The organism is Streptomyces sp. NPDC046859 (assembly GCF_040645135.1).
In the GTDB taxonomy this organism is placed as follows: Bacteria; Actinomycetota; Actinomycetes; order Streptomycetales; family Streptomycetaceae; genus Streptomyces.
In genome coordinates this window covers 167,956-220,858 of the sequence record NZ_JBEYXR010000006.1, presented here as the reverse complement: position 1 = coordinate 220,858, position 52,903 = coordinate 167,956, and the positions used below count along the sequence as shown (strand labels likewise).

General features: G+C 69.3%; 72 protein-coding genes (2 of these 72 running past the window's edge). 56 read left to right on the top strand and 16 right to left on the bottom strand.

The window, feature by feature from the left end:
• The 36 genes from ABZ899_RS11370 to ABZ899_RS11195 form a co-directional block, all read left to right on the top strand.
• Nucleotides 1-923, top strand: partial view of a glycosyl hydrolase family 28-related protein gene (locus ABZ899_RS11370; protein ID WP_361344138.1) — the 3' portion only. The gene continues 2,047 nt to the left of window position 1, outside the view; the window shows 923 of its 2,970 coding nt (coding positions 2,048-2,970); its start codon lies off the left edge, out of view; its stop codon occupies nt 921-923.
• Nucleotides 924-941: 18 nt separating this feature from the next.
• Complete coding sequence (locus ABZ899_RS11365; RefSeq protein ID WP_361344135.1) at nt 942-1,649, top strand: hypothetical protein; 708 nt, start codon at nt 942-944, stop codon at nt 1,647-1,649.
• Nucleotides 1,649-2,530, top strand: coding sequence for an NAD-dependent epimerase/dehydratase family protein (locus tag ABZ899_RS11360; RefSeq protein WP_361344132.1), 882 nt, complete (start codon nt 1,649-1,651; stop codon nt 2,528-2,530). Before ABZ899_RS11365 ends, ABZ899_RS11360 begins: the two co-directional genes overlap by 1 nt.
• 13 nt (nt 2,531-2,543) lie before the next feature.
• Nucleotides 2,544-2,747, top strand: coding sequence for a hypothetical protein (locus tag ABZ899_RS11355; RefSeq protein WP_361344129.1), 204 nt, complete (start codon nt 2,544-2,546; stop codon nt 2,745-2,747).
• 20 nt (nt 2,748-2,767) lie between these two features.
• Nucleotides 2,768-3,049 carry a hypothetical protein gene (locus ABZ899_RS11350; RefSeq protein WP_361344126.1) on the top strand — a complete coding sequence of 94 codons (282 nt, stop codon included), beginning with the start codon at nt 2,768-2,770 and terminating at the stop codon, nt 3,047-3,049.
• Complete coding sequence (locus ABZ899_RS11345) at nt 3,046-3,288, top strand: hypothetical protein (RefSeq protein WP_361344123.1); 243 nt, start codon at nt 3,046-3,048, stop codon at nt 3,286-3,288. Before ABZ899_RS11350 ends, ABZ899_RS11345 begins: the two co-directional genes overlap by 4 nt.
• Nucleotides 3,288-3,512 carry a hypothetical protein gene (locus ABZ899_RS11340; RefSeq protein ID WP_361344120.1) on the top strand — a complete coding sequence of 75 codons (225 nt, stop codon included), beginning with the start codon at nt 3,288-3,290 and terminating at the stop codon, nt 3,510-3,512. The genes ABZ899_RS11345 and ABZ899_RS11340 overlap by 1 nt, the downstream gene beginning before the upstream one ends.
• 61 nt (nt 3,513-3,573) lie before the next feature.
• Nucleotides 3,574-4,434: an HNH endonuclease signature motif containing protein gene (locus ABZ899_RS11335; RefSeq protein WP_361344117.1), complete on the top strand. Its 861-nt coding sequence runs from the start codon at nt 3,574-3,576 to the stop codon at nt 4,432-4,434.
• Nucleotides 4,434-4,631, top strand: coding sequence for a hypothetical protein (locus tag ABZ899_RS11330; RefSeq protein WP_358739767.1), 198 nt, complete (start codon nt 4,434-4,436; stop codon nt 4,629-4,631). The genes ABZ899_RS11335 and ABZ899_RS11330 overlap by 1 nt, the downstream gene beginning before the upstream one ends.
• The gene (locus ABZ899_RS11325; protein WP_361344114.1) at nt 4,631-4,942 is read left to right on the top strand and encodes an HNH endonuclease signature motif containing protein; all 312 of its coding nucleotides are present in this window, start codon (nt 4,631-4,633) and stop codon (nt 4,940-4,942) included. Before ABZ899_RS11330 ends, ABZ899_RS11325 begins: the two co-directional genes overlap by 1 nt.
• A 370-nt stretch (nt 4,943-5,312) precedes the next feature.
• Entirely contained in the window at nt 5,313-5,915 is a 603-nt protein-coding gene (locus ABZ899_RS11320; protein WP_361344111.1) for a DNA primase, read from the top strand.
• 28 nt (nt 5,916-5,943) lie between these two features.
• On the top strand, nt 5,944-6,387 hold the full coding sequence (locus tag ABZ899_RS11315; protein WP_361344109.1) for a hypothetical protein: 444 nt from the start codon (nt 5,944-5,946) through the stop codon (nt 6,385-6,387).
• A gap of 9 nt (nt 6,388-6,396) precedes the next feature.
• Nucleotides 6,397-8,046: a Terminase gene (locus tag ABZ899_RS11310; protein WP_361344106.1), complete on the top strand. Its 1,650-nt coding sequence runs from the start codon at nt 6,397-6,399 to the stop codon at nt 8,044-8,046.
• Nucleotides 8,047-8,074: 28 nt separating this feature from the next.
• Nucleotides 8,075-9,460 carry a phage portal protein gene (locus ABZ899_RS11305; RefSeq protein WP_361344103.1) on the top strand — a complete coding sequence of 462 codons (1,386 nt, stop codon included), beginning with the start codon at nt 8,075-8,077 and terminating at the stop codon, nt 9,458-9,460.
• Nucleotides 9,460-10,233 carry a hypothetical protein gene (locus tag ABZ899_RS11300; RefSeq protein ID WP_361344101.1) on the top strand — a complete coding sequence of 258 codons (774 nt, stop codon included), beginning with the start codon at nt 9,460-9,462 and terminating at the stop codon, nt 10,231-10,233. The genes ABZ899_RS11305 and ABZ899_RS11300 overlap by 1 nt, the downstream gene beginning before the upstream one ends.
• 130 nt (nt 10,234-10,363) lie before the next feature.
• Entirely contained in the window at nt 10,364-10,984 is a 621-nt protein-coding gene (locus tag ABZ899_RS11295; protein ID WP_361344098.1) for a hypothetical protein, read from the top strand.
• Nucleotides 10,985-11,053: 69 nt separating this feature from the next.
• Entirely contained in the window at nt 11,054-12,001 is a 948-nt protein-coding gene (locus ABZ899_RS11290; RefSeq protein WP_361344096.1) for a phage major capsid protein, read from the top strand.
• A gap of 72 nt (nt 12,002-12,073) precedes the next feature.
• Nucleotides 12,074-13,072 (top strand): glycosyltransferase family 4 protein, encoded by a 999-nt coding sequence (locus ABZ899_RS11285; protein ID WP_361344627.1) that lies wholly within the window; start codon nt 12,074-12,076, stop codon nt 13,070-13,072.
• Nucleotide 13,073: 1 nt separating this feature from the next.
• Nucleotides 13,074-13,685 (top strand): hypothetical protein, encoded by a 612-nt coding sequence (locus ABZ899_RS11280; RefSeq protein WP_361344093.1) that lies wholly within the window; start codon nt 13,074-13,076, stop codon nt 13,683-13,685.
• Nucleotides 13,682-14,695 (top strand): glycosyltransferase family 4 protein, encoded by a 1,014-nt coding sequence (locus ABZ899_RS11275; protein WP_361344090.1) that lies wholly within the window; start codon nt 13,682-13,684, stop codon nt 14,693-14,695. Before ABZ899_RS11280 ends, ABZ899_RS11275 begins: the two co-directional genes overlap by 4 nt.
• A complete protein-coding gene (locus tag ABZ899_RS11270; protein WP_361344087.1) occupies nt 14,673-15,026 on the top strand; it encodes a hypothetical protein in 354 nt (117 codons plus the stop codon). The genes ABZ899_RS11275 and ABZ899_RS11270 overlap by 23 nt, the downstream gene beginning before the upstream one ends.
• A 66-nt stretch (nt 15,027-15,092) precedes the next feature.
• Nucleotides 15,093-15,365 carry an HK97 gp10 family phage protein gene (locus ABZ899_RS11265; protein ID WP_361344084.1) on the top strand — a complete coding sequence of 91 codons (273 nt, stop codon included), beginning with the start codon at nt 15,093-15,095 and terminating at the stop codon, nt 15,363-15,365.
• Nucleotides 15,365-15,745 carry a hypothetical protein gene (locus tag ABZ899_RS11260; protein WP_361344082.1) on the top strand — a complete coding sequence of 127 codons (381 nt, stop codon included), beginning with the start codon at nt 15,365-15,367 and terminating at the stop codon, nt 15,743-15,745. Before ABZ899_RS11265 ends, ABZ899_RS11260 begins: the two co-directional genes overlap by 1 nt.
• A 60-nt stretch (nt 15,746-15,805) precedes the next feature.
• Nucleotides 15,806-16,408 (top strand): phage tail protein, encoded by a 603-nt coding sequence (locus ABZ899_RS11255; RefSeq protein ID WP_361344080.1) that lies wholly within the window; start codon nt 15,806-15,808, stop codon nt 16,406-16,408.
• A 111-nt stretch (nt 16,409-16,519) separates the two neighbouring features.
• Nucleotides 16,520-16,936, top strand: coding sequence for a hypothetical protein (locus ABZ899_RS11250; RefSeq protein WP_361344077.1), 417 nt, complete (start codon nt 16,520-16,522; stop codon nt 16,934-16,936).
• A gap of 59 nt (nt 16,937-16,995) precedes the next feature.
• Nucleotides 16,996-17,346, top strand: coding sequence for a hypothetical protein (locus tag ABZ899_RS11245; protein WP_361344075.1), 351 nt, complete (start codon nt 16,996-16,998; stop codon nt 17,344-17,346).
• Nucleotides 17,347-17,367: 21 nt separating this feature from the next.
• A complete protein-coding gene (locus ABZ899_RS11240; RefSeq protein ID WP_361344072.1) occupies nt 17,368-21,888 on the top strand; it encodes a hypothetical protein in 4,521 nt (1,506 codons plus the stop codon).
• A gap of 10 nt (nt 21,889-21,898) precedes the next feature.
• Nucleotides 21,899-24,133 (top strand): hypothetical protein, encoded by a 2,235-nt coding sequence (locus ABZ899_RS11235; RefSeq protein WP_361344070.1) that lies wholly within the window; start codon nt 21,899-21,901, stop codon nt 24,131-24,133.
• Between the two features lie 93 nt (nt 24,134-24,226).
• Nucleotides 24,227-25,228, top strand: a complete 1,002-nt coding sequence (locus tag ABZ899_RS11230; protein ID WP_361344068.1) for a DUF5047 domain-containing protein — start codon at nt 24,227-24,229, stop codon at nt 25,226-25,228.
• Nucleotides 25,225-25,857, top strand: a complete 633-nt coding sequence (locus ABZ899_RS11225; protein ID WP_361344066.1) for a hypothetical protein — start codon at nt 25,225-25,227, stop codon at nt 25,855-25,857. The genes ABZ899_RS11230 and ABZ899_RS11225 overlap by 4 nt, the downstream gene beginning before the upstream one ends.
• A 13-nt stretch (nt 25,858-25,870) precedes the next feature.
• Nucleotides 25,871-26,491: a hypothetical protein gene (locus ABZ899_RS11220; RefSeq protein ID WP_361344064.1), complete on the top strand. Its 621-nt coding sequence runs from the start codon at nt 25,871-25,873 to the stop codon at nt 26,489-26,491.
• Between the two features lie 63 nt (nt 26,492-26,554).
• A complete protein-coding gene (locus ABZ899_RS11215; protein ID WP_361344061.1) occupies nt 26,555-27,544 on the top strand; it encodes a hypothetical protein in 990 nt (329 codons plus the stop codon).
• A 1-nt stretch (nt 27,545) separates the two neighbouring features.
• Entirely contained in the window at nt 27,546-27,905 is a 360-nt protein-coding gene (locus tag ABZ899_RS11210; RefSeq protein ID WP_361344058.1) for a hypothetical protein, read from the top strand.
• 37 nt (nt 27,906-27,942) lie between these two features.
• Nucleotides 27,943-28,263 (top strand): hypothetical protein, encoded by a 321-nt coding sequence (locus ABZ899_RS11205; protein ID WP_361344055.1) that lies wholly within the window; start codon nt 27,943-27,945, stop codon nt 28,261-28,263.
• A 183-nt stretch (nt 28,264-28,446) separates the two neighbouring features.
• Nucleotides 28,447-28,776: a hypothetical protein gene (locus ABZ899_RS11200; protein ID WP_361344052.1), complete on the top strand. Its 330-nt coding sequence runs from the start codon at nt 28,447-28,449 to the stop codon at nt 28,774-28,776.
• A 3-nt stretch (nt 28,777-28,779) separates the two neighbouring features.
• Nucleotides 28,780-28,953, top strand: a complete 174-nt coding sequence (locus ABZ899_RS11195) for a hypothetical protein (RefSeq protein WP_361344050.1) — start codon at nt 28,780-28,782, stop codon at nt 28,951-28,953.
• Between the two features lie 56 nt (nt 28,954-29,009).
• On the opposite strand, the gene ABZ899_RS11190 is transcribed toward ABZ899_RS11195, so the two are convergent.
• Both ABZ899_RS11190 and ABZ899_RS11185 read right to left on the bottom strand, forming a co-directional pair.
• Complete coding sequence (locus tag ABZ899_RS11190; protein ID WP_361344047.1) at nt 29,010-29,630, bottom strand: hypothetical protein; 621 nt, start codon at nt 29,628-29,630, stop codon at nt 29,010-29,012.
• 194 nt (nt 29,631-29,824) lie between these two features.
• Complete coding sequence (locus ABZ899_RS11185; protein WP_361344044.1) at nt 29,825-30,115, bottom strand: hypothetical protein; 291 nt, start codon at nt 30,113-30,115, stop codon at nt 29,825-29,827.
• Nucleotides 30,116-30,251: 136 nt separating this feature from the next.
• Here ABZ899_RS11185 and ABZ899_RS11180 point away from each other — a divergent pair, with 136 nt between their 5' ends.
• From ABZ899_RS11180 to ABZ899_RS11170, 3 genes are read left to right on the top strand one after another with little or no spacing between them, the layout of a single operon-like run.
• Nucleotides 30,252-30,839, top strand: a complete 588-nt coding sequence (locus tag ABZ899_RS11180) for a recombinase family protein (protein ID WP_361344042.1) — start codon at nt 30,252-30,254, stop codon at nt 30,837-30,839.
• Entirely contained in the window at nt 30,836-31,024 is a 189-nt protein-coding gene (locus ABZ899_RS11175) for a hypothetical protein (RefSeq protein WP_361344039.1), read from the top strand. The genes ABZ899_RS11180 and ABZ899_RS11175 overlap by 4 nt, the downstream gene beginning before the upstream one ends.
• Before the next feature lie 55 nt (nt 31,025-31,079).
• A complete protein-coding gene (locus ABZ899_RS11170) occupies nt 31,080-32,015 on the top strand; it encodes a hypothetical protein (RefSeq protein ID WP_361344036.1) in 936 nt (311 codons plus the stop codon).
• 55 nt (nt 32,016-32,070) lie between these two features.
• Here the strand turns inward: ABZ899_RS11170 and ABZ899_RS11165 are convergent, their stop codons facing one another.
• Nucleotides 32,071-32,277, bottom strand: a complete 207-nt coding sequence (locus ABZ899_RS11165) for a hypothetical protein (protein WP_361344033.1) — start codon at nt 32,275-32,277, stop codon at nt 32,071-32,073.
• A gap of 396 nt (nt 32,278-32,673) precedes the next feature.
• On the opposite strand from ABZ899_RS11165, the gene ABZ899_RS11160 reads away from it, so the two are divergent.
• Nucleotides 32,674-34,344, top strand: coding sequence for a TROVE domain-containing protein (locus ABZ899_RS11160; RefSeq protein ID WP_361344030.1), 1,671 nt, complete (start codon nt 32,674-32,676; stop codon nt 34,342-34,344).
• Between the two features lie 126 nt (nt 34,345-34,470).
• Entirely contained in the window at nt 34,471-35,370 is a 900-nt protein-coding gene (locus ABZ899_RS11155) for a Ku protein (RefSeq protein WP_361344027.1), read from the top strand.
• Here ABZ899_RS11155 and ABZ899_RS11150 read toward each other — a convergent pair.
• Nucleotides 35,367-35,702 (bottom strand): DUF6233 domain-containing protein, encoded by a 336-nt coding sequence (locus tag ABZ899_RS11150; RefSeq protein WP_361344024.1) that lies wholly within the window; start codon nt 35,700-35,702, stop codon nt 35,367-35,369. The genes ABZ899_RS11155 and ABZ899_RS11150 overlap by 4 nt on opposite strands.
• A gap of 61 nt (nt 35,703-35,763) precedes the next feature.
• On the opposite strand from ABZ899_RS11150, the gene ABZ899_RS11145 reads away from it, so the two are divergent.
• Genes ABZ899_RS11145 through ABZ899_RS11130 form a run of 4 tightly spaced genes read left to right on the top strand, consistent with a single transcriptional unit; the run spans nt 35,764 to nt 36,715 of the window.
• Complete coding sequence (locus ABZ899_RS11145) at nt 35,764-36,045, top strand: hypothetical protein (RefSeq protein WP_361344021.1); 282 nt, start codon at nt 35,764-35,766, stop codon at nt 36,043-36,045.
• Nucleotides 36,042-36,239, top strand: coding sequence for a hypothetical protein (locus ABZ899_RS11140; RefSeq protein WP_361344019.1), 198 nt, complete (start codon nt 36,042-36,044; stop codon nt 36,237-36,239). The genes ABZ899_RS11145 and ABZ899_RS11140 overlap by 4 nt, the downstream gene beginning before the upstream one ends.
• A gap of 20 nt (nt 36,240-36,259) precedes the next feature.
• Entirely contained in the window at nt 36,260-36,490 is a 231-nt protein-coding gene (locus tag ABZ899_RS11135) for a hypothetical protein (RefSeq protein WP_361344016.1), read from the top strand.
• Between the two features lie 48 nt (nt 36,491-36,538).
• On the top strand, nt 36,539-36,715 hold the full coding sequence (locus ABZ899_RS11130; protein ID WP_361344013.1) for a hypothetical protein: 177 nt from the start codon (nt 36,539-36,541) through the stop codon (nt 36,713-36,715).
• On the opposite strand, the gene ABZ899_RS11125 is transcribed toward ABZ899_RS11130, so the two are convergent.
• The gene (locus ABZ899_RS11125) at nt 36,712-36,939 is read right to left on the bottom strand and encodes a hypothetical protein (protein WP_361344010.1); all 228 of its coding nucleotides are present in this window, start codon (nt 36,937-36,939) and stop codon (nt 36,712-36,714) included. The two genes, ABZ899_RS11130 and ABZ899_RS11125, sit on opposite strands and share 4 nt — an antisense overlap.
• Before the next feature lie 113 nt (nt 36,940-37,052).
• On the opposite strand from ABZ899_RS11125, the gene ABZ899_RS11120 reads away from it, so the two are divergent.
• The 3 genes from ABZ899_RS11120 to ABZ899_RS11110 are packed head-to-tail and all read left to right on the top strand — an operon-like array spanning nt 37,053 to nt 37,830.
• Nucleotides 37,053-37,298 (top strand): hypothetical protein, encoded by a 246-nt coding sequence (locus ABZ899_RS11120; protein ID WP_361344007.1) that lies wholly within the window; start codon nt 37,053-37,055, stop codon nt 37,296-37,298.
• Nucleotides 37,299-37,309: 11 nt separating this feature from the next.
• On the top strand, nt 37,310-37,606 hold the full coding sequence (locus tag ABZ899_RS11115) for a hypothetical protein (protein WP_361344005.1): 297 nt from the start codon (nt 37,310-37,312) through the stop codon (nt 37,604-37,606).
• The gene (locus ABZ899_RS11110) at nt 37,603-37,830 is read left to right on the top strand and encodes a hypothetical protein (RefSeq protein ID WP_361344003.1); all 228 of its coding nucleotides are present in this window, start codon (nt 37,603-37,605) and stop codon (nt 37,828-37,830) included. The genes ABZ899_RS11115 and ABZ899_RS11110 overlap by 4 nt, the downstream gene beginning before the upstream one ends.
• 293 nt (nt 37,831-38,123) lie before the next feature.
• Here the strand turns inward: ABZ899_RS11110 and ABZ899_RS11105 are convergent, their stop codons facing one another.
• Both ABZ899_RS11105 and ABZ899_RS11100 read right to left on the bottom strand, forming a co-directional pair.
• A complete protein-coding gene (locus ABZ899_RS11105; protein ID WP_361344000.1) occupies nt 38,124-38,315 on the bottom strand; it encodes a hypothetical protein in 192 nt (63 codons plus the stop codon).
• 33 nt (nt 38,316-38,348) lie between these two features.
• The gene (locus tag ABZ899_RS11100) at nt 38,349-38,594 is read right to left on the bottom strand and encodes a winged helix-turn-helix domain-containing protein (protein WP_361343998.1); all 246 of its coding nucleotides are present in this window, start codon (nt 38,592-38,594) and stop codon (nt 38,349-38,351) included.
• A gap of 154 nt (nt 38,595-38,748) precedes the next feature.
• On the opposite strand from ABZ899_RS11100, the gene ABZ899_RS11095 reads away from it, so the two are divergent.
• Nucleotides 38,749-38,940, top strand: coding sequence for a hypothetical protein (locus ABZ899_RS11095; protein WP_361343996.1), 192 nt, complete (start codon nt 38,749-38,751; stop codon nt 38,938-38,940).
• 373 nt (nt 38,941-39,313) lie between these two features.
• On the opposite strand, the gene ABZ899_RS11090 is transcribed toward ABZ899_RS11095, so the two are convergent.
• Nucleotides 39,314-39,544, bottom strand: coding sequence for a helix-turn-helix transcriptional regulator (locus tag ABZ899_RS11090; RefSeq protein WP_361343993.1), 231 nt, complete (start codon nt 39,542-39,544; stop codon nt 39,314-39,316).
• A 675-nt stretch (nt 39,545-40,219) separates the two neighbouring features.
• Nucleotides 40,220-40,561 (bottom strand): hypothetical protein, encoded by a 342-nt coding sequence (locus ABZ899_RS11085; protein WP_361343990.1) that lies wholly within the window; start codon nt 40,559-40,561, stop codon nt 40,220-40,222.
• A gap of 135 nt (nt 40,562-40,696) precedes the next feature.
• Here ABZ899_RS11085 and ABZ899_RS11080 point away from each other — a divergent pair, with 135 nt between their 5' ends.
• Nucleotides 40,697-41,422, top strand: a complete 726-nt coding sequence (locus ABZ899_RS11080; RefSeq protein WP_361343987.1) for a class I SAM-dependent methyltransferase — start codon at nt 40,697-40,699, stop codon at nt 41,420-41,422.
• Between the two features lie 55 nt (nt 41,423-41,477).
• Nucleotides 41,478-41,708 carry a DUF2277 domain-containing protein gene (locus ABZ899_RS11075; protein WP_361343984.1) on the top strand — a complete coding sequence of 77 codons (231 nt, stop codon included), beginning with the start codon at nt 41,478-41,480 and terminating at the stop codon, nt 41,706-41,708.
• Between the two features lie 12 nt (nt 41,709-41,720).
• On the opposite strand, the gene ABZ899_RS11070 is transcribed toward ABZ899_RS11075, so the two are convergent.
• The 4 genes from ABZ899_RS11070 to ABZ899_RS11055 form a co-directional block, all read right to left on the bottom strand.
• Entirely contained in the window at nt 41,721-42,347 is a 627-nt protein-coding gene (locus ABZ899_RS11070; protein ID WP_361343981.1) for a hypothetical protein, read from the bottom strand.
• A 369-nt stretch (nt 42,348-42,716) separates the two neighbouring features.
• Complete coding sequence (locus ABZ899_RS11065; RefSeq protein ID WP_361343978.1) at nt 42,717-43,337, bottom strand: VTT domain-containing protein; 621 nt, start codon at nt 43,335-43,337, stop codon at nt 42,717-42,719.
• Between the two features lie 166 nt (nt 43,338-43,503).
• Nucleotides 43,504-45,144: an alkaline phosphatase D family protein gene (locus tag ABZ899_RS11060; RefSeq protein WP_361343975.1), complete on the bottom strand. Its 1,641-nt coding sequence runs from the start codon at nt 45,142-45,144 to the stop codon at nt 43,504-43,506.
• A 101-nt stretch (nt 45,145-45,245) separates the two neighbouring features.
• A complete protein-coding gene (locus tag ABZ899_RS11055; protein WP_361343972.1) occupies nt 45,246-45,890 on the bottom strand; it encodes an HNH endonuclease family protein in 645 nt (214 codons plus the stop codon).
• Between the two features lie 372 nt (nt 45,891-46,262).
• Between ABZ899_RS11055 and ABZ899_RS11050 the strand changes: the two genes are divergently transcribed.
• On the top strand, nt 46,263-46,841 hold the full coding sequence (locus tag ABZ899_RS11050; RefSeq protein WP_361343969.1) for a TMEM165/GDT1 family protein: 579 nt from the start codon (nt 46,263-46,265) through the stop codon (nt 46,839-46,841).
• A gap of 208 nt (nt 46,842-47,049) precedes the next feature.
• Nucleotides 47,050-47,718, top strand: a complete 669-nt coding sequence (locus ABZ899_RS11045) for an HAD family hydrolase (protein WP_361343967.1) — start codon at nt 47,050-47,052, stop codon at nt 47,716-47,718.
• A gap of 24 nt (nt 47,719-47,742) precedes the next feature.
• Here the strand turns inward: ABZ899_RS11045 and ABZ899_RS11040 are convergent, their stop codons facing one another.
• Complete coding sequence (locus tag ABZ899_RS11040; RefSeq protein ID WP_361343964.1) at nt 47,743-48,756, bottom strand: peptidoglycan-binding domain-containing protein; 1,014 nt, start codon at nt 48,754-48,756, stop codon at nt 47,743-47,745.
• 158 nt (nt 48,757-48,914) lie between these two features.
• On the opposite strand from ABZ899_RS11040, the gene ABZ899_RS11035 reads away from it, so the two are divergent.
• On the top strand, nt 48,915-50,984 hold the full coding sequence (locus ABZ899_RS11035; RefSeq protein WP_361343962.1) for an MDR family MFS transporter: 2,070 nt from the start codon (nt 48,915-48,917) through the stop codon (nt 50,982-50,984).
• A gap of 13 nt (nt 50,985-50,997) precedes the next feature.
• On the opposite strand, the gene ABZ899_RS11030 is transcribed toward ABZ899_RS11035, so the two are convergent.
• Nucleotides 50,998-51,489 (bottom strand): GNAT family N-acetyltransferase, encoded by a 492-nt coding sequence (locus tag ABZ899_RS11030; protein WP_361343959.1) that lies wholly within the window; start codon nt 51,487-51,489, stop codon nt 50,998-51,000.
• A gap of 158 nt (nt 51,490-51,647) precedes the next feature.
• Here ABZ899_RS11030 and ABZ899_RS11025 point away from each other — a divergent pair, with 158 nt between their 5' ends.
• Together ABZ899_RS11025 and ABZ899_RS11020 are read left to right on the top strand one after the other, a co-directional pair.
• Nucleotides 51,648-52,217 carry a hypothetical protein gene (locus ABZ899_RS11025; protein ID WP_361343956.1) on the top strand — a complete coding sequence of 190 codons (570 nt, stop codon included), beginning with the start codon at nt 51,648-51,650 and terminating at the stop codon, nt 52,215-52,217.
• 5 nt (nt 52,218-52,222) lie between these two features.
• On the top strand, nt 52,223-52,903 hold the full coding sequence (locus tag ABZ899_RS11020; protein WP_361343953.1) for a hypothetical protein: 681 nt from the start codon (nt 52,223-52,225) through the stop codon (nt 52,901-52,903).
• Nucleotides 52,892-52,903, bottom strand: the end of a protein-coding gene (locus ABZ899_RS11015) for a DUF1992 domain-containing protein (RefSeq protein WP_361343950.1). The gene runs 429 nt beyond the window's last position; 12 of the gene's 441 nt are visible here — the last part of the coding sequence; its start codon lies beyond the right edge, outside the window; it ends in the stop codon at nt 52,892-52,894. The two genes, ABZ899_RS11020 and ABZ899_RS11015, sit on opposite strands and share 12 nt — an antisense overlap.

Here is a 52,903-nt window from a genome sequence, read left to right as displayed (position 1 = left end):
CGCAGAAGTTCATCGGCAACCTGAACCTCGAACAGTTCCAGACGCTGATCAACGTCGCCAACGGCAACTCGAACCTGTTCGACTGCAACTACATCACCTGCGACACCGGCGGCGCCACCAACAAGGGCTTCGTCACCGGCAGCAACAGCTACAACAACACCTTCCGCGCCGCCTACTTCAACATCGCATCCAGTGACTCCGTGAAGGTCATCGAGGACGCGAACACGACCAGCAACGCGCCCAACATCTTCGAGCGCATCCGCATCGAGAACAACACCAGCGGAACCGTCACCTACTCGAAGACCACGTCGACCGTCTTCCGGGACATCACGACCTTCAACACCGGCAACGCCATGCCGGCCGGGCTGCTGCAGTACCCGCTGAGCGTCGTCAACAACCCGACGGTCCGCCCCGAGGACCACGGCCTGATCACCTGGACCGACCCGCCAACCGGACTCTCCGGTGCCGGCTTCGGGCTCACGGCCGGGCAGGTGTACCTGTCCAAGCTGAAGATCGTGGACCGGTCGACGGTCGTCAGCAACATCAAGTACTTCCTGACCGTCGCCCAAGTCGGTGGCACCGCGGGGCAGAACTTCGTCGGCCTCTACAACAGCTCCGGCACCCTGCTCGTCTCCTCCGCCGACCAGACCACCAACTTCTCCACCACCGGTGAAAAGACGGCAGCCATCACCCCGCAAACCCTCGCGGTCGGCACCTACTACGTGGCCTTCCTCGCCAACCACGCCACCACCGCACCCAGCGTCGCAGGCGGCGGCGGAAACTCCGGCCTCACCAACGTCGGACTCACCGCAGGCACCGGCCGCTTCCTCAACACCAGCGCCGGCAACACCGCGCTCCCGGCCTCCATCACGCTGGCCAGCCAAAGCCTCAACACCGCCAGCCGGTGGGCCGGACTCACCTAGAACCAGGAGGCCCGCGCCATGGCCGACGACCTGCTCGTCATCATCCCGACCCGAGGCCGCCCCCAGGCCGTGCCCGAGCTTGTTGCGGCGTGGGATGAGACGGGGGCGACCGCGGACCTGCTGTTCGCCGTCGACACAGACGACCCCGAGCTCGCCGCGTACAAGAAGCACGCCGCCGCTCTGAAGGGCGACGGGCGGTTCCGGTTCACGTTCGGCAAGCGCAGGCGGCTGGTGGGCACCCTCAACGCCCAGGCCGTGAAGGCGGCCAAGTCCTACCGGTTCCTGGCGTTCCTGGGCGACGACCACCGGCCCCGCCCGGCAGACCGGCCGTGGGACGAACGCTTCCGCGAATGCCTGTCCGGCGGGCCCGGCATCGTCTACGGCAACGACCTGCTCCAGGGCGAGAAGATGGCCACCGCCGTCGCCATGACCTCCGACATCGTGCAGACCCTCGGCTTCATGGCACCGCCCGCCATGGAGCACCTGTGCGTCGACCTGGTCTGGGTCGAATGGGGGCGCGGCATGCAGCGGATCACCTACCTGCACGACGTCGTCATCGAGCACCTGCACCCCGCCAACGGCAAAGCCGACAGCGACGCCGGGTACGAAGAGGTCAACAGCGGCGAGCAGGTCGCCAAGGACTCCGCCGCCTACTACGACTACCGCGACAACGGCGGCCTCGACGCCGACCTGGAGAAACTGCGGAAGCTCGTCGAGGAGCACTGATGCGCGTTCTCCTCACCGGGGCGTCCGGGTTCGTCGGCCGCCACCTGCACCGTGCGCTCGCCGACCGTGGCGATGACGTGTTCGCGATCGACCTGCGGCCCACGCCCAGAGTGCAGGCCGGGGACGCGCTCGACTTCTTCCGTCACGACGACACCCCGTTCGATCTCGCCATCCACTGCGCGGCGATCGTCGGCGGCCGGGCCAGCATCGACGGCAGCCCCCTAGGCGTCGCCACCAACCTCGCCCTGGACTCCTGGTACATGCGGTGGCTCATCCGCACCGGCACCCCCCGCGCCGTGTACTTCTCCAGCAGCGCGGCGTACCCGGTCGCGCTTCAGCAGCCCGGTGACGTGCGGCGCCTGTACGAAGAGGACATCAACCTCCAGTACATGGACGAGCCCGACGCCACCTACGGCTGGGCGAAGCTGACGGGGGAGAAGCTCGCCACCTACGCCGAAGCCGAAGGCTGCCGCATCCTCATCCCGCGCCCCTTCTCCGGGTACGGCGAGGACCAGGAGCCGTGCTACCCGTTCCCCGCGTTCATCCAGCGGGCCAAACGCCGCGACGACCCGTTCGAGATCTGGGGCGACGGCAGCAGCACCCGCGACTGGATCCACGTGGACGACCTCGTCGGCGCCACCCTCGCACTCCTCGACGCCGACGTGACCGGACCCGTCAACCTCGGCTGGGGACGCGCCACCACCTTCGACGACCTCGCCAACATCGTCACCGCGACCGCCGGCTACCGGCCCCAGTACAAGCACCGGCACGACGCACCCCAAGGCGTCCACCACCGCGTCAGCGATCCCAGCCGGATGCTCAACCACTACGTGCCCACGATCACGCTCGAAGAAGGCGTGCGGCGGGCGCTCAGCAGCTGACGGGAGGCGCCTCGTGAACGCCGTACAGCAGCTCGCCTACCGCCACATCCCCAGCTTCAGGCGCGAGGCGGGCGACCTCTACAACCTGTACGCGGCCGTGCACTCGCGGGCCTACGCCGCCCGTATGCGCTACCTCCACAAGCGCGGACGCCACGGACGCGGCACCCCGCACAGCATCGACCCGCGCTGCACGTGGTGCGGCACCCCGATCACCTGACCCACGGAAGGCCCGCGCCCATGGCTTCCCCTGTCCCTGACCTGCCCCTGTGGGCATGGAACCTGATCATCGCCGTACAAGGCCACGAGGAGCACCACGCTTCTAGCGACCAGTGCCTGAAGGGTGTCCTCAACGCCATCCCCGTCGACGTCCGCTCGCAGGCCGAAGCAATCGCCGCCTACATTCAGCAGGCGCGCGGCAACGAAATCGCCGACAAGGCCGCCAAGACGTGGAGCGACCTCATGGACGCGTTGCGCCCCGCGAAGAGCGCCGGACCCGGATCTCAAGGGGAAGCGCCGTGACGATCGACACCAGCAAGACCGAAGCACGCAGACGGCGTGGCGCCGACATCGAGATCATCGACCGTGGAAGCGGTGACCCTGTCCTCGTTCCGAGCGCGGTCCGCATCAACGGCGTCGACATCCCCATCCCGTCCGGCACGAAGATCCGGGTGCACGACATCAGCGAAGACGAAGCCGTCACCGTCACCCTCACCATGTTCGCCCGCCGCATCGTCATCGCAGCCGAAGGAGATCTGTGATGCCGGCCTACCTCGTCATCCACCCGCGAGAGCAACGGCGTGACGACCTCCGACTCTCGGGCGACGACATCACCCTCCGCTTCGAAGCCGGCTGGGCCATCTTCGCCGACAGCGAAGGAGACTGCCTCGCCATTCCCTGCGGGCAAGGCGCCAGCATCCAACGCGACGACGAGCCCCTGCCCGAAGGGGAACTAGCGGGCAGCCCACCAGCGTTGAACAAGTAGGACCCCGGCGAGTGCGCTAACACTCCCGGGGCGTGGCCGACCCTGATGCGACAGGACCGACATGACCAACGCTACACGCGTCTGCGACCGCTGCGGCGCCGACATCAGCGCCCTGCACGGCAACGCCCGCCGCTGCAAGGCCTGCCCCACACGCAAGCCGCTGGGTGCAATACCCGACCGTCCCTGCGAGATCTGTGGCACCGTCTACACCCCGAAGCGGCGAGACTCCCTCTGTTGCTCACGCGCCTGCAACGGGCTCCGCTACAACCGGCTCTACGCCGCCCAGCAGAAGTCCGCAGAGCCAGAACGAACCTGTCCCGGTTGCGAGAGCACCTTCAAGGCGTGGCGGATAGACCAGAAGTACTGCACCCCAGAGTGCGGCAACCGCCACCGTGCACACCGCGCTTACCAGTACGCCGACCTCTCCGGCAGGCCATGTCAGCGCTGCGGCATCGTCTTCACACCGAAGCAGTCCACCTCCGTGTTCTGCTCTCGTCTCTGTAGCCGACGCGTCTCCTACGCCCGATACCGGCCGCAGCGTGTCGCAGCCGCCGTGGCCTGGGCCCGCGCCAACCCCGAACTCCGCGCAGCCATCGCGGCGCAGTACAAGGCAGCCCGACGCGCCTGGGAGAAGCTCAACCCCGACAGCGTCGGCGTCGCCAGCAGGGACTGGCGCGCCCTCGTCCGCCACTACCGCCACCGGTGCGCCTACTGCGGCGGCAACGAAGGCGGCATCCACATGGACCACGTCATCCCACTATCCCGCGGAGGCCGGCATGCCATCGGCAATGTCATCCCCGCATGCCAAAGCTGCAACCTGTCCAAGGGAGCCAAGCTCGTCGCCGAATGGAAGCGAGATGAAGCCACATGGTCGCCGGACGTGAAGCAACCCCCGGAGACGCCGCTGCCACTGAGCGCCTGATGCGCTACTGGGCCGAGGGCCCAGGGGCAGCCAAGATCGCATGGGGATCAGAGGGGGACTTCGAGCGCTGCCGAGTCCAGCTGGGGAAGTACGTCAAACCCGGGCGGATGCTCGACGGGCTGTGCTCCAACCTCCACAAGCGCGCCACCGGAGAACGCCCCGGACCCAACGCGCACGGCGGCAAGGACAAGGACTGATGCCCAGCCAAGGCCGACGCACCGCGCCCCTGCCGAAGGGCTGGCACCGCACACGTGCCCGCATCCTCAAGCGGGACGGCCATGTGTGCCAGTGGCCGCTCGCTGCCGGCGGCCTGTGCGGTGAGCCAGCCAACCAGGTGGACCACAAGGTCGGCGCCGCCCAGGGCGTGGACGACCACAGCGAGACGAACCTGTGGGCGCTCTGCCAGTGGCACCACGACCAGAAGACGGGGCGTGAGGCGTCGGCTGTCGCCCACGCCAAGCCGCCGAGGGCGCGGCCTGCCGAGGCCCACCCGGGTCTCCTGTCGTAGGTCACAGAGCATTGGCCATGGCTTGCTCAAGAATGGGCTGCCTGCCTGCCTGCCTGCCTGCCTGGCCGGCGGCGGACGAGCGCACACCATGATCACGCACGGGTGATCATGGTGTGGCAAGTCGAAGATCGCATGCGTCGATCCTGGATGATCACCCCCTGGGGGGCACCTCCAAGATCACTCAGATCCCCGGATCGGGCACGTTAGCTTCCCGGGGTGCGCGTGACTCTGGGGATCTGATGATCATGGGCTGACCTGCGGGTTCGCTGCTGGGGCGCCGCCGGCCTCTACGGTTCATCGCGCGTCACAGACTCGCATCAGCCCAGGTCAGATGGCAGATTGCCGTCACACACGCCTGTAGACTGGGGTCATGGAAACGAAGCGTTGCGACAACTGCCGGGAGCACCTCGGTGCTCGGCATGCCCACAACGCGCGCTTCTGCTCGGGCCGTTGCCGCATGGCTGCCCACCGGGCGAGGCAGAGGAAGTCGGATTCGGTGCCGGCCGCGATGGCGCGTCGTCGCCAGTGGGTCCGGTACAGCGATCGCAAGGTGCCGCTGTCGGCCCGCGGTCCGAGGCGGTCGCCGGCCTCATCGACTGACCCTGCAACCTGGAGTTCGTACAGCGCGGCCAAGCGGTCGACGGCGGGGGTGGGCATCGGCTTCGTCCTCTCTCCAACGGATCGCCTGGTGTGCATCGACCTCGACCACGCCCTGGCGGATGGTGTGCTGGCGAGCTGGGCTCGGGACATCGTTGACCGGCTACCGCAGACGTACATCGAGGTGTCGCCGTCCGGCACGGGCCTGCACATCTGGGGCTACGGAAGTGTGGGCCGGGGCCGGCGCATCCGACGCGGGGAATCTTGTGTCGAGGTCTACGACCGTGGCCGCTACATCACAGTGACGGGCGAGCCGTTCGAGGGCGCTGCGTCTTCTCTGGCCGACATCTCGAAGGTGCTCGACGACTTGCTGTGAGGGGGTGCCCCTGATGGCTGGTCGCGGGATGGCACCGAAGGTGACTCGTTCACGCGCCCGGGACTCGAAGGCCCGGGAGGCGGAGCTGAACCGGGTCGAGGACGACGATGAGGTTCGCGGCCCGGAGCTCCCCGAGGGGGTTCTGCCGGATCAGGAGTCGTGGCATCCGCGCACCGTGCAGTGGTGGGAGACGTGGCGCCGGTCGGCGCAGGCGCAGGTGTTCATCGACACCGACTGGGACTTCCTCCTCGACACGGCTCTTCTCCATCACGTGATGTGGACCAAGGGGCGCTGGGAGTTTGCGTCTGAGGTTCGGTTGCGGGCGGCGAAGTACGGGGCCACTCCAGAGGATCGGATGCGATTGAAGCTGAAGATCGAGACTCCGGCGGACAAGGCGGCTCCCGCAGAGACGCCGCGGTCGACGTCGGATCGGCGGAAGAACCTGCGGATTGTGAGCGAGGACGCCAGCTGAGGGGGTGCCATGCCGTGGCGTGGTCCCCAGTACGAGGGCGAGTTCCCGTCGCTCGGGCATCAGATCGTCGAGCACATCGAGGAGTACCTGTGCCACGGCCCTGGCGACGTTGTCGGCGAGCCGATCGAACTGGACGATGAGTTCTACGCGTTCATCGTCAAGGTGTACAGGCTCGACCCGGAGACGGGTAGGCGCGTGTACCGGCGCGCGTTTCTGTCCCGGGCCAAGGGGCGGGCGAAATCGGAGATCGCCGGGATGCTGGTGTGCGCGGAAGCGCTGTTCCCGGTGCGGTTCGATGGCTGGGACGCCCACGGGGAGCCAGTCGGCCGGCCTGTGAAGTCGCCGTTCATTCGCTGCCTCGCCACGGAAGAGGGCCAGTCGGGCAACACCTACGACAACGTGTCGACGATGCTCGAGTACCTCATCGAGCACCACGGCGACGACTTCCCCGGTATCGACATCGGCAAGTCGGCGCAGTCGTCGAGCCGGATCATCCTTCACCACCAGCGGGGCGAGATCACGCCGTCGACGGCGTCGTCCGCGGCGAAGGACGGCGGTAAGGAGACCTTCGCGGTCTTCGACGAGACCCACCTGTACGTGCTGCCCGAGTTGCGGCGCATGCACAGTACGGTGCGGCGGAACCTGCGCAAGCGCAAGGAAGCCGAGCCGTGGTGCCTAGAGACGTCGACGATGTACGAACCGGGCCAGGACTCGGTCGCGGAGGCGACCCACACCTACTTCAAGGCCATCAAAGAGGGCCGGGTGCGGGATGCGGACGCCGCCGGCTTGCTCTTCGACCACCGGCAGGCAACGGACGGCATTGACCTCGCGGACCGCGATGCCCTGCTGGCGGGCCTGAAGGAGGCATATGGGCCAGCGGCGGCCTGGATGGATCTGGACGGCATCATCGCCGAGATCTGGGATCCGCAGTCCTCGCCCTCCGACTCGCGCCGGTACTGGCTGAACCAGCCGGTCGCCGCGGAGGACGCGCTACTGGACCCGGGGGAGTGGGCCAAGTGCGTCTCTGACGAGCGCTTGAAGGACGGCGACGAGGTCACGCTCGGGTTCGACGGCGGCAAGACCGATGACGCCACCGCGTTGGTCGCGATGCGTATCTCGGACCGCCTGGTGCAGCCCCTTGGGATCTGGGAGCGCCCGGAAGGCCCTCTGGGGAAGAACTGGGAGGTCGACCGTAAGCAGGTCTCGGACTTGGTGGCGCATGCGTTCGGCAGGTTCCAGGTTCGGGCGTTCTTCGCGGACGTCAAGCTGTGGGAGTCGTACATCGACGAGTGGGGCGAGACGTACCGCGATGAGCTTCTGGTGAAGGCCTCGGCGCGGTCGCTGATCGGCTACGACATGCGCGGCCATCAGCAGGAGTTGACGAAGGCTACTGAGGCGCTGGTGCAAGCGGTCATCGACCGGAAGATCCTGCACACCGGTGATCAGGTCCTGAAGAGGCATGTGGGGAACGCGCGGCGCCGCCCCAACAAGTGGGGTGTGTCGTTCGGTAAGGAGTCGCGGGAGTCCCCGAAGAAGGTGGACGCCTTCGCGGCAATGCAGCTGGCGGATATGGCCAGGCGCGCTCTGCTGACGTCTCCGGACTGGTCTAAGAGGCAGAAGAAGCGGCAGCGCACTGGGCGCGTCCACGGGTTCGCGTGAGCGGGGGAGGGGGCGCGCTGTGCCGTTGATGGGCAATGACGACGCGGTGTCGACGGCGCGGCGGCTGCTGAAGCTGCGGGAGGTGGAGCAGCCGCGGCTGCAGCGGATCGCCGACTACATGGCCGGCAAGCATGCGAGCGTCTACGTTCCTGCTGGGGCGCGTGCCGAATACCGGTGGCTGATCGAGCGGGCGAAGGTGAAGATCCTGCCGCTGGTCGTCACGGTGGTCTCGCAGAACATGTACGTCGACGGCTACCGGCCGAAGGGCTCGGACGACAATGCTTCGCCGTGGCAGGTGTGGCAGGCGAACCGGCTGGATGCGCGGCAGCACGGCGTGCACCGGGCTGCGCTCACCTACGGGGCCGCCTACGTGGTGGTGATGCCGGGCACGCCGGTGCCAGTGATCACTCCGTTCTCGCCGCGGCGGCTGACAGCGCTGTACGCAGACCCGGTCAACGATGAGTGGCCGATCTATGCGATCGAAGACCGTGTGGAGAACACGGCGAAGGGCCGCCGTCGGGTAGTGCGGGTCTACGACGACCAGGCTCGGTACACGCTGGTCGGCAACGTCGACGGCTCCGGGCTGAAGCTTGATGAGAACGGCGTGATGCGGCACGACCTCGGCGTCTGTCCCGTAGTTCGCTTCGTGAACACTGACGACCTTGACGGCGACGGTGTGATCGGTGAGGTCGAACCACTGATCGACGCCCAGGACCAGTTGAACATGACCACGTTCAACCTGCTGATGGCGCAGCAGTACGCGGCGTTCAGGCAGCGGTGGGTCACCGGCATGGCGCCCCCGCAGGACGATGAGGGCAACCCGATCGAACCGTTCCGGTCTCGAGTGGACGGTCTGTTCGTGGCGGAGGACGCCGACACCAAGTTCGGCGAGTTCAGCCAAACCGACCTGAAGGGCTACCTGGACAGCCGGGAAGCCACGATCCGCCACATGTCGACTCTGTCGCAGGTGCCTCCCTATCACCTGCTCGGGCAGATGGTGAATCTCTCCGCGGAGGCCCTGGCCGCCGCACGAGACGGCCTGGACCGGAAGATCGACGAGCGAGAGTCGCTGTTCGGTGAGGGCTGGGAGCAGACGCTGCGTCTGGCCGGCCTCGCGGCGGGCGACCGTTCCGCCTGGGAGGACACTGCCGCTCAGGTCGTATGGCGTGACACCTCTGCCCGCTCCCTGGCGCAGACCGTAGACGCGCTCGGAAAGCTCGTCACAATGCTCGGCGTGCCACCGCAGGAACTGTGGGAGAAGATCCCTGGTGTCACACAGACCGACGTGGAGCGCTGGAGGGCGACGGCTGAGCAGGGAGACTCGCTGGGGCGCCTGAACGGCATCATCGAGAAGCAGATGAGTCAGCTTGAGCCTGCCTCGGCCCCGGACCCGCTTCCGGATCTGGTGCTCTGATGGCAGGGCCGGAGGCCCCGCAGAGGTACCGGCGCGTACAGGCGCTCGCTGCAGCGCGGCTGGCTCAGCAGGTGCTGCGGGTGTGGCGCGAGCTGATGAACCCGGCGAAGGTCGATGCCTCGTGGCCGGCGGTCCGTGCCGCGTTGTTGCCGCTGGTGCGTGAAGCGCGTGGGCAGTCGGCGGCGTTGGCCCGGTCCTCTTACCTGGATGCTCGACGGGATGCCGGTGTCGGCGACGATTTCACCCCCGAGGGACCGCTGCCTCTGCTGGTGCAGCGGCTGGAGCGCGCCCTCGATGTGACCGGACCGGTCGAGTTCAAGAAGGCGATCGCCGCGGGCAAGACGCCGCAGCAGGCGATGGATGCTGCCGCAGTACGCCTGGTCGGTAGCACCCAGTACCTTGCGCTGGAAGGCGGCCGTCAGGCCATGCAGCGGTCGATCGAGGCCGACGAACGGGCGACCGGCTGGGCGCGAGTCACGGACGCTGACCCGTGTGCTTGGTGCGCGATGCTCGCCTCGCGGGGGCCGGTGTATAAGTCGGCGAAGACCGCGGGAGACCCGCGACAGGGCGGCGACCGATACCACGATCACTGTGGGTGTCAGGCATGGCCTGCCTTCACCAACGACGAGCCGTTCATCGGTGTCGCCGAACAGCTCTATGACGACTGGCTGCGGACAACGCGAGGCCGCGGCGGCAAGCACGCCGTCAACGCGTTCCGTCGCTGGTGGGAGTCCGAGGGCAGGGCCGCCTACACGGCACCCGAACGCCCCTGATTCCGAGCAAGGCACCGCACGGTGCTGCCTTCTCGCACTGAAGGCGCCAGCCGACACGGCAGGCGCCTTCTTGCGTTCCCCGAAACCGCGTCCGCCGGCAGGGCGGCGCACCCGACATGGGAGTCCATCAATGTCCGAGAACACCACGGAGACGGCCAGCGGCACGCCGGCGGTCCCCACCCCCGCGGAAGCAGTGGCCGCAGGGCAGATCCCCGCGCAGGCGGCAACGTCTCAGCAGCAGCCCTCCCACGGCAAGGCCAGCGAGGGCAAGGCCGAGGTCACCGACTGGGAGGCCGAAGCACTGAAGTGGAAGGCCCTGTCCAGGCAGCACGAGCGCCAGCACCTCACCGCGCTCGGCTTCAAGTCGAAGGACGAGATCGACCAGCTGCGCGAGGCGGCTCAGAAGTACGCCGAGTTCGAGGACACGCAGAAGACCGAACTCCAGCGGGCCACCGAACGGGCCCAGAGCGTCGAGCAGCAGCTCGCCGACCTGCAGGCCACGAACGCCCGCCTGATGGCGGCCGCCACGCACAACATCCCGCCGGACCTGATCGACCTGCTCGGCTCCGGCAGCTCCGACGAAATCAACGCCCGCGCGGAGGCGCTCGCCGAGCGCCTCAAGGCTGCCTCACCCGCCGCCGCCCCGGCACAGCACAGGCCCGTCGAGGCCCTCACGCCGGGCGCAGCAACGGCCTCCGGGACGGCCACGACCAGCCCGGACGAATGGATCCGGCGAATGGCCGGCCGCTAACCACGTTCACCGCAGCACCGGAATCTCCAGCACGGGGCCGGGGTCGCTGCACTTTCGAGAGGAGACCCCGTGCCTTACAACTCGCTCATCAGCCGGGACGCCAGCAACGACCCGCTCGTTCCGGAGCCGGTGTCCGCCGACATCATCCAGGACCTGCCGGGCGCCTCGGCGCTGCTGCAGCGCGCCCGCAGGGTGCCGATGTCGTCCAAGACGCAGCGCCAGCCCGTCCTCGACGTGCTGCCGCTCGCCTACTTCGTCGGTGGCGACACCGGTCTGAAGCAGACCACGTCGCAGGACTGGAAGAACGTCGACCTCGTCGCCGAGGAGATCGCCGCGATCGTCCCGATCCCGGAGGCCTACCTCGACGACGCCCAGATGCCGATCTGGAACGAGGTCCGGCCCCGCCTCGTGGAGGCCATCGGCGCCAAGCTCGACGCCGCAGGTCTCTTCGGGCTGGACAAGCCGTCGACGTGGCCGGCGGCCGTCTACCAGTCCGCGGTCGCGGCGGGCAACACCGTCATCTCCGGCGCCGGCGTCGACTTCGCCGTCGACGTCGCGGAGGCCGCCGGCAAGGTGGCTGCGGACGGCTTCGCGGTGAACGGCTTCATCAGCCGGCCCGGCCTGACGTGGAAGCTGAACACCATGCGGTCCGAGCAGGGTGTGCCGATCTACCAGCCGAACCTGCAGGGCCAGCTGGGCGGCACCCTGTACGGCTACCCGATGTCGGAGCTCACCAACGGCGCCTGGGACATGTCCGAGGCCGAACTGCTGATGGGTGACTGGTCGAAGGCCATCGTGGGCGTGCGTCAGGACATCAGCTTCAAGCTGTTCACCGAGGGCGTCATCTCCGACGACGACGGCAAGGTCGTCCTCAACCTGATGCAGCAGGACTCCGTCGCCATGCGCGTGGTGATGCGGGTGGCGTTCGCCACGGCCAACCCGGCGACCCGCCTGAACACCAACTCGGCGACCCGTTCGCCGTTCGGAGTGGTTCAGGCGACGACCGCCGCGTCCTGACCGAGCGCGGTCGGCAACCTGCACGGGTTGCCGGCCGCCAAAAGATCGGAGACCGTCGTGCGGGTTCTGGCGATGCTGCACGCCTATCCACCAGCCCACAATGCAGGAGCCGAATGGGCGGCTCACAGCATGCTGCGGGAACTCGCACGTCGGGGTCACGAAGTGGACGTGCTGCTGTCAAAGCCGGCGGCGGCGGACTGCGAGTACTCCATCGACGACGTGCGGGTTCACCCGTACCGGGGCAAGGCCGATCCATCGCCGTGGATGCGTGGTGAGCGCCGAGTCAACGTCATCGTGACGCACCTCGAGAACACTGCTCGCGCCTCCGTGCTCGGTGAGCTGAACCGCATTCCAGTAGTGCACCTGCTGCACAACACCTACGAGAAGTCGAAGTCGTGGCTGGTGAAAGGCTCGCCTTCCCTCATCGTCTACAACACTGAGTGGATGCGGGCAGACGCCGAGGCATGGTGGCGCGTGCACCGGGGAGACCGCCCCATGCCGTGGGGGATCACCGTGCACCCGCCCGTCGCCGTCGACGACTACAAGGCAACGCCGGGAGACTCCATAACGCTGATCAACCTCACCGCGGAGAAGGGCGCCAAGGTCTTCTACGCGCTGGCGGAGCGGATGCCCAAAAGGAGATTCCTGGGCGTGATCGGCGGCTACGGGGAGCAGATCGTGCGGGATGACCTGCCGAATGTGGAGATCGTCCCCCACACTCCCGGGGACCGCATGGCAAAGGATGTGTACGCCCGCACCCGGGTGCTGTTGGCGCCTTCCGTGTACGAGTCCTACGGTCGCGTGGCCGTCGAAGCCATGTGCAGCGGAATCCCGGTCGTCGCACACCCCACTCCGGGGCTCATGGAGTCGCTCGGCGAGGCAGGCATCTTCGCGGACCGTGACGACATCGACGCCTGGGAAGCTGCGGTAAAGCGTCTGTTCTCTCCCAAGGTCTATCCGAAGGCGTCAAGGGCTGCCGCAGCCCGCGCTGCCGGGCTTGACCCTGCAGCCGAACTCGAGTCATGGGCGGTCGCGATGGAGGGGGTGGCGAAGCGTGTTTCCCCTCGCTAGCTTGACGGACCTGTCCGATCGGCTCGGGCGTCCCTTGCTCGGTCAGGAAGAGGCCAGGGCTCAGGTTCTCCTAGCCGACGCTTCAGCGAAGGTTCGCCGTTTCACCAGGCAGGACTTCACGCGAACCGACAACGAGACCGTGGTCGTGCGTGCCCAGCAGGGCGAGATCCGCCTACCGAAACGCCCCGTCATCGATGTCGCTCAAGTTGTGGCGGTCGGCTCAGGCGGGGCACCGGATGTGCCTGTCGTCGGTTGGCAGTGGGACGGACTCGACATCGTCCGAGTCGTCGCCGACTCCCCGGTCATCAACCTGTCAGAGGACTGGCGAGATGACGGCGACGCCTACCCGGGCACCTACCGGATTACCTACAGCCACGGTGACCTGGCCGTCCCCGATGACGTGGTAGCTGTCGTGGCCCGCATGGTCCTTCGCACCCTGACCGCGCCCACTGTGGCCGGCGGCGTGACCGGCGAGACGATCGGACCGTACAGCTACCGCACTGACGGCTCAGGCGTCGGAACAGGCGTGCTAATGACGGATGAGGACCGGCGAGAACTCAGAGATGCCGGGTACCGGCCGACGGCTGGCATGTCGATGGTGAGGTACCGGTGACGGGTCCGCTGAACATCCTGGTTCGAGTCCACGCCTACCCGCCGGATCACAACGCCGGCGCCGAATGGGCGCTTCACGAGATGCTCCGAGCTCTCGCCGGTCGGGGACACCGAGTGACGGTGCGGCTGTCCCGCTCGGGAGGGAGTCGCGACACCTACTGTGTTGATGGCGTTCAGGTGGTTCCGCACTCGGCGGGAGCCGACCGCCTCTTCGCCAAGGCGGTCCCGCGTGCGGACGCCGTGATCAGCCACCTGGAGTGCGTTCCCGAGTCGGCCAGCCTGGCCCGCGGCTACGGGGTGCCGCTGATCGTGGTGTGCCACAACACGTTCGACCTGACATGGGCTCCGCTGCGAGCGGGCTCCTGCGCGCTGGCGGTCGTCAACTCGCAGTGGATGCGCGTGAAGGCCGCCGCTGCCCTCGGTGAGGGGCGTCGCCCCGACCGAGTGCTGGTGGTTCGGCCGCCGGTCTGGGCGAAGGAGTACCGGACGACACGCGGCGACTGCATCACCCTCATCAACTGCACACTCGGAAAGGGCGCCCACGTACTTGCGGCACTCGCTCAGCGGATGCCAGAGCGCAAGTTCCTTGCAGTACGGGGTGCCTACGGGGAGCAGCAGCCTCCCAACCTGCACAACGTGCTGGTCCTGGACCACGTTCCCGGGCGGCAGATGCGTGACGAGGTGTACTCCCGGACCCGTCTTCTGCTCATGCCGTCCGACTACGAGTCGTGGGGACGCGTCGGGGTGGAGGCCATGGCCTCCGGCATTCCCGTGCTGGCACACCCCACCGACGGCTTGCGAGAGTCCCTCGGCGACGCCGGTGTCTTCTGCGAACGCGACGACCTCTCGGCATGGCAGGCGGCTATTGAGCGGCTCGACCACGAGGGGTCCTACAGGGATGCCTCGCGGAGGGCCGTCGCGCGCTCCAAGGCGCTCGATCCGACGAGTGACCTCAATGCCTGGTGCGACGCCGTGGAGGGGGTGACGCGTGCACGAGCTGCCGCACGGTGAAACCGTCACCATCGTCCGGCCAGGCGAGCCGACGGAGGACTCCTACGGTAACGACGTACCGGGAGAGCCGACAGAGATCCCGGTACCCGGCTGTGGAGTGGCCCCCCGAGACGGGACGGGCTCAGCGTCGAACGAGCTGACAGACGCTCGGGACACCGTCATCACCGGCCTCACCCTGTATGCGCCCTACGGCACGGACATCCGAGCCACCGACAAGATCCGAGTGGATGGTCGGCTCTACGAAGTCGAGGGCCAGCCGGGAAGCTTCCGCTCGCCCTTCACGGCCTCGACCGGCCCCGTTGTGGTGGCACTCGAACTCGTCACCGGCTGACCAGGGAGGTGGCCTGTGCCTGCCCGGTTCAAGATGAAACGCAAGGGCGTCGGCGAGATGCTTCGCATGCCCGGCATGGAAGCCGAGATGTTGCGCCGAGCCAACGTCATCAAGGCCATCGCGCAGGGAAACTCTCCTGTGTACGAAGGCCCGCAAGGCGGCCAGTACAAGTCGGCATGGGAGACAGATAGCACCAGCCGGGGCGGACGCCGCCGGGACCGTGCCGTCGCCTACGTCCGCAACCCGTCCTACTATGCCCGCTGGGTGGAGTACGGCACCGAACGGGTCCCCGCGCACCACGTCCTGCTGCGAGCGGCGCAGAGCGGTGGTGCGAACTGATGTGGCCTGACGTCGAAGCCGAGCTGGTGGCCTGGCTGAAGGCGCAGCTGAATGTGCGGCACCTGACGGATCTGCCGACCAACCTCACCGAAGTGCTGCCCATCAACCAGGTGCAGCGGATCGGCGGCGACGACGACAGTATCCGCCTCGACCGGGCCCTGGTCACGGTCGACAGCTACGCAGCAGACCGAGCCGCAGCATCACTGCTGGCACGGCGAACACGCGACAAGCTTGTGAACCAGCTGAGGGGTGTACAGACGGCGGCAGCTGTCTTCGGGCGCGTGTCGACACTCTCGGCGCCGGCCTGGCGGCCGTATGAGAACCCGAACCTGCGCCGCATGGGCGCCACCTACGAGATCTATTTCCACCCGGTCTCCTGACCGGCTTTGTCTGGGCCCGCGCCGGACCCGTCAAGTTCCCGCCCGTGCGCGGGCTTTCGCATGTCTGGAGACATCATGGTCAACATCACCCGCGCTGCGGATCTCCTCGAGGTGGGGGCGAACGGCGGCGGCTGGGCTGCTCCGCTGGGTACGTCGTCGCCGGGGGATCCGGCGGTGCAGCCGCTGGCTCCGTGGACGCCGCTGGGCGCCATCTCGGAGGACGGTCTGACGCAGGGCTTCGACGAGGACTCGCAGTCGTTCACGCCGTGGGGGTTCACGTCCCCGATCCGCACCACCATCACGTCCAGCCTGCGCACGTTCGGGCTGACGGTGTGGGAGACGGGTCGTGTGATCGTGCAGTCGCTGCAGTACCGGGTCGACGCGACGGATCTGACGCCGACCGCGGGCCTGACGTCGTTCGCGGAGACCGCGTCGCCGGAGCCGGACCGGCGGGCGTTCTGGTTCGTCGTCCTGGACGGCGACAACTTCCAGCGCGGCTTCTACGTGCCGGAGGGCGAGATTACCGAGCGTTCGGACGTGGCGCACAAGCAGGACGAGATCGCCGGCTTCGAGTGGACGATCACCGCCTACCCGGACGCGTCGGGGAACACCGTCTACCACTTCGACCGGGTGCCGGAGACGGCGGCGTACACCGGGTCCTGAGACGGGTGGGCGGGCCGTAGGCACTCCTCAGGGCGGTGCCGACCGTTGGCGCGGGCCCGGCCCGCCCACCTCTAGTTTTCGCCCGCGCCACAGAGAGAAGGAGCCCGCGCCGTGGCTACTACGCGCAAGACCACCACCAGCAGGAAGCCCCGGACCGCCGCGAGGGCGGCGGCCCGGCCCGCCACCGCACGCCGCACCGACGCCGACGAGGTCGAGGTCTCGGCGTCTGAGGCCCAGGAGATCGAGGCCGACGGCCACTACGTCACCGCGATGCTGTGCGGTGAGGACGTGCGGGTCGTTCCCCCGGCGGCGTGGAGGGCATCGTGGCAGCGCATGCTGCGCCAGGGAATGATCGACGAGTTCGCGGAGAAGGTGTTCCACCCGGACGACTACGACCTGTACGTGGAGCTGGACCCGACGATGCAGGAGTGGGCCGACTTCACGGAGGACGCCGGCCGTCAGGCGGGTGAGGGGCCGGGAAACTCGCGTGGACCCGCCGCGTCGTCGAGGCGCACGCCGAGGCGGTAGAGGCCGACCTCCTGCGCTACTACCACGGCGTCGACCTGCTCGATGTGCATCGCGGGCGGATGTCGTGGCGCAGGCTGCGGGTCCTGATCCAGCATCTGCCGCCCGAGTCGGCGACCTGGACGGCGTTGCGTAATGAGCTCACTCCGCAGCAGCTGGCGGAGCAGGGGGAGAAGGGCCAGCCCGAGAAGGGCCGCTGGTCCCAGCTTGAGCAGCTCATCGCGGCGAACGTGGATGCCACACGGCGTGTGGAGTGGGCGCTGTGGAGCGTGAACATCGAGCAGAAGTCGAAGCGTCCTGAGGCCCCGGAGCCGATGCGCCGCCCGGGTGTGGGCGTGAAGAGGGCGAAGGCTCAGCTCACAGACCAGTCCGCGAACAAGCTCTTCGAGCTGATTCATGGAGGCGCCGCGTAGGGCGCTGGGAGGAGGCTCCCGGTGCCTGCTATCTCCGTCGGTTCCGTCGAGGTCGATGTCGTCCCCAATGCGCAGGGTGTTCGGCAGCGGTTGCAGAACCAGTTGGTGCCGGCCGCCAACGAGGTGGGCGACGAAGTTGGTCGGGTCATCGGCCGCTACCTGACGTCGCATGTCGCGAACGCGTTCGTGCAGGGCATCAATCGGGGCGGCCAGCAGGCGCAGCCGGCTGCCGCGCGTCAGGGGCGTTCGACTGGTTCCACGTTCGGTCGGACCTTCAAGGCGACGCTGGAGGCGGCCCTTGCCTCTCTGCCTGAGGTGCGGCTTCGCGCGGACTCTTCGGATGCTGAGCGGGAGATCTATCAGATCCGGGCGCAGATGCGGGCGCTGGCGGACGCCCGCATCGGTATCGACGTGTCGACAGCGACGGCGAACGCGGCGATCGCCCAGTTGCAGGCCCGCCTGCAGCAACTGTCGGCGTCCGACGCTGACGTGGCGGTCCGTGTTGACGCCGGAGCTGCGGCTGCACAGCTGGCGGCGTTTCAGGCTCAGGTCAACCGCCTGGATGGCCAGTCCGCCCGCGTGGACGTGGACACGAGTTCGGCAGTGTCCAGTCTGGGTGCTTTGGCGACGGCGGCGATCGCGTTCGGACCGGCGATCATCCCGGCTCTGCCCGTGGTTGCGGCCGGCCTGGGGGCGATCGCTGCCGCTGCTACTGCCGCCGGTGTGGGGATCGGGTCGATTGCGCTGGTCGCGGCCCCGGCGTTCAAGGGCATTGCGTCGGCGCTGCAGGCGCAGAAGGCGGCTCAGGATGCGGCGACGACTGCCAGCCTGCGGGGCGGGCAGTCGAACTCGCAGGGCGCGTCGAAGGCTTTGCAGATGACTGGGGCTCAGCAGGCTCTGGCCACGGCTGAGCGTAATGGGGCGCGGCAGATCGCGCAGGCTCAGGCGCAGGTGAAGCAGGCCAAGCAGGCGGCGGCGGATGCGGTCGCGCAGGCCGCGCAGCGTAACGCTGAGGCGGCGCGCAAGGTGAAGGACGCTGAGCGGTCCCTCGCGGACGCCCAGCGCGACGCTCGGCGTGCCCAGGAGGACTTGAGCGATGCCCGGAAGCGGGCCGCTCTTGAGCTGGAGGATCTCAACACCCGACTGGACAACTCGGTGTTGTCGCAGCGGGACGCGGAGATCGCGCTGAAGGAAGCGACTCTCGAGCGCGACAAGGTGCTGCAAAACGCCAACGCGACCGAGCTGGACAAGCAGAAGGCGATCCTCGCCTACGACCAGGCCGTGCAGCGGCTGAAGGACCAGACGACCGAGACGGCCCGGCTGAAGACGGAGACCGCGGCAGCGAACAAGGCGGGCGTCGAGGGTTCGGACACGGTCCGTACCGCGCAGGAGCGGGTCGCCGAGGCTCAGCGTGCGGTCGCGGACCGGGCGCGGGCGGTGAAGGACGCCCAGCAGGACGCCGCCCGCACGCAGGTGGAGACGGCCCGGCAGGTCGCGGAGGCCCAGAGGCGTGTGGGTGAGGCGACCGCGAATGTGGCGGTGGCCCAGCAGAACGCCGCGGACTCGGTGGCATCGGCGCAGCGGCAGATCCAGTCGGCATCCCTGTCGGCGGCCGGCGGCGTCGACCAGGCGGCGATCGCGCAGGCCAAGTACCAGGCGGAACTCGCGAAGCTGACCCCGGCGGCCCGGGACACGATGGACGCCTACCTCGGTCTACGGGACGCGTTCAGTGCCTGGTCGAAGGCCCTGCAGCCTGCGGTGATGCCCATCTTCACCCGGGCGCTGAACGGGATGAAGAACGCGCTGCCGGGGCTGACGCCGTTCGTGAAGCAGGCCGCGGAGGCGATCGGTGATCTGCAGGACCGTGCGTCCCGCGGGTTCAAGTCCCCGTGGTGGAAGTCCTTCAAGGAGGATCTGGCCGGCTCGGTGAAGCCCGCGATCACCGGTCTGGGTGTGGCGTTCGGGAACATCTTCAAGGGCATGGCCGGGGTCATCCAGGCCTTCCTGCCGCACATGGACTCGATCTCGAACCGCATGCAGACGATCACGCAGCGGTTCGCGACCTGGGGCACCAGCCTGAAGGGCAGCCCTGAGTTCGAACGCTTCCTCGCGTACTCGTCCGAGCAGGGGCCAATCCTCGCCGAGGCGTTCGGCAATCTGTTCGGCGCCCTGCTGAATCTGGGTGTGGCGCTGGCTCCGCTGGGCGGCACTGCCGTGTCGTTCATCAACGCCCTGGCGACCGGCGTCAGCGCTATTCCGGCGAATGTGCTGACCGTTCTGGGTGTGGCGTTCGCGTCGATCGCGATCGGCGCGAAGCTGGCGGCGCTGGCGTTGGGCGTGTGGCGGGCCGCGCAGACCGCGGCGACGATCGCGACGGCTCTGCTGACCGGACAGACGTTGGCGTTGAACGCGGCGATGCGCGCCAACCTGATCGGCCTGATCGTCACGGCGATCGCCGCGCTGGTCGTGGCAGTCATCTACGCCTGGCAGAACTGGGACGGGTTCCGTAACGCCGTCCTGACCGCCTGGGATGCGATCAAGACGGCCGCGCTGTTCGTGTGGAACTCGGTGCTGAAGCCTGCGTTCGCGGCGATCGTGGTGGCGGTCCAGGCTGTCGGCACGTGGGCTGTGTGGCTGTGGAAGAACGCGATCAGCCCGGCGTTCTCGTTCATCAGCATGGCGGCCCGGATTCTGCTGACGGTGCTGGTCGTGCTCGTGTTCACGCCGATCATGCTGATCTTCAAGGCTGTGGCCGCGATCGCGATGTGGCTGTGGAACAACGTGCTGAGCCCGGCTTTCTCCGGCATCGGTGCGGCTGCCCAGTGGCTGTGGAACGTCATGGTCAAGCCTGCGGTGGACGCGTTCATGGCGGGTCTGCGGCTGCTTGCGACTGTGGCACGCTGGCTGTACCAGACGGTGATCAAGCCGGTGTTTTCGGCGATCAGTTCGGCGATCCGGTTCGCCTGGTCGCAGGGCATCAAGCCCGCGTTCACCGCCATCAAGAGTGCTATCGACACTGTGTTGGCGCCGGTGTTCCGCTGGCTCCGCGACAAGGTCGTGAAGCCGGTCTGGGACGGCATCAAGAGCGCGATCGGCACCGTGTGGCGGAACGGCATCAAACCGATCTTCGAAACCCTGAAGACCGCCATCGGGAAGGTCGCTGACGGTTTCCGTACCGCGAAGGACGCCATCAAAACGGCCTGGGACAAGGTCAAGGGCATCGCCAAAGCACCGGTGAAGTTCGTGATCGACACCGTCTACAACGGCGGCATCGTCAAGGTGTGGAACAAGGTCGCTGACGCGTTCGGCGCCCCCACCCTGAAGGAGTTCCACCCGAAGGGCTTCGCCACGGGTGGTGTCCTGCCCGGGTACACGCCGGGCCGTGACGTGCACCGGTTCGTGTCTCCGACGGGCGGCATGCTCGACCTGTCCGGTGGCGAGGCCATCATGCGCCCGGAGTTCACGCGCGCGGTTGGTTCCGGGTTCGTGCACTCCCTCAACGCGATCGCCCGCTCCAGGGGCGCGGAGGGCGTGAAGGCGGCACTGGCGCCGACGTTCGCCGGGAACCCAGCCACGTCGACGGATCGGTCGCTGCGCTACGCGTCCGGTGGTGTGTTCCCGCACCAGCGGTTCGCCGATGGCGGCGTCTTCGGATGGATTAAGTCGGCGGGTGCGGCGGTGGCCGGTGCGGGTTCGGCGGCCTGGAACAAGGTGAAGGAGGGCGCCTCCTGGTTGAAGGACACCTTGGAGGCGTCCGCGCGTGCCGGCGTGAAGAACGTCGTGGACCCGCTGCTGAAGTCCTTCCCTGGCATGGACACCGGTATCGGCAAGATGATCCGCCGCATCCCCACAAAGATCGTTGATGCCCTGTTCGGCTACAGCAAGGAGGCCGACAAGCGGGGCGCCGGGGGCATCGGCGGGCCGCGGATCCAGGCCGCGTTGAAGTGGGCGAAGACGCAGCATGGCAAGCCCTACCAGTGGGGCGGCAACGGCAACCCGAGCTGGGACTGCTCCGGTTTCATGTCGGCGATCGAGTCCGTGATCCGCGGGCAGAAGCCGCACCGCCGCTGGTCCACGCACGCCTTCTCCGGAAGGACGGCCCCGCCCGGCTGGGTGTACCACGGCAACAGCGCCTTCAAGGTCGGCATCACCAACGCCGGAGTCGGCCACACGGCCGGCACGATCGGCAAGACGAAGGTGGAGTCGCGGGGCGGCGACGGCGTCGTGGTCGGCTCGCGGGCCCGCGGCTACAACAGCCCCCTGTTCACGTCGTGGTACGGGTTCAAGCCCGGCACCTACGACAGCGGCGGCTACCTGCAGCCAGGCCTCAACTTGGCCTACAACGGGACCGGCCGGCCTGAGCCGGTGTTCACGTCGGCGCAGGCCAGCGCCCTCACCACGTTGGCGAATCGGTCGGCTCAGCAGCAGCTGGGCGACCTGCAGGTGGCGGTGTTCGTCGGCAACGAGCAGATCACCGACATCGCACGGGCCGAGGTCCGCAACGCGCAGGGCGAACTGATCCAGGTACTCAACGCGGGCTGAGGAGGTCACTGTGGCGATCCCCGGGAACCTCCTCAGCTCGACGACCGAGTCCATCGACCCGAACACGTCGGGGTGGACCAGCAAGCTGAACTGCACGATCGGCAAGGGGGTGGGCGGACGGAGCGGTGACGGCTGCCTGTCCGTCCGCTCGGTCGGCGCGGGGGAGATGCAGGCCCGCACCGTCTCCTCCTACCCGGTCAACGCGGGCACCGTGTACTACTGCTTCGCGGATACGGCCGGTGCGTCGGCGACGGCGGAACGCGTCGGGATCCGCTGGCTCAACGCAGCGGGCACGGAGATCAGCATCACGTGGTCGCTGTCGACGATGACGGCGTCCGCAAGCTGGCACCGGGTGAGCGTGGCCGGGCCAGCCCCGGTGGGGGCGACGCAGGCGCAGGTGCTGCTCAGCAGCACCGAGACCGGGACGCCGCCGGTCTCCCACTTCTGGGAGAACATCTACCTCGGCCTGCCCAAGAGCACCCTGGGCAACCTGCTCGACTTCAACACGGAGTCGTCGGAGATCAACGCCTCCGGGTGGGCTGCGGTCGTCAACGCGACGGTGTCCCGGCAGGTGCCGGTGGTGTCGTGGTCGGTGTCCAGCTATCTGTCCGGCGGGCACATGCTGGCGATGACCGCGGTCGCCGCCGGTAACGCATCCGTCCTGGCCGTGGCCCGGCCGACGGTCACCCCGGGTGTGGAGTATCTCGGGTTCGCCTACCTGCAGCCGCCCACCCTGTCGGCGACCGCGTGGATCGAGCTCCGCTTCTATGACGCGGCCGGGAACCAGGTGCAGGCCACTCGCAGCACGCTGGCGCCGCCGGGAACGGGCGTGTACCGGCAGCGGGTGTCCGCTGTCGCCCCGGCGAACGCCGCGACCTGCAGCATCGCGGCCGGGCTGGATGGGGCGTCGGCGGCGCAGGTGCTCCGCCTGGAGACCGTCGGCGTGATCGTGGCGCCGAAGGTGCAGGTCGGCTCGGTTGTGACGTATGCGGACTCCAGCTTCGAGCAGGGCGTCGCCGGTTGGACGGTGCCCTCGGGTGTGGCCACGCTTGCCCGCACCACACCGTGGGGCAACTCGTTCTACGAGGGCTCCTACGCGCTCGCCGCCACCAGCGCCACCGCCACCGCGTCCACCCTGCGTAGCGCTAGGTTCCCGGTGACGGCGGGCAAGAGCTGGCGGGCAGCGGCCATGGTGCACCCGGCCGCCGGCATCTGGTCCTCCGTGCGGGTTCGTGTCCGCTGGTGGGATGCCGCGAACACGGACCTCGGTGCCAGTACCGGCAACGTGTACTCGCTGCCCGGGACGTCCTGGTACTCCCTGGCCAGCGATGCCACCTCCCCGGCGGGTGCTGTGACGGCGTCGGTTGAGCTCGTGGTGACCGCGTCGGCGACCAGCTCGGTGTTGCACGTCGACAGCGTGACCCTGTGGGAGGTGCTGCCGCAGACCGCGGTCACGGCGAACTCGGACGGCGGCTACATCAGCCTCGTCCTGCGGGAACTGGAACTCGATTCGCTGGTCACCGTGTACCGGGTCGGCGCCGACGGTGCCCGCACCCTGGTCCGCGGCACAGCCGGGCTGATCGACCGGCAGACCGTCACCTCGGACACCCTGATCGTCGAGGACCACGAGGCGCCGCTGGGCGCATCCTTCTACTACCAGGTGGAGCTCTACACCGCGGGCGGTCTGCTGTCCTCCACCAGATTCTCGGACGCGGTGCAGCTGACGCTCGCCGACATCAACGAAGCCTGGTTGAAAGACCCCGGCAATCCACAGAGGAACATGCGGGTGGTGGTGGAGAAGGCCCCGGACTGGGACCGGCCCGTCGAGCAGGCCGTCCACGTCGTCCGAGGCCGCCGAAACAAAGTCATCTTCTCCGGGCGGCGGCAAGGCTTGGAAGGCGACCTCGCCATCCGGACCCGATCGGACGACGAGCGGGCAGCGCTCCACCTGCTCCTCGACTCCGGCAACACGCTGCTGTGGCAGGCCGTCCCCGGCATGGGCGTCGCCGACATGTACGTCAACGTCGGCCAAGTCTCGGAAGCCCGGGTGTCTCCGCTGGCGCAGGACCAGTGGCGGGCGTGGACGCTTCCGCTGGTCGAGGCGGACATGCCGGTGACGACCGGCATCAACGGTCCGGCCGGCCGGACCTGGCAGGACGTGGTCACCGAATTCGCGACCTGCGCCGACCTGCTGTCGGTGTACGCGACCAGTGAGGATCTGCTGCTCGACCGCCGATTGGGGTGACGCGTGTACCCCGTATCGGACCGGTTCCTAGCCCGCCTCGCCGAATCACACGCGCCGGCCACCAGAGTCCAGCTGTTCCTCACCGACGGCCGCGTGATCGACCTGGAGCATGAGGGCGGTTCGGTGACGGTGGACCGCAGCAACGCGGTCCGCCGCACCTGCTCCATCACCGTCGCCGACCCGGCTCTGATCCCGCGGACCCCGTCGGATCAGCTCGCCACCTACGGTGCCCGACTGCGGGTGGCCCGCGGCGTGGAGTACGGAGACGGCTCCAGCGAGCTGGTGCCGCTCGGCCTTTTCCGCCTCGACTCCGTCGACGGCAACGTCAACGAAGGCCCCGTCACCCTGCAAGGGAAGGGGCTGGAGGCGGTTGTCGACGACGACAAGTTCACCGCACCGTACCTGGCCACCGGCACTGTCGTCGGCGCGGTCACCGCTCTGATCCAGCGGAGCCTGCCGGCTGCGGACATCGTCAGCCTCATCGAGGACACCCCGATCGGGTCGCGGGCCTTCGATGTGGAGGCGGACCCGTGGGGCGGCTGCCAGGAGATCGCCGCCGCAGCAGGCGCCGAGGTGTACTGCAATGCCGACGGAGTGTTCGTCATCTCGACTCTGCCGGACCTGATGACGACGCCACCGGTGTGGGCGATCGAAGCCACTGAGGGCGGCGTCTACATTTCCGCGAACCGCGGCATGAGCAGCGAGAACGTGTACAACGGGGTGCTGGCGCGCGGCGAGAACACGGCCGACAACGTGCCCCCCGTCTCGCATCTCGCGGTCGACAACGACCCGAACTCGCCGACCTACTGGGGCGGCCCGTTCGGACGACGGCCCAAGTTCATCTCGTCGTCCACGCTGATCAGCACGAGCGCGTGCGCGCAGGCCGCGAACCTGGAATTGGCGAAGGCCAAGGCGCCCAACGCTTCCGGGGATATCAGCTCCCTGCCCAATCCGGCGCTGGAGCCGGGGGATGTGCTGCGGGTGACACACCCGGACGGCAGCCGCGAACTCCACCAAGTCGCCAGCTTCTCCGTCCCCCTCGACCTGGGTGGTGATTTCCCCATCGCCACCATCTCCGCGAAGGAGGACGCGTGAGCAAGTCCTCCCACGCCAGCACCCGCCAACTCGCCGGAGCACTCAAACGGCAGGCAGGCCGGGTCGGCGCACAGGACCCGAACGTGCGCGGCGCCAACTGGTGGCTCGCCACCGTCGAAACCGTCGGCGCCAACGGCACCGTCGTCGCCGACGGGCTCACCTACCGGCGCATGGAGACCTACCAGGCCCCGGCCGTCGGGGACGTCATCGTGGTCACCCAGTCCGGCAACGGCAACCTCCTCGCCTACGGCCGCACTGCCGGCACCACCGCCCCGGCCGGCGCGTGGACGGCTATCCCGCTGGCTTCCGGGTTCACCAGCACGCACACGGTGTTCGGGCCCGCCCAGTACCGCATCGTCACCGCCCACGGCACACCCCGTGTCGAGCTGCGCGGCAGCGTCGACGCGACCAGCGCGGTGACCAGCCAGACGAACTTCTCCACCGCCCTGCCGACAGCCGCGCGCCCGTCCGTGGTCCGCACCTGGGTGGGGCGCCGCAACTACTCGATGGACACCAAAGGCATCGCCGTCATGGAGATCCAACCCAACGGCGTCATGTCCGTCTTCGGCTCCGTCAGCCCCAACCACACCGACTGGTTCGCCCTCGACGGCTGCTACTACGACCTCTGAAAAGGGAGGGCCTGTGCCGACCCCGGACAACTACGGCCAAGGCATCGGCCTGTGGCAGCTCACCGACGCCCCCAGCATCCCGGAAGCGATCAAACTGCTCGCCGATGGTGTCATCCCCCGCGGCGTCCTCCGCTTCGCGTCCGCGTCGACACGCGGCTCCACACTGGTCGGCGACTACGCCCCGGTCGAGGGCATGCTGTCGTGGCTGCAGGACATCAACCGCCTCGACCTGTACGACGGCACCGCCTGGGTGGCGGTGTCGGTGGGCCAGTCCGCGTGGAAGACCGTCACCCCGGCCTCCCCGTGGACGCAGAACGGCAACAGCCAGGGCACCCTCCAGTACCGCATCCTCAACATCTCGGGCGAGGAGAGCTTGCAGTTCCGGGGCGGTCTGGGCCGGTCCTCGTACCCCAGCTCCCCGGCAGGCAGCTACGTCGTCAACAACAGCGCCCTGCCCGCGGCGGCCAGGCCGTCGACGCTGCGCACCGTGCTCATCCCCTGCTCCGACGCCAACTCGGACCGCATCGCGCTGAAGATGGACATCCGCACCGACGGCGTGCTCGAGGTCTTCGGCTTCTCCTCGTCCGTCAAGCCCCCGTGGATCGGCTTCAACGGCGTCACCGTCAGCCTCTAACCTCCAGCCTCCACCGCCCGCGCCCCTGACCGGGGCCTTTTTCATGCCCGAAAGGGGCCCACCTTGGCACGCACAGGACCACAGAAGATCCCCGGCGCCAGCCAGGCCTACTTCTACGGCGCTGGCCGCTACTCCGGCTCCGACATGGAAGTGAACTGCGGGGTCGTCCACACCACCGAGGGCATGACCCTGCCCTCCTACAACGGTGGCGCGATGGCTCCCACCGTCACGGGCGTGCCCGACATCAAGGGCAAGAGGATCCGCTGGTACCAGCACTACGACGTCGACGAGTCCGCCCGGGCGCTCGCCAACAAGCTCGGCGGCGTCGAGACGAACACCGCCAACACCTTCCAGATCGAACTCGTCGGCACCTGCGACGACTCCAAGAAGACGACCTGGTCGGGCAAGAAGGCCGGCATCGACTACCTGCACTGGCCGACCGCCCCCGACTGGGCGCTCGCCGAGGTCGCCTGGCTGGTGCGCTGGCTGCACGACTACCACGCCGTGCCCCTCACCTGCGTAAGCGACTGGCTGGCCTACGGCAAGGACTCCCGCCGCCCTGGCGTCGCCCCGGCCTCCTACGGGGCCAGCCCGGCCCGCATGTCCATGAGCACGTGGCGCTCCTTCAAGGGCTGGTGCGGCCACCAGCACGTCCCGGAGAACGACCACGGCGACCCGGGCTCCATGGACTTCGCCCGTGTCATCCAGCTCGCCAAGGGCGAGCCCACCCCCGAGGAGGACCCCTTGGCCGGCATGACCAAGCAGGACATCTACGACGCCGTCTGGAAGACCGACCAGGTCGCCGCACCGGACACGGCCCCGGACCGCAAGACGAACGTCAACTGGCAGCCGCAGTCCTACCTGAAGGACATCGGCAACCGGGTTCGCTCCCTCACCGTCACGGTGGCCGCCCAGTCCGCCGCGATCCACGCGCTCGCCGAGAAGGTCGGCAGCGGAGTCGACACCAACACCGTCGTCGCGGCCGTCGAGAAGGCCATCGCCGACGCCGTCATCAAGGTCGACATCGACGTCACCCAGAACCAGGAGTCCTGACATGAAGATCCTCGGCAGAGAGCCCGCTCTCATCATCGCCGCCGTCTCGGCCGGCCTGTCCCTGCTCGTCACCTTCCAGTTCGGCCTGTCCGCCGAGCAGGCCGGCGCGATCGTCGCCGTCATCTCCGCCGTGTTCGCCGCGGCCACCGCCGCCGTCACCCGGCCCATCGCGCCGTCGGCGTTCACCGGTCTCGTCGCCGCCGTGGCCGCGCTGCTCGCCGCCTACGGGCTGGAGCTCGGACCGGAGAAGATCGGCGCCCTCAACGCCGTCGTCCTCGCCGTCCTCGGCCTGCTCACCCGCGGCCAGGTCGCCCCGACGAATCCGTCCGCACCCGCGACCGCCGAGCCGCCACGCATCTGACCAGGTGCAACCGTTACAACCACAAGGGGAGGGCGCAGTGAGCGAGGTCTTCGGCGTCAACCCGGGCGACGCTGGAGCCGTAGCGCTCCTCGTCATCGTGGTCCTGCTGATACTGACCGGCCGGCTCGTCCCCCGGAAGACCCACGAGGACGCCCTCGCCGACAGAGACAACTGGCGGGCCGCCTACCTGGAGTCGGAGGCGTCCCGCAAGGTCGAGCACGAACAGACGGGGGAGCTGCTGGAGATGGCGAAACTCGGCGGGCACATCCTCACCGCACTGCCCCACCCGGGGCAGGCGGACGAGGAGGAGGTGACAGCGGATGCTCGGATGGATCCGGCGCCTCGTGCACGGCGGTGACCAAAGCAGCGAGCCCACCGACTCTGAGGCTGCGCTGGAGCAGGCCCGCGAGGCGCGCCAGGAATCCGAGAACCGCTGGGCCGCTGTCCGGGCAGCCGTAGCCCCCATCCGGCAGGCCCGCATAGAGAACCACTGGGCGGAGAAGGTGGAAGCAGCCTTCAGCGCCCGCAGAGGAGAAGCACGATGACAGACATGGGGGTCGACTCCTGGATGAACGCGGTCATGTCGGCGCTTGGGGCCCTCGCCTGCGCCATCTTCGTGACCACCTACCACCTGCGGGCACCCTGGTGGAGGAGCGAGGTAGGACGCAACCAGATGAGCTTCGCCGCGGCCATCGGTCTGCTCTGCCTCTACACGGTGCTCGCCACGGTGCTGCAGGGCAGCGACTGCGCAATGACCGTCCTCCGCAGCATCCGCACCGTGGCAGTCGCCGCCGTTGTTGTGCTGATGGTCCAGCGGACCCGGCTGCTACTGAAAGCACAGCGGGAACGCCGTGATCGAACTGGAGTGTGAACCATGCCCGAAGCTCGGGAGCGCCCCCCGCGGCGTGACGACACCGCCGCCGACATCGGCTCCCTCGTCGCCCTCGGCCAAGAGGAACCGCCACCGATACCGGCACCGGCGATCCAGCCGTTCCAGGAACCGGTCTACGACCCGCCCCTCGAACCCCTGCCGGACGACGCGGCATGACGAACGCCCCCACTCCTTCCGCTACGGCGGGGGAGTGGGGGCGCTTCGTCATGCCCTCAGGGCTGCAGTTCCTTCTTCACTGCGGCCACGTTCGGGCCGCTGTCCTCCGACGGCATCTGCCAGCGGTGCGCCTTCTCCTCACCGTCGATGTAGATGAGCGTCCCGCCCTTCGCCTGCTCCGGCGTCAGGTCGAACACCTGCGACCGCCACTGCCAAGCACCCGGCTGCACCGGGTCGGCGTTCTCGAACTGGCCCACCGTGACGCTCGTCGAGTTACCGCTGTCCCAGCCGATCATCTCCCCGTCCGGCGCCATCCACTTCCAGCCCTGCCCCGTGATCGGCGCCGGCTCGTCCGCGGCGACGGCGGTCATCGCCTTGTCCTTCATCGTCACCACGACGAAGGTGCCGTTCGCGGACGTCTCGCTGCCGCCCTGCTTCGTGAACACGACCGTGTCCGGCGTGATCTCCAGAACCCCGGTGCCACCGTCACCCGTCGTCCGAGCCGGCGACCCCAGCTTCGCGCTCTCCTCCACCGTCCCCGCCGACGGCTCGCTGCTCGGCGCAGGCTCCGACGTCGGGGCCGCCTCCGGCTTCGGCGAACTGTCGTCCCCGCCACCGCAGGCGGTCAGAGCAGCCAGAAGCAGGACACCGGTAGCGGCAGTTATACGAACACGCATGATTCCCCCCAAGGTTGAAGACCGGAACACCGTAGACCGGATGCAGGGGAGAGGTGTGCGGCTGTCATCGAGCCGTGACACGGGCGGGGCGCCATCGCTGCCGTATGACACGGAAGTTGGGCATCCCTGCTCTCGATAACATGCAATATCCGGGCCCCGCTCCCACTGAGGAGCGGGGCCCGCAAGGTGCTGGATCAGTCGCCGTCCAGCTCCCGGACGATGGTCTCTCGGTAGTCCATGTACTTGTCGACCAGTTCGGCTGCAGCGATCTCGTCCAGCTCGCATGCCGCCATCTCGGCGCGGATAGCTTCGCGGCGCGCCGCCTCGGCCCGCTCGGCCAGGAAGAGCAGGAGCTCCTTGGCCGTCGCGTCAGGGTTCCGCTCCAGCCAGAGCTCGGCCCACTGATAGGCCAGTCCTTGTGTCGTCGCGTCGATTCTCGCCTTGAGGGCCACTGCAGCCCTGGGCTGGTCCGTTCCCAACTCCACCCCTCTGATCGAAGTTTGACGGCAAACCACCGTTTGCCGTCATCTCGTCAACGAGCGTATCCCTGCAGGAAGTTCATGTCGATAACTTGTGTCGAAAATCTATGACGGATAACGGGCGCCGTGTATGGTTGCCGACATGGACTTCGGATACGCCCGGGTCTCCACCGCCGACCAAAACCCGGACCACCAGATCGACGCCCTCCTGCGGGCCGGCGTCAACGAGAAGAACATCCACATTGACTACGCCAGCGGCGCCAAGGCATCCCGACCCGAGTTCGACATCCTCATGCAGCGCCTGCGCAAAGGGGACACGCTCAAGGCGACGCGCCTGGACCGGATCTCCCGCTCGCTGCTGCACCTCGTCACACTCGGCGCAGAGATGAAGGAGCGAGGAATCGGGCTCCACATCATCGAGCAGGGCATCGACACTTCCACCCCTGAGGGGCGTGCCATGTTCGGCATGCTCGGCGTCATGGCCGAGCTGCAGCGTGAGCTCATCCTGGCGAACACAATGGACGGCCTGGCCGCCGCCCGCGCCCGTGGGCGAGTCGGCGGCCGGCGGCCGAAGCTCACGGACCAGCAGGCCGCGCTCGCGCAGGAGTTGTACGACAAGCGCGAGAAGACCGTGCAGGAGATCGCCGACCTGTTCGGGGTTCCGCGCACCACGGTCTACGGCCACCTCAACCGATCGACCGCCAACGCCCGTAAGAAGGAGAACCGATGAGCGAGAACCGTCCGGCCCGTGTCGAGCGCCCAATCCGCTACGCCGACCCAGAGCGGAACGCCGCCTACTGGGCGCGTGTCGACCGCATCGTCGCCGCCGCACCGCCGCTCTCCGACGAGCAGCGGGCAGTGATCAGGACCGCCTTCAGCACCGTCATCGGCCGGTCGGGAAAGGAGGCGACGTGACCACTCGGCGGCGCCCGCACCGCCATCTACCGCTACCTGGAGAGGGAGAAGTGACGTGTCGCTGACGGAAATTCGCCCGGTGCATCTGCCTGAGTTGAGACACGACTTGGTGCAGCACATGGCGAGTGAGCGTGGACTCAACCAGCTGGGCCGCTTCGAGGGGAACCGTCTGACAACAGGCGAATCCGTCATCGGGGCCATAACCAGCGAGGATCTCAGGGCTGACGAAATCGCAAGGCTCTCGGGAGCCGCACTCTTCTACGTCTCACCCGAGATGACCGAGCTGACCAAGGCTGCCTCTGGCTCGCTCCCCTACTTCGATCTCAATCGCGAGGACCTGCCAGCCGAGCAAGGGCTCATCGTCTTCGCTGAACCGGTCGGGGCGTACAGCAACGACGGCAAACCGGACGCCAAGGTGCGCGCTTGCTGCTGGGAAGTCATGGAGCACGGCGCCCTCTGGCTGACGTTCTACACAGACTGGCATGAGTGGTTGGAGGACTGCCGAGAAGCAGGCATCTTCCGCCCGGACTCCCTGGATGACTGTCTTCGGAATGACCACTGGCTCTACTTCGAGACGTTCGTGTTCTCCCCGTTGAAGGGGCACCGAGAAGTCGAGGGCGAATGGGAGGAAGACGCCCGCGAGGTCGGCACACTGGACCGCGCGGTGCGGGCGGCATGGCTGCTGATGCAACAACCCCTGGCAGAGACGAGCGACGTGCTGCCGGATCGAGCTGCACGTAGGCGGCTCCAGCGGGCAGGGCAACAACCGTCGACCGTTCGGGTCATCGGGCTGCGCAGGCCCAAAGGAAGTAGCGAGAAGGGCGACGGCAGTCGTGACTACCACCACCAGTGGATCGTGCGCGGGCACTGGCGTCAGCAGTGGTACCCGAGTCGACAAGTGCACCGACCAGTCTGGATCGCACCGCACGTGAAGGGCCCAGAGGGCGCCCCGATGATCGGCGGCGAGAAGGTCTACGCCTGGAAGAAGTGACGAAGCAGCACGGCGCCCCGCCCAGGGTGAGTGGGCGGGGCGCCGCTGCGTCAGCCTACTGACTCTCGATCGAGAAGCCGTCACTGCCTTGGCAGAGGCTGTCGATGCAGTACCAGAGGACGGACACGTCAGGATCGATGCTGCCGCCCATGTCCGGCATCGGCTTGCGGTCGACGCGGCTCATCTTGCCGCAGTGGACGCACGGGTGGGCGCGGAGCCGGCGAGCTTCGGACTGGCTGTAGATGGTCTTCGGAGTGCTCATGCTTGGACGGTACGACCAATCTGCCGACACGTTCCCCCCGCTCTACTCGCTGTCCCGCGCCACGCCGTAGGCACCGCTATTCGCCGTGCGTTGTCAGCCGTGTGGGCTACAGTCGTACCAACACAACTTCATGCACCTCCCGGTGCGCAGGTCTCGGCTACTTCTTTGGAAAAGTGCCGCCGCGGCCGTCCTTGATCTCGGGAGGCACAGCATTGGGGGTGCCCGGTGCGCAGGCAGCGGATACTTCATTGGAATCAGGTGTCGCGGGTTCAAGTCCCGCCCTCTCGAAGGTTCGAGAGGTAGCTCAGTTGGTAGAGCACTGGAATAGTCCCGCAGCCGTCCTTGATCTCGGGCACCCCACTGCTGGTCCTCCCCTCCTATGTGAGGGGCTTTTTCATGGCCAGGTTCAACCAGCGCAGCGTCCGTCCCGCCGTCTCCTCGCCCGTCGCTACGACCGGGGAGACGACCCGCACCCATGAGGGTGCGACCGGTCATCTCCGCGACGCACGCTCCGAGCTCTACCTGCTGGCCGTCTCCAACATGGTCGGCACCGACACCTTCTACGAGAAGGGCGGCGACCGAGACGACCGCTACACCCAGCTCGTGCGGCAGCTCGCCGTCGAAGACCCCGCCTGGACCGCCGGCCTCCTCGGCTGGCTCCGCAGCGACGCCAACATGCGCACGGCGTCCCTCGTCGGCGCCGCCGAGTTCGTGAAGGCCCGCCTCGACGCTGACCGCGGGGAGAGCGGTCTCGGTAACCAGATGGCGATCGGGCAGCAGGACGCGGGCTGGAACCGGCGCGTCATCGCCTCGGTCCTCCGGCGCGCGGATGAGCCCGGCGAACTCCTGGGCTACTGGACGTCCCGCTACGGCCGCCGCATCCCGAAGCCCGTCAAGCGCGGCATCGAGGACGCGGTCGGCCACCTGTACAACGAGCGGGCTCTGCTGAAGTACGACACCGACTCCAAGGGCTACCGGTTCGGTGACGTCATAGAACTCGTCCACCCCGCCCCGGCCGCACTGTGGCAGGGCGACCTGTTCGAGCACGCCATCGACCGCCGCCACAACCGGGACAAGCCGATCCCCGAGTCGCTGCAGCTGCTCCACACCCGCGCCGAGATCGCCAAGTGGGATGTGGAGAAGCGCCGCGACCTGCTGAAGCGGCCGGACGCCGCGGACTTCCTCGCGCATGCGGGGATGACGTGGGAGGCGTTGGCGGGCTGGCTGCAGGGGCCGATGGACAAGGCCGCGTGGGAAGCGATCATCCCGTCGATGGGTGTGATGGCTCTCGCGCGGAACCTGCGGAACTTCGACGAGGCGGGCGTCTCCGACGAGGTCGCGGCGAAGGTGTGCGCGCGGTTCGCCGACCCGGAGCAGGTTCGGAAGTCGCGCATGTTCCCGTTCCGCTGGTGGGCGGCCTACAAGCACGCCCCGTCGCTTCGGTGGGCGCACGCTCTGGAGCAGGCCCTCGGGCACAGCCTCGCCAACGTGCCACGCCTGAAGGGCAGCACGCTGATCCTGGTGGACCGGTCGCCGTCGATGTTCCCGGGCTACGGCTTCTCGACCCCGAACCGTTCGGACATCACGCTCGCCGAGCAGGCCGCCGTGTTCGGCAGCGCACTGGCCATGCGGGCGGAGAAGCCGACTCTGGTCGAGTTCGGCGGCCAGTCCAAGGAGATCAGTGTGCCCAAGGGCGGCAGCGTCCTGAAGCTCATCGAGGGCTACGGGCAGATCGACGGTACCGACATCCCGACCGCGGTGAAGAGCCACTGGTTCGCCCACGACCGGATCGTCATCGTCACCGATGAGCAGACGCGGCCGGGGTGGCTGCCGTCGAACATGTGGGGGCATGGCGGCATGCGCGAGACCGCGATCGACGACTTGGTGCCGAAGACGACGCCGGTCTACATGTGGAACATGGCGGGCTACAAGCCGGGCGCGATGCCGTCGGGGAAGACGGGCCGGCACACGTTCGGCGGTCTCACGGACCAGGCGTTCCGGATGATCCCGTTGCTGGAAGCGGGACGCGATGCCCGCTGGCCGTGGGAAGGTGCCACCGCCGCCTGACGCCCCGTGCCACACTGGCCGCAGCGCCCGCCTCGCATCCCCCGTCGAGGCGGGCGCTTTCGCGCGTGCACGTGGCCCGCCCTGCTCGTAGGCTGGCCATGCTCGGGGCTACTGCGGAGGTCTCTCATGCCCCGAACCATTTGGAACGGCGCGATCTCGTTCGGCCTGGTCACGGTGCCTATCCATGTGGTCGGTGCAACCGAGAACCATTCGATCCAGTTCCACCAGTACCACCTGCCGGACATGGGCCGGGTGCGGGTGCGGAAGGTGTGTGAGCTGGAGGACCGGGAGGTCTCCCAGGCGGAGATCGGCAAGGGCTACGAGTACGCCCGCGACCAGGTCGTCCCCATCACAGACGACGATCTGCGCAACCTGCCGCTGCCCACGGCGAAGGCCATCGAGATCGCCGGGTTCGTGCCGCTGGAGTCGATCGACCCGATCCGGATCGGCGACGGCTACTACCTGGCCCCGGACGGTCAGGTCGCGGCGAAGCCGTACATGCTGCTGGTGAAGGCGTTGGGCCGGTCGTCGAAGGTGGCGGTGGCCCGGTACGCCTGGTCGGGGCGGGAGCGGCTTGGGTTGCTGCGGGTCCGCGGGGACGTGCTGGTGCTGCACGCGATGCGCTGGCCGGACGAAGTCCGTGACCCGTCCGAGGTGGAGCCGCCGCAGGTGGAGGTCACGGAGGAAGAGGTCGACGGCGCACTCGCACTCGTGGACTCCATGACCCGGGAGGATTTGGAGGGGGACGAGTTCCGCGATAGGTACACGGACGCCCTGGCGGAGATCATCGAGGCGAAGCGGGAACACCAGCCGCTACCGGAGGCGCCGGAGCCTGAGCAGCCGGGCCAGCTGGTGGATCTGATGGCGGCGTTGCAGGAGTCGGTGCAGAAGGCACGCACGGCCCGCGGCGAGGGGGAGACGGCCGAGGTGCACGAGATGCCGAAGCCGAAGAAGACCGCGAAGAAGCAGCCTGCGAAGAAGACGGCGGCGAAGAAGACGACGGCCCGGAAGTCGCGGTCGGCCTAGTCGAGGATGCCCAGCTCCGAGTCTGGCCGGCAGTGTGGGCAGGCATCGATGCCCTCGGTTAGGGCGCGGACTGCAACGTCCCGGGGGACGCCTTTGGCTCGTTTCCCTGCCATGTGACAGCCGCCGACGTGGACGTACACGGGTGGGGTTTGCTGGCTGAGGCCGCTTTCGAGCATCCAGTCCGGGGTGGGCGGCTGGGCTTCGGCGGCTTGCTGCCGTTCTTGCTCGCGGCGTTCGGCGGCGGTGATGGCGTGCCGGACGTGGTGGAGTTGCAGGGCGAGCCAGGTCTCCAGGGTGCGGAGGCGGGGCAGGTCCGGCGGCAGGTCGTTCACGTGTTCGATTGTAGGGAGTAGGGTGACCAGCGACCACAAGGGGGGCGACCAGGGAGGCGGCATGCGGTCCGAACACGACCGGCTCGAACTGGCAGCCCTAGCCGCCCTCGGCATCGACCCCACCACACTGGAGCCCGGCCCGGACGCCCCCATCCACACGCCCGGCTGGCGCGAGCGCGTCCACCCGGATTCGCCGACGCGCCGGCCGTGCTCCGCCTGCGGTGTGCCCGCCTCGTACACGCGCCTCGTCCGGCTGGCAGGCTTCGGCCCGCGGTGGGTCGACTACTGCCGCGACCACATGATCGCCGGATGGCGGGCCCGCGAAGGTAGCGTGGCGCCGTGAACCGTGAGCGCTACCACCTGCTCCTAACCACGGCCGGTCGCCCGGTGCAGCATGGCTGGTGGGGGAGTGAGGCGACCGCGCGCCGCAAGTTCTCCAGCTGGGTCGGCGAGTACAGCACCATCCCTGGCGCCCGCATCACCCTGGCCGACGAGGAGACCGGCACCGTGTTGACGGAGTGGCCCGCCGAGGCGTGACGCTCTGCGATCCTGAGGGCATGGCAGACGACACGCTCTCGCTCGGCGACCGCATCCTGCTCGCGATCTCGCTGCTGCTCGTCGCGACTGGCATCGGAACCTTCGCTGCCGGTGTCGCCATGTTCTGGGGTCCCCCGCGACAGGTGATGTGTGCCCCGCTGGTGATGGCGTTGGGTGCCGCCGCGTATGTCGGGGCTAGAGCCTTGTGGTCGACGGTGCGACGTCCCGGCGTTGTCAGTGGCGGCGCTTAAGCTGCAACGTGATGCACCATGGCGGGGCCTGCTGCTAAGGAGGGGACCATGATCCGTCGCCTGTTGCGCGGTCGCGTGAAGAGCGACTACCAGATCAGCTACTACCGCGGCGCCACGGTGCGCCGGGTCGAGCGGGGCCGACGAGTCGACTGGCTCCTCGATGGGATGCCTGTCTCTGAGAGCAGGGCGCGGGAGTACATGGCCAGCCGAGAGCAGACCGCCTAGCTCTCGCCGTGCCTGACGGTCTTCTTCACGGCCATCTCCACGTCGATGCGCGGCGTCCCCTCCGTCTGGGCGTGCTCGGTGACGGCGGCCTGGAAGGCGGCAGCGGCGTCGACCCAGGCGCGCCGGGCCGCGTCCACATCGTCCGTGTCGGGGGCCGTGTAGCGGGCGTGTGCTTGTTCGGCTGCCTGCTCTAGCTGCACGAGATCTTCGAAGGTATGTGCCACCTGAGGATCCTAAGCGGCGCCATCGGGGTGGACGGGCCGGGTTCGCGCATCGCAAGGGGCGTATCTTTTCTAGTCCTTCTTGATTGCCAATCAAGATTGACTACCTTGGAGGCATGACAGAACGCATCGTCGTAGGAGACATGAGCAAGCAAGGAAGCCACTTCTGGTTCATGTCCATTCAGGGCCCCAACGGTGCTGGCGGCTTCTACCTGAACAGCTACCAGGGCACGCGCACGCCGAAGCGGGGCGCCACCCGACTTGAGTTGTTCAACAGCATCCGCCAGGAGGTCAGCGAGAACGACCCGCTGAGTCAGAGCGGCGTGGTGATCGCCTTCGACATCCAACCCAACAAGCTCTGAGGGGCGCGACCATGACCGACCGCCTCCTCCCCACCGGCACGTGCTGGTGCGGTTGTGGAACCGAGACCGCCATCGGCAGCTTCTTCGCGCGTGGGCACGACAAGGTCGCCGAGGCCGCGCTCATGAAGGCCGAGTACGGCGGCACCGTCCCCCGGCTGCTCGCCGCCCACGGCTACGGCCCCGACAAGTCCGTCACCGAAGCCGCCGTCCGCCACGGCTGGGTGCGCTGCAGCATCCCCGGCTGCGCCTACGTCGGCGCCGAAGCCAGCGTCCGCAAGCACGAAAACAAACCCCACAAGGAGAAGTGAGGACACCGACCATGGCCATCACGGCGGAGGACCAGATCATCCACTACCTCAAGGACAAGGTCGGGCTCGCCAGGGCCGACGAACTCGTGGACACGCTGAAGCGAGAAATCGCTGAGTCGCTGCACCAGTTCGCGGACCAAGAGGACGGGCAGCTCTCGGACACGTCGGCTGCTGCCTATGTGAAAGGCATCCATGACGCCGCCAACCGCATCACCGAACAGTAGGGAGAGGAACGATGTCCGCAACAAGCGCACCGAAGATCGAGAAGGGTCAGGTCTGGGAACACCGGACCCACGGGCACTATGTGCAGGTGCTGTTCGTCCTGGACGGCGATCGTGCCAACATCGCCACGGTTGACGTGCACGGGGGAATGGTCGTCGGAATGCGTGGTCGACGAACGGTGACGATGCGGACCCTGCGACGTACCTACCGTCTCCCGGACCGCCTGGGAACAACCTGGTAAAGCAGGGAACGGCGCCCCGCCTGAGGAAAGCAGGCGGGGCGCTCGCATGTCAGCCTACGCCGCCGTGGTAACGTCCCCGCGTTCGACGCGGTCCAGTTCGGCCAGCAGCTGGTGGTACTCGGCCCGCTGCTCCTCCGACAGTCGGAGCGTGGGATGCCCGCCAGGCCCGATCCACAGCGCACGGATCGCCGCGTTCAGCTCCTCAGCGGAGCGCGCGGCGCCATCCGGCGGGGGAGTGGTGGGCATGAGCCGATCTTACGGCCGGTGTCTGACACCGGGCTACGACTTCGGCGGCTGGGGTAGCTCGGTGACGAACGTCCCGATGCCCACCTGCATCTCGGCCAGGCCGGCCTGTCGCAACTCCGTCAGTACGCGGCGAGCCGTCATCTGCGCGACTCCGAACTCGCCCTGGATCGCCAGCACTCCCGGCAACTGTGACCCGGGCGGATACGTCCCGTCCGCGATCCGCTCCTCGAGCACCGCGTAAATCTGCCGCCACCTGGGCACGTCCGGCTCCCACTCCATGATCCCGACGCTAAGCGCGCCTATCCAACCCGGCGAGACAAGATAGATCGATCCGCCTAGCAAGCCTAGCTAGCTACCCTTACCCTGCAATTGCAGGATCTCCCGCGACCGCCGTCAACGGCCCGGGGGCATGGCCGACGAACGGAGCGTCGACGTGGACGAGCCTACGGATCAGGCGCCCGAGCGCCAGACCGCACACCAGGACGACCCCAACCCATGCCGGTGCGGCAGCTTCGACCACGCACCCATCCGCATCGGGGAACGCCTGTCGCCCAGCGGGGCCGGGATAGGGGGCGTCTACGTGTGCCCCGCCGAATCCGCCAACGGCCTCCAGGGGGCCCTGTGAAGCCCGCGGCGCGCGAGCTGTACCTCCAGCTGCAGCGGCACTCGGTGAAGTGCAATGCGTGCCGGGCCGGGCAGCGCTGCGAGCTGGCCCTCCAGCTCGCGCTAGAGGCTCGGCGCGCAGACCGACAGAGTGCCCGCCGATAACCGCCGGCCGACCCCGTCCAGGGCTGGCCGACGGGGAGCCGTCACCTCACAGGCAATAACGGCCGCCGCCTATTGCCACCGGGGAAAGTGCAGGCCAGAGCATTAACGATCCGTCACTGAAATGCAAGGGGTGATTGCGAAGTTGGTGCTGTCACCCCTTCCCAAGGCCACCCAACACGTTGTTGAATTTGCGTCTATAGCCCCGGTCAGGCAGTCGGCCAGCGGCTTCTTCAGCCATGAAGGAGGTCGGTGACGTGCACCCGCAGGGCGTGAGCGACGAGCAGCAGGTGACTCAACTTCATCTCCTGGCCGGCTTCCATCCGCTGGATCGTCGACCGGTCGATGCCCGCCGTGTGGGCGAGGCTCTCCTGGGTCATGTTCTGGTTCAGCCGTCGCACACGGATGCGGTCGCCCGCGGCCCGGCGGGCATCGAGAACCCACTGGGGCTGGTCAGCTGGCACCGGACCAACGTCTTACCGACCATGATCATAAGTCAGCAGCAGATTTGAGGCACTTTACGATCATGGAATTCGTGCGACGGACCGACGTCGCCCCCACGTAGAGCAGGTGGAAGCACCGCCACTGCCACCCCCACTGGCAGCCCTGTGGTCTGGCATATGCCGCAGGGCTCCGTGTAGTGTCCAAGAATCGAACGCATGTTCGCCCTTTCGGGTGAACCGCGGCATCGGCTGCATCCGCCAGGGAAAGCGGAGAGCCGAAACCACAGACGTGCCGGTCCTCGCCACCTACGGACTAGCCCCCCCTCGGTGGCGAGGGACCGGCACTGAGGGCGGCCCCTCGCGCACGGCCGGCGTGCGCACGGGGGGCCGCCTGCTCCCCTGACGTGCAACGTTGCGGTCATCCGGTAGGAGATTTTTAGGAGACGGCATCGCGCCGCACTGGCGCGCATTGGCGTGACATTGGCGTTGCATTCACGGAGGCGCAACGGTGAACCCGAGGTGGCTACTGGCCTCTGAGCTGGTGTGTTCGCCTCGAAACCCCAGTTGCATGAGGCCCGTCCGAGGCGGCTCATACTGCAAACGTCCGCTCTTACAAGCAGGATGTCGGCGGTTCGAAACCGTCCGCGCCCACAGGTGGGAAGGACCCCGGTCGGATGACCGGGGTCCTTCCGCGTGTCAGGGCGTCTCCTCCGGGTTCCCGCGCGCGTGCTTGAGCTTCATCCGGGCGTCGACCCGGGCCGCCCCGTCGAGCTGCGACCAGAAGCGGTGGCCGCTGACGAACACCGCGAGTTCGTGTTCGCGGCGGCGCAGTTTCTCCACCTCGGCCTGTTCGTCCTCCGTCCAGCCCGGGGAGGCCGGGCGCTCGATCTTGCGCCAGCCGTTGTCGTCGCTGAAGCCGTCCAGGGGTACGACCGACCAGGGCAGCCGTCTCAGCAGGGCCGACAGCTCGGCCCGGACCTGATGCAGCTCCTCCTGACCGGCGCGAAGGTCGCTCGGAAAGTCATAGGGCGTAGCCACGGCTCAATGCTACGCCTGTTCGATTTTGGGTGGCGAGTCGCTTCGGGAGGTTCATGCGAACGGGTGTGTGGCAGGCGCTCATCGACGCGGAAATCCGGTGGTCGGGCCGCGGTCCCCGCGCCTACGTTCGGGCGCATGGTGGACGACTGTTTCGGGCATCCGCGGCTCGCCGCGGTCTACGACCCGCTCGACCCCGACCGCAGTGATCTCGACGCCTACGTCGCGATCGCCGAGGAGTCAGGGGCGCGGCGTGTGCTGGACCTCGGCTGTGGCACGGGCGTGTTCGCCCTGCTGCTGGCCGATCGGGGGATCGAGGTCGTCGGCGTCGATCCCGCCCGGGCGTCCGTCGAGGTGGCCCGGGCCAAACCGGGTGCGGACCGGGTGCGCTGGATCCACGGTGACGCGACGGCGCTTCCGCCGCTGCGGGTGGACCTCGCGACGATGACGGCGAACGTGGCGCAGGCCATCGTCGAACCGGCCGCCTGGCGGGCGACGTTGCGGGGAGCCCACGAGGCGCTGCGGCCGGGCGGGCGGCTGGTGTTCGAGACCCGTGATCCGGCCCGGCGCGCGTGGGAGGAGTGGACGCGTGAGCGGTCCCGTCGGGTGACGGAGGTTCCGGAGGCCGGGCCGGTCGAGACGTGGTTCGAGGTGCTGGACGTGCGCCTGCCGCTGGTGTCCTTCCGCACGACCTTCGTGTTCGCCGCGGACGGTCAGGTGCTGACCTCGGACTCGACGCTGCGGTTCCGGGAGCGGGGCGAGGTGGAGGCGGATCTGGTCGCGCGGGGGTTCGTGGTCGAGGAGGTGCGGGACGCGCCCGACCGGCCGGGCCGGGAGTTCGTCTTCCTCGCGCGGCGTCCGTGAGCGGGCCCGGTCCGCGCGGTTCACGGGCCGGGCCGGTTCGGGGGAGACTGGTCGCATGTGCCGCAGCATCAAGACGCTTCGTCCGCCCGTGTTGCCCGAGGAGGCGACGGAGGACGAGATCCGCGCCGCCGCGCTCCAGTACGTGCGCAAGGTGTCGGGTTTCCGGGCCCCCGCCGCGCACAACCGCGAGGTCTTCGACCGTGCCGTCGACGTGATCGCGCAGGCCACGGCCGAGCTGCTCGACGGCCTGGAGGTCAAAGGGCAGGCCGCCCGGCAGGCGGGCTGAGCCGGCTCGGTGTCAGTAGCGCTGGGCCTTGGCGATCTCGGCGGTCAGACGGGGCTCGGGAGGCTTGCGGCTGATGGCGACGGGTTCGGCGCGTTCGCCGGGTTCGAGGTCCTCGGCGCCGACGAACCGGGACTCGACGACCTTGCCGTCCGGATCGCGGAAGTCGACCTGCACGGCGTAGGACGCGGTGTGGTCCGTGCGGTTGGTGATGGCCACGACGACGGCCAGCAGATTGCCGGTGTCGGCGCGGGGCTTGCCGGTGAGGGAGACGTCGGCGGTGGCGTTGCCGCGCCCCTTGACGCCCTTGAGCCGCTCCCGTGCCGCGTCGTTGGCCCGTTTGATCTCCGCCGACACCGATGCCTCGAACGCGGAGGCGCGGGCGGAGGCCGAGGAGGCGGCGGCCGAGGCGCGTTCGCGGGCGGACGCCTCCAGGGAGGACAGGCCGGGCGCCGGTGAGCCGGAGAAGGAGGCCGTGACGGGGGGTGTCGGGGTGGGGCGGGCGGACGCGCCGCCGCCGCCGTCGCCGCCGCACGCGACGAGCCCCGTCGCGCTCAGCGCCACGAGGAGGAGTGCGGCCAGGGTGATGCGTGCGCGGGGCCGGCGGGGTGATGTCGGCGCCTTCGGCGCGCGAGCGCTCATGGGAGTCCCTTTCGGACGCGGACACATCGGCCGGGCCAGGCGGCCCTTCGATGTCACCCATCGTGCATGTGCGGGCACCTCCCGGCCACTCAGGGTCACGGACGGGGCTGCCCCAGTGCGTCCTGGGGGTGAATGCGCGATCAGGCCGGACGCCGGGAGCCCGGCCTGCTCGGCGGGAGACCGCTAGGGCCTTTCGTTTGGATCAGCCCGGCGTCGCGGGGTCTGGCACGCGCATCTGCGGCGTTGTCGTCACTCGCCGACGCTCCGCGTCGACTCCCTCCTCCGCCTTGCAGCCGCACGCACCAGACCCCGCTCGGGCACGTCACCATGTCCCGTCGGCCACAGCCAGGCTGATCCAAACGAAAGGCCCTATGCGGGGCTGCGGCGCACCAGGAACGTGGCCACGGCACCGGCGCCGAACAGCGCCGCCACGGAGACGAGCGCGGCCACCCAGGTGGCGCCCAGCCACTGGGCGCCGAGGTAGCCGAGGGCGACGCTGTAGACGGCCCAGGCGATGCCGGCGACGGCGGACCAGGGCAGGAAGTCGCGGGGGCTGCGGCGGGTGGCGCCGGCGCCGAAGGAGACCAGGGAGCGGCCGGCCGGTGCGAAGCGGGCGAGGACGACGAGGGCGCCGCCGCCACGGGACAGTGCGGCGCCGAGACGTTCCTGCGCGGAGGCGAGCCGGCGGGAGCGGGCGAGGGCGCGGTCCAGCCGGGGTCCGCCGCGCCAGGCGAGCCGGTAGGCGACGAGGTCGCCCAGGACGGAGGCCGTGGCGGCGCACAGGGTGAGGGCGAGGATGTCGGGGACGTCGTCGGGGACCTGCCCGGTCGCGGCGCCGGAGCCGGCGGCCGCCGCCGTGGCCGCGGTGATGACCAGGACGCCGCTGGGCAGGACCGGCAGGAACACGTCCAGGAGGACTGACAGCGCGACGGCCGCGTAGATCCATGGGGCCGCCGTCAGCGATCCCACGTCCCCGAGACTTTCGAGCACCGCAACTCCCCGGTTCGCCCCCGTGGCCAACCGTGCCGCGATGTCGCGGGGGAGCGGCAGGAGCGGCCTGTGTCAGCCAGACAGCGTACGCCGCTGGTGTGACATCCGGTTCATCGGGGGCTCGTGTGTTCCCCGTGGCGTGTTCACCGTCGCCGGATCGGCGGGGTCAGCGGGTGAGGTCCGTTTCCATGACCGTCCGCAGCCGTGCCGGTGCGCCGCGTCTCGCCTGGGCCTGTTCGAGCCGCAGCCGTGCCGTGCGTCCGCTGAGTGTCAGGGTCATCAGCTGGTTGCCGAACCAGGGTCCGCCGGTGCGCCGCCACTCGATCCTGGGACGCCGGGAGCGGCCGTGCCCGGCGATCCAGCCCCCGAGGCCGCGCGCGAGTCCGCTCCAGCCGAAGCGGAAGCCGAACCGGAGGGCCGCGGGGATCGCGTTGTGCACGGGGGAGCAGGTGAGCTGGAGGACCCGGGCGCGGGGGCCTTCGGCGCCGGGCCAGGTGGGTTCGGCGACGTAGGCGTGGTGGACGTCGCCGGACAGGACGCACACGGTCGCCGGGGCGTCCGGGCCGGACCCGGCTTCGGCCAGGAGGTCGGCCAGGGCGTCGAAGGACTCCGGGAAGGCCGCCCAGTGCTCCAGGTCGCCCGCGCGGCGCAGCTTCTCCCCGAATCGGGCCCAGCGCTCGCCGCGGGCGCCCCGGCACAGCGCGGCGTCCCACGCCTCGGCGTCGTGCACGAGGTGTGGCAGGAGCCAGGGCAGCGAGGTGCCGATCAGCAGGTGGTCGCAGGTCTCCGGCGCGTCGAGCGCCTGCTCGCGCAGCCAGCGCGCCTCGCCGGGGTCGAGCATCGAGCGGTCCTGTTCGTCGAGGACGCGGGCGGCCCTGGTGTCCACCATGAGCAGGCGTACGCGGCCGAAGTCGCGCCGGTAGCTCCAGCGCACGGAGGCCGGGTCGGTGTCCGCCGTGCCGGCGAAGTCGCGCAGCAGCTCGGTGCCGTCGGGGACCTCTCGGACGGCGGCGTAGAGGGGGTCGGCGGCGAGTTCGCCGGGGGGCAGGTTCCCGAGGTGCTGGTACACCCAGTACGACATGAGGCCGCCGAGCAGGCGTTCGCGCCACCACGGGGTGGCCCGCATGTCGGCGAGCCACGCGGCGGAGGTGTTCCAGTCGTCGATGACGTCGTGATCGTCGAAGATCATGCAGCTGGGCACGGTGGACAGCAGCCAGCGCACCTCGGGGTCGAGCCAGGACTCGTAGTAGAGGTAGGTGTACTCCTCGTAGTCCGCGACCTGGGCGCCGGGCGGGTCGCTCAGGTCGCGGCGGGCGGCGAGCAGGCGCTGGGTCGCCTTGGAGGTCTCGTCGGCGTACACCTGGTCGCCGACGAGGACCAGGACGTCGGGGCGTTCGCCCTGGGGTCCGGCGGCGATGTGGGCGGCCAGGGTGTCCAGCGCGTCGGGGCCGACGGGGTCCTTCCCGCCGGCTGGGGCGGCGGCCCAGCGGCAGGAGCCGAAGGCGAGGCGGACGGGGTCGCCGGGCGCGGGCGTGCGGATGACGGAGGGCGGGAAGGGGGAGCCGGGCAGCGGCCATACGGGGGTGTCGCCGAGGAACACCTCGTAGGGGTGGTCGGTGCCGGGGACGAGTCCGGTCACGGGGATCAGCGCGTAGTGGTGGTCGGCGATCTGGAAGGTGCGCGCGGTACCGGCGGACCGGCCGGCGACCCGTACCTCCGCGGTGCAGGGGCGGCTCGCCTCGACCCATACGGTCGCGGCCGAGCCGTCGGCGTACCTCAGCAGTGGACCCAGGCGCAGTTCCGCCACGTGATGCCTCCTCCGTCGCTCTGTACGGTACGGAACGACGGAGGGGGACGGACAGGCCCCCGGGATCACGGTTTCACCGGGGCCGTCGAGCGGCGGGTGCGTCAGCAGTTCGCGAGGTACGAGGTGAGGGCGGACTTCTCGGCCGAGTCGACGGAGAGGTCGTAGTAGTACTTCACCTGCACCCAGGCGCGGACGTAGGTGCAGCGGTAGGCGGTGCGGGAGGGCATCCAGGTGGCGGGGTCCTGGTCGCCCTTGGCCTGGTTGACGTTGTCGGTGACGGCGATGAGCTGGGGCCGGGTCAGGTCGTTGGCGAACGCCTGGCGCCGGGAGGTGGTCCAGGAGCCGGCGCCGGAGTCCCAGGCCTCGGCGAGCGGGACGACGTGGTCGATGTCGACGTCGGCGGCGGCGGTCCAGGTGGCGCCGTCGTAGGGGGAGTACCAGCTGCCGCTGGTGGCGGCGCAGGAGGAGTCGGTGACGACGCCCGAGCCGTCGCGCTTGAGGACGGTCTCGCGGGTGTTGCAGGCGCCCGACTGGGTGATCCAGTGCGGGAAGAGGTCGCGGTCGTAGCCGGTGCGGTTCTCGGTGGCGACGGTGAGCTGGGAGAGGTAGCCGCGCGCGGTGGCGGCGCTGACCGGGGTGGGGAGGGCGGCGGAGGCCGACGGGCCGGTGAAGAGTCCGACGGAGGCGATGACGCCGGTCAGCGCCGCGAGTATGCTGACGCGTCGACGCGCGTAGAACGTGGGCATGCGAACTCCTGGGTGGGCTGGGGGTGTTGGCGTCCGGGCACGGGAATGCTCGCGACGCCGTGTTGCGGGGAGGTGTGCGCGCGGTAAGAAGTTAGTGGCGCGTACATGACATAACAAGGTTTACGACGAAACGTTTCGCGTATGATGGGGACAGCAGAAGGGGAGTAGCTCTTCGCCGGACCGTCGACATACTGCTCAGCTCGTCTGAGCCGGCGCCCGGAGGCGGACCTCGGTCACGGGGTCGGCCAGCGAGACCTTCGGCAAGCAGTGCACGTCCGCGCCACCGGTGCGGGCGCCCCGTGCGCTGCCGTGCCGAGGTGTCGCAGCGCAGAGCGCCTTCTCGGTGGGGCAGCCCCGACCGATTGAGGACCCTTGATCAGCCTGACCGTGACGGCCGTCGTGTTCGGCGTCGTCTTCCTCGCCGAACTGCCCGACAAGACCGCGCTCGCCGGACTCGTGCTCGGCACCCGCTACCGCGCCTCGTACGTCTTCGCCGGTGTCGCCGCCGCCTTCACCGTGCATGTCGTGCTCGCCGTGGCGGCCGGCAGTGTGCTGACCCTGCTGCCCCAGCAGATCGTGCACGCCCTGACCGGCCTCCTCTTCCTGGGTGGCGCCGCCGTGCTGCTGCTGAGGAAGGACGACGGCGAGGAGGAGATCCGCAAGCCGGAGAACCAGTCCTTCTGGAAGGTGTCCGGCGCAGGCTTCATGCTCATCCTGGTCGCCGAGTTCGGGGACCTGACGCAGATCATGACCGCCAACCTCGCCGCCCGCTACGACGACCCGCTCTCCGTCGGCCTCGGCGCCGTGCTGGCGCTGTGGAGCGTGGCCGCTCTCGGGATCGTCGGCGGCAAGGCGCTGATGCGTCGCGTGCCGCTGAAGCTGATCACCAGGATCGCGGCGTTGCTGATGCTGGGCCTGGGCGTGTGGAGCCTCTACGAGGCGATCGCCTGAGCCCCGGCGGGCGTGCGTGACCCCCGAGGGGCGAGCTGAACGGCCGGTGAATGTTCCCCGGTTGCGGTGGCGCGATCGGCCCTCGGTTTTGTACCGTAGAAAAACAAAGTGGCTCCGCCCGTTTTCCCTGACCGGCGGGCGGATCCACCTTGTCCCTCCCGGGGGCCGTCCCGGCGCCCCCACGCCGCACCCCCGCTTGGAGTCGCCGATGCCGGCCGCCGCCTTTCCCACCGTGCTCACCGCCCGTGCCCTCCTGCTCGACATGGACGGCACCCTCGTCGACTCCGACGCCGTGGTGGAACGCATCTGGCGCCGCTGGGCCGACCGGCACGGGCTGGACGGCGACGAGGTGATGAAGGTCGTGCACGGACGGCAGGGCCACGCCTCGATGGCCCTGCTGCTGCCCGGCCGCCCCATGGAGCAGAACCACGCGGACAACGCGCGCATGCTCGCCGAGGAGACCGCCGACATGGACGGCGTGGTGCCGGTGCCCGGGGCGGCCGCGTTCCTGGCCTCCCTGCGCGGGCTGCCGCACGCCCTGGTCACGTCGGCCGACGTCGCGCTGTCCACCGCGCGGATGGCCGCCGCCGGCCTCGGGCTGCCGGACGTGCGGGTGACCGCCGAGTCCGTCGGCGCAGGCAAGCCCGACCCCGAGGGCTTCCTCAAGGGCGCCGCGGAACTCGGTGTCGCCCCCGCCGACTGCGTCGTCTTCGAGGACTCCGGCGCCGGCATCCAGGCCGGGCGCGCCGCGGGGATGCGGGTCGTCGGCGTCGGGCCGCGCGCCGGACTCCACCGGCCCGACGTGCTCGTCCAGGACCTGCGGCGGGTGCGCGTGGAGGCCGCCGAGGGCGGAGCGATCCGGCTCGTCGTCGGCTGACCGCGCGCGGTCAGCCGCGCGGTGTCACGGCTCGCTGGTCTCCGACTCCAGCCGCTGCCGCGTCTTCAGGTCGTACACGCCCCACTCCTCCGGCGAGATGCCCCGCGCCCACTGGTACCGGGAGACCGCGTCCTGCAGATGCTGGTCGTAGGTGCCCCGGGCGGGCCGCGTGTACAGGCGCAGCTGGGTCAGGCGCAGTTCCAGCTCGACCACCTCCGGGCCCTGCGAGCCCCGGCTGAGCACGGGCGGCTCCGGGTCGGCGGCGAGGTTCCCGTCCGCGGGCGCGCTGCTCGCGGCCGGGCTGGGGCTCCGCGACGGCTCCGCCGAGGGCGACGGCGTCGGGGAGGCACCCGACGCGGAGGGCGACGGCGACTTAGTCGGGCTGCCGGACGGGGACGCGGACACCGACGCCGACGCCGGCGGAGCGGTGGTGCTCGCGCCCGGCGCCCGCGTCGTCTCCGGGGTGCCGGCCGACGGGGCCGGTACGCCCGCTCGGACGTCCTTCGGCTGCGCCTCGTCCCGGGACGGGGCGTCGTACGCGAACAGCCCGCTCGCCAGGCCCGCCGCCGCGACCACGGCGACGACCGCGCCGCCCGCGCCGAGCAGGACGGTACGCCGGCGCCGCCCGCCCGCCGCCGTCCCCGGGGTGCCGCCGTCCACCACCCGGAGGGTGGCGGTGGCCGGGTCGAACAGGCTCAGGTCCTGGGCGCTCGGCGCGCTCGCCCCGGGCGCCAGCGGTGTGGGCAGCGCGGACGCCGGCGCGGCAGGCGCCGACACAGCGCGCAGCGCCATCGTCTCCCCGTCGTCCGGCGGGCCCGCGCCCTCCAACTCCACGTATGGGCGTATGCGCAGCGGATCGAAGTCCTCCGCCGCTGCCGCCTCGGCCGTACGCGCCTCACGCAGCGCGTCCGACACATCCTGGGCGCAGCCGCACGCCGGGGTGCGGTCGGCCGCCCTCGCCGTCCCGCACCGCGGGCACGCCCGGCCGTCCGGGCGCTGTGTGCTCCCGGTCCCCTCGGTTCCCCTCGGCTCCGTCACGTGTCGGTCCCTCCCCTCGCGAACTCCCCAGATTATGCAGACGCTCTCCACGGCTTCTTCGCATACCCCCGGAAGACCCGTTCCCCGGAGGGCTCAACAGGCCATAACGGGATACAGCGATCACGATGGAGGGGAAACGAGACGGTCGGGAGGTCTTCATGGCCGGGGATGCGCACGGCGGAGCGGGGGATGTGCGTGACACGCAGGCCCCGACGAGGCGGGCCGAGCCGCACGAGAACGTGTCGGGCAACGTCCTCGTCTCCATCGGCGCGCTGCTCCTCGGCATGCTGCTCGCCGCGCTCGACCAGACCATCGTGTCGACCGCCCTGCCGACCATCGTCAGCGACCTCGGCGGTCTGGAGCACCTGTCCTGGGTCGTGACGGCCTATCTGCTGGCGTCCACGGCCGCCACCCCGCTGTGGGGAAAGCTCGGCGACCAGTACGGACGCAAACGGCTGTACCAGATCGCGATCGTCATCTTCCTCGTCGGCTCCGCTCTGTGCGGCATGGCGCAGGACATGACCCAGCTCATCGCCTTCCGCGCCCTGCAGGGCCTGGGCGGCGGCGGCCTGATCGTGCTGTCCATGGCGATCGTCGGGGACGTCGTCCCGCCCCGGGAACGCGGCCGCTACCAGGGGTGGTTCGGGGCGGTCTTCGGCGCCACCAGCGTCCTCGGGCCGCTGCTCGGCGGCGTGTTCACCGAGCATCTGAGCTGGCGGTGGGTGTTCTACGTCAACCTCCCCGTCGGCGTCGTCGCGCTCGCCGTCATCGCCCTCGTGCTGCACATCCCGCGCCGGAGGACCAAGCACGTCATCGACTACCTCGGCACCCTCCTGATCGCCGCCGTCGCCACCGGCCTGGTGCTGGTGGCGTCCCTCGGCGGGACGACCTGGGCGTGGGGCTCGGCGCAGATCGTGGGGCTCGCGGTGGCCTCCGTCGTGCTCGGGCTCGTCTTCGTCGCCGTGGAGCGGGCGGCCGCCGAACCCGTGCTGCCGCTCAAGCTGTTCCGGGTGCGCACGTTCACGCTGTCCGCCGTCATCAGCTTCATCGTCGGCTTCGCCATGTTCGGCGCGATGACCTACCTGCCGACGTTCCTCCAGGTCGTCCAGGGCATCAGCCCCACCCTGTCCGGGGTGCACATGCTCCCGATGGTCGCCGGCATGCTGCTGTCGTCCACCGGGTCCGGGCAGATCGTCAGCCGCACCGGCCGCTGGAAGGTCTTCCCGATCGCCGGCACCGGGGTCACCGCCCTCGGGCTGCTGCTCCTGCACCAGCTCGACACCGGCACCTCCACCGCCGTGATGAGCGTGTACTTCTTCGTCTTCGGGCTCGGCCTCGGCCTGGTGATGCAGGTCCTCGTGCTGATCGTGCAGAACGCCGTCCCCTACGAGGACCTCGGCGTCGCCACCTCGGGCGCCACGTTCTTCCGCTCCATCGGCGCCTCGTTCGGCGTGGCCATCTTCGGCACCGTCTTCGCGAACCGGCTCGACGACCTCCTCGCGGACGCCTTCCGCGGGGTGGAACTGCCGCCCGGCGCCTCCCCCGAAGCTCTGGAGTCCGACCCGCGCGGCATCGCCGAACTGCCCGCCGCCCTGCGCCCGGCGGCGCTCGACGCGTACGCGACGGCCATCACCGACGTGTTCCTGTACGCCGTCCCGGTGGCCCTGCTGGGCTTCCTGCTGGCCTGGTTCCTGCGCGAGGACAAGCTGCGCGGATCGGTGACCGCCCCCGACGTCACCGAGACACTGGCCAGCAACCCGGTCGAGCGCTCCTCGTACGACGAGGTGTGCCGGGCGCTGTCGGTGCTCGGCACCCGTGAGGGCCGCCGGCAGATCTACGCGACCATCACCGAGCGGGCCGGGTACGACCTGCTGCCCGCGGCGAGCTGGCTGCTGCTGCGGATCAAGCGGTACGGCTGGGTCGAGCCGGCCGTCCTCACCGATCGCGCCTCCGTGCCGCTGCGGGTCGTCCTGGACGCCGCCCGGCAGGTGGAGGAACGCGGGCTGGCCGTCCGCGAAGGGGTGGACCTCGTGCTCACCGACCGGGGCCGCGAGGTCGCCGAGCACCTGGCCCGCGTCCGCGAGGAGTCGCTGGCCGTACTGCTGGGGGACTGGTGGGGCCCCGACCGGCCCACCGACCTCGTGCAGCTGGTGAAGGAGCTCAACTCCGAGCTGTGCGGCTGCGACCGGGAGCAGCCGCACGACGGGGCGCGGCCCGCCGAGGCGTGAGGCGCGGCGGACGTCAGGCCAGCGCCTTGGCGAACCAGTGCTCGGCGTACTCGTCGTCGTTGTGCGGGGCGGTCTCCGCGTAGCCGAGCCGGGCGTACAGGGCACGGGCCTCCACCAGGTCGTGCCGGGTGTCGAGGACCACGCGGGCGGCCCCCAGGGTCCGCGCCGCGTCCTCGGCGGCCCGCACCAGCACCGGTCCGCCGCCCCGGCCGCGCAGCGCGTCGCGGACGAACACCCGCGTCAGCTCGGCCGTCCCGGCGTCCAGCAGCCGCACACCCGCCGTGCCGGACGGCTCACCCGCCCACCGGGCCACCAGCAACGTGCCGCGCGGGGGCCGCAGTTCGTCCCAGGTGGGTGCGGCGATCTCCCGCTCCAGCTCCGCCGGGTCGGTACGCCGCCCCTCGTGCAGCAGGTACCAGCGGTCGCTGACCTCCGTGTAGTACGCCCGCCAGAGCGCCATGGCGGCGGGGGAGCAGGGGGGTTCGGGGGCGACGGTCCAGGACATGGCCGCCATCGTGACACCGGGGACCGGACGGTGGCACCTGGTTTGTGCGGAGCCGACGGCTCCCCGGAGCGGGCGGATGAAAGCCGCCCACCGTGAACTTCCGTGCGCCGTATGCGCCGTAGCCGTTTGAGACGCCTTTTACCGGCAACACGACGTCCATGTCAACTGGCGTGATGATTCTGATCGTGATCGCGGTCGTCGTCGTCCTCGGCGTGGCCGCCCTGGCCCTGCGCACCCGTGGTGCCCAGGGCAGCCGGGGCCTGAAGCGGCGCTTCGGGCCCGAATACGAACGGGCCGTGGCCCGCCACGACGGGGACACCAAGGCGGCCGAGCACGAGCTCGCCCAACTCGTCGAGCGGCACGGCGGGCTGAAGAAGCGCGCCCTGGACCCGGCCGACGCCGAGCGCTTCGAGACGCGCTGGGCGGCGGCCCAGGAGCACTTCGTCGACGCGCCCCGCGAGGCGGTCGCGGAGGCCGAGCGGCTGCTCGCCGAGGCGGCGGCGGCCCGCGGCTTCCCGGCCGGCGACCGGTACGAGGAGCAGCTGGAGGCGCTCGCCGTGCACCACGCTCCCCATGTGCAGGGCTACCGGCATCTGCACCACGTCGCCCGCAACGGGTCCGACACGGAGGAGATGCGCGCGGCCCTGCTGGAGGGACGCAGCCTGTTCGAGGAACTCGTCGGAGGGTCCCGCCGGACCTCCGAGCGCACGCACGCGGGGAGGAGCTGAGGCAGATGAAGGACGTCACCGACACCGACGCACGCGAGGACGCCCGGACCGGGACCGGCACGGACCGGTGGCCCACCACGCCTGAGGACAAACGGAGCGGCCCGCACGACGGCACCGCGGCCGAGGCCGCCGGCCTGCGCGACACCCGCGAGGCCGGCACCCCGGGCACCGGTTCCCCCGACGGGACGGCACGCGGGACCGACGGCACGCACGAAAGCCGTGACACGCACGAGACGCACGGCACCCACGAGACGCACGGCGTCCACGGGACTCACGACGGCCACGACACCACCGGCCACGGCACCAGCGGCCACGACACCACCGGCCACGGCATCAGTGACCACGGCACCAGGGGCTACGACACCACCGGCCACGACACCACCGGCCACGGCACCAGTGGCGCGGCCACCCCGCACACCGCCCTCCTGCCGCACGACGAGCGCGACCGGCTGGAGCTGCGCGTGCGGGACGCCGTGACTCACTTCGTCGACCGGCCGCAGGCCGCCGTCGAGGAGGCCGACGGCGCCGTCGAGGACCTGCTCGGCCGGCTCACCGAGGCCCTGACCGAGCGGCGCCGCACCCTGCGCAGGTCCTGGCAGGACTCCGACGGGGCCGCCGACACCGAGCAGCTCCGTCTGGCGCTGCGCGACTACCGCGAGCTGGCCGAACGGCTCCTACACGTCTGA

Excerpts from the sequence above, each read along its gene's own strand:
- ABZ899_RS11365 (WP_361344135.1), top strand. The coding sequence starts at position 942 with ATGGCCGACGACCTGCTCGTCATCATCCCGACCCGAGGCCGCCCCCAG.
- ABZ899_RS11360 (WP_361344132.1), top strand. The coding sequence starts at position 1,649 with ATGCGCGTTCTCCTCACCGGGGCGTCCGGGTTCGTCGGCCGCCACCTG.
- ABZ899_RS11350 (WP_361344126.1), top strand. The coding sequence starts at position 2,768 with ATGGCTTCCCCTGTCCCTGACCTGCCCCTGTGGGCATGGAACCTGATC.
- ABZ899_RS11340 (WP_361344120.1), top strand. The coding sequence starts at position 3,288 with ATGCCGGCCTACCTCGTCATCCACCCGCGAGAGCAACGGCGTGACGAC.
- ABZ899_RS11335 (WP_361344117.1), top strand. The coding sequence starts at position 3,574 with ATGACCAACGCTACACGCGTCTGCGACCGCTGCGGCGCCGACATCAGC.
- ABZ899_RS11330 (WP_358739767.1), top strand. The coding sequence starts at position 4,434 with ATGCGCTACTGGGCCGAGGGCCCAGGGGCAGCCAAGATCGCATGGGGA.
- ABZ899_RS11325 (WP_361344114.1), top strand. The coding sequence starts at position 4,631 with ATGCCCAGCCAAGGCCGACGCACCGCGCCCCTGCCGAAGGGCTGGCAC.
- ABZ899_RS11320 (WP_361344111.1), top strand. The coding sequence starts at position 5,313 with ATGGAAACGAAGCGTTGCGACAACTGCCGGGAGCACCTCGGTGCTCGG.
- ABZ899_RS11315 (WP_361344109.1), top strand. The coding sequence starts at position 5,944 with ATGGCACCGAAGGTGACTCGTTCACGCGCCCGGGACTCGAAGGCCCGG.
- ABZ899_RS11310 (WP_361344106.1), top strand. The coding sequence starts at position 6,397 with ATGCCGTGGCGTGGTCCCCAGTACGAGGGCGAGTTCCCGTCGCTCGGG.
- ABZ899_RS11305 (WP_361344103.1), top strand. The coding sequence starts at position 8,075 with ATGGGCAATGACGACGCGGTGTCGACGGCGCGGCGGCTGCTGAAGCTG.
- ABZ899_RS11300 (WP_361344101.1), top strand. The coding sequence starts at position 9,460 with ATGGCAGGGCCGGAGGCCCCGCAGAGGTACCGGCGCGTACAGGCGCTC.
- ABZ899_RS11295 (WP_361344098.1), top strand. The coding sequence starts at position 10,364 with ATGTCCGAGAACACCACGGAGACGGCCAGCGGCACGCCGGCGGTCCCC.
- ABZ899_RS11285 (WP_361344627.1), top strand. The coding sequence starts at position 12,074 with ATGCTGCACGCCTATCCACCAGCCCACAATGCAGGAGCCGAATGGGCG.
- ABZ899_RS11265 (WP_361344084.1), top strand. The coding sequence starts at position 15,093 with ATGCCCGGCATGGAAGCCGAGATGTTGCGCCGAGCCAACGTCATCAAG.
- ABZ899_RS11260 (WP_361344082.1), top strand. The coding sequence starts at position 15,365 with ATGTGGCCTGACGTCGAAGCCGAGCTGGTGGCCTGGCTGAAGGCGCAG.
- ABZ899_RS11255 (WP_361344080.1), top strand. The coding sequence starts at position 15,806 with ATGTCTGGAGACATCATGGTCAACATCACCCGCGCTGCGGATCTCCTC.
- ABZ899_RS11245 (WP_361344075.1), top strand. The coding sequence starts at position 16,996 with ATGTCGTGGCGCAGGCTGCGGGTCCTGATCCAGCATCTGCCGCCCGAG.
- ABZ899_RS11210 (WP_361344058.1), top strand. The coding sequence starts at position 27,546 with ATGAAGATCCTCGGCAGAGAGCCCGCTCTCATCATCGCCGCCGTCTCG.
- ABZ899_RS11200 (WP_361344052.1), top strand. The coding sequence starts at position 28,447 with ATGACAGACATGGGGGTCGACTCCTGGATGAACGCGGTCATGTCGGCG.
- ABZ899_RS11195 (WP_361344050.1), top strand. The coding sequence starts at position 28,780 with ATGCCCGAAGCTCGGGAGCGCCCCCCGCGGCGTGACGACACCGCCGCC.
- ABZ899_RS11190 (WP_361344047.1), bottom strand. The coding sequence starts at position 29,630 with ATGCGTGTTCGTATAACTGCCGCTACCGGTGTCCTGCTTCTGGCTGCT.
- ABZ899_RS11180 (WP_361344042.1), top strand. The coding sequence starts at position 30,252 with ATGGACTTCGGATACGCCCGGGTCTCCACCGCCGACCAAAACCCGGAC.
- ABZ899_RS11175 (WP_361344039.1), top strand. The coding sequence starts at position 30,836 with ATGAGCGAGAACCGTCCGGCCCGTGTCGAGCGCCCAATCCGCTACGCC.
- ABZ899_RS11165 (WP_361344033.1), bottom strand. The coding sequence starts at position 32,277 with ATGAGCACTCCGAAGACCATCTACAGCCAGTCCGAAGCTCGCCGGCTC.
- ABZ899_RS11160 (WP_361344030.1), top strand. The coding sequence starts at position 32,674 with ATGGCCAGGTTCAACCAGCGCAGCGTCCGTCCCGCCGTCTCCTCGCCC.
- ABZ899_RS11155 (WP_361344027.1), top strand. The coding sequence starts at position 34,471 with ATGCCCCGAACCATTTGGAACGGCGCGATCTCGTTCGGCCTGGTCACG.
- ABZ899_RS11145 (WP_361344021.1), top strand. The coding sequence starts at position 35,764 with ATGCGGTCCGAACACGACCGGCTCGAACTGGCAGCCCTAGCCGCCCTC.
- ABZ899_RS11135 (WP_361344016.1), top strand. The coding sequence starts at position 36,260 with ATGGCAGACGACACGCTCTCGCTCGGCGACCGCATCCTGCTCGCGATC.
- ABZ899_RS11130 (WP_361344013.1), top strand. The coding sequence starts at position 36,539 with ATGATCCGTCGCCTGTTGCGCGGTCGCGTGAAGAGCGACTACCAGATC.
- ABZ899_RS11120 (WP_361344007.1), top strand. The coding sequence starts at position 37,053 with ATGACAGAACGCATCGTCGTAGGAGACATGAGCAAGCAAGGAAGCCAC.
- ABZ899_RS11115 (WP_361344005.1), top strand. The coding sequence starts at position 37,310 with ATGACCGACCGCCTCCTCCCCACCGGCACGTGCTGGTGCGGTTGTGGA.
- ABZ899_RS11105 (WP_361344000.1), bottom strand. The coding sequence starts at position 38,315 with ATGCCCACCACTCCCCCGCCGGATGGCGCCGCGCGCTCCGCTGAGGAG.
- ABZ899_RS11100 (WP_361343998.1), bottom strand. The coding sequence starts at position 38,594 with ATGGAGTGGGAGCCGGACGTGCCCAGGTGGCGGCAGATTTACGCGGTG.
- ABZ899_RS11080 (WP_361343987.1), top strand. The coding sequence starts at position 40,697 with ATGGTGGACGACTGTTTCGGGCATCCGCGGCTCGCCGCGGTCTACGAC.
- ABZ899_RS11075 (WP_361343984.1), top strand. The coding sequence starts at position 41,478 with ATGTGCCGCAGCATCAAGACGCTTCGTCCGCCCGTGTTGCCCGAGGAG.
- ABZ899_RS11070 (WP_361343981.1), bottom strand. The coding sequence starts at position 42,347 with ATGAGCGCTCGCGCGCCGAAGGCGCCGACATCACCCCGCCGGCCCCGC.
- ABZ899_RS11055 (WP_361343972.1), bottom strand. The coding sequence starts at position 45,890 with ATGCCCACGTTCTACGCGCGTCGACGCGTCAGCATACTCGCGGCGCTG.
- ABZ899_RS11045 (WP_361343967.1), top strand. The coding sequence starts at position 47,050 with ATGCCGGCCGCCGCCTTTCCCACCGTGCTCACCGCCCGTGCCCTCCTG.
- ABZ899_RS11035 (WP_361343962.1), top strand. The coding sequence starts at position 48,915 with ATGGCCGGGGATGCGCACGGCGGAGCGGGGGATGTGCGTGACACGCAG.
- ABZ899_RS11030 (WP_361343959.1), bottom strand. The coding sequence starts at position 51,489 with ATGTCCTGGACCGTCGCCCCCGAACCCCCCTGCTCCCCCGCCGCCATG.
- ABZ899_RS11025 (WP_361343956.1), top strand. The coding sequence starts at position 51,648 with ATGTCAACTGGCGTGATGATTCTGATCGTGATCGCGGTCGTCGTCGTC.
- ABZ899_RS11020 (WP_361343953.1), top strand. The coding sequence starts at position 52,223 with ATGAAGGACGTCACCGACACCGACGCACGCGAGGACGCCCGGACCGGG.